We start from the raw sequence: 57,671 nt of genomic DNA on the forward strand, positions 1-57,671 counted from the left end.
TAATGACTAACAACATTAACCCGCCACCAGCACCAAATGCAGCAGACACCATCGAGGTAAAACCTGCCAATATAATTAAGATAATTGTGCTGATCGGGCTTAACAACCCCCCACTAAAGAAATCCCAACTTACCAGTTCCATTATCGCGCTTTAAATAGAGTGTTTAGACTAAAATTACCATGGCAAGATAGTATTAGCGACTGTTTGAAACTGCATTTCGACTAAAAGCGGAGAACCTCCTCAGCACTCAAACTGGTCGGACTAGAGGTTTATTTTGTGCAACTGATGGTATATAACTATACCTATAACAAAAGAAAACGATAAAGGCACACCATGACCCCCATAAACGTAAGCACACAAGGCAGTGTTGCTATTCTCACAATGACCGCAGGTGAAAACCGCCATAACCCCACGTTTGCAGAAGCATTTTTAAATTGCCTTAATGACATTGAAGCGAACTCAGAACACAAAGCACTGATTATTACCTCAAGTGATGAAAAATCGTGGAGTTTAGGTATAGACACCGACTGGCTAATGCCCGCTTTAAAAGCACAAAAATATGAAGAAGTAAGTGGTTTTATGCACGCTATGGATGCCGTATTTAAACGTTTGTTACTTTACCCAATGCCAGTTATTGCCGCTATTAATGGCCATGCATTTGGTAATGGGGCTATTTTAGCGTGCGCCTGCGATTTTAGATTTATGCAAAGTAACCGCGGCTTTTTCTGTTTTCCTGAAGTTGATTTATCGATTCCGTTTTTACCAGGCATGATTGAATTTGTAAAAAAATCGATGCCTTATTACCGCTTTAACGAAATGAAATTGACAGGACGCCGGGTTACAGCAAGCGAGCTTGTTGCAGACCACGTCATCGAACAAGCCTGCCCCGACAGCGAAAGCTTGTTTAATACCGCATTCGAATTTGCCAGCCAGTTCGATAAAAAACGCCCTATATTTGCCGAACATAAAAAGCGCCTTCATAAACACATCATCGAAACGATTGATGTTGAAAACAAACCCATCATCGATGCCGTTCAGTTAGTTGTGTGATTTAACGTGAATAACCCTTTATAATCAATGAATTAGGGGTGTATTTTAGGCAATAAAAAAGGCCGCTCTGAGAGCGGCCTTTTATGTTTGGTGGAGCTGGGGGGATTTGAACCCCCGTCCGAAAAGCCTCGACCTTTGGTACTACATGCTTAGTATCGTCTTTTAGTTAACCTTTACAGCTCGGACGAACACGATCTGCAAAGGCGAGGCCGCTTAGTTTTAACGCTTCAACCCCGGCCAGGGTTTCCGTCGCGATCATGTGTAAGGGTGACACTCCAAAATCCAGTCCACAAGAATACATGGAAGGAGCGCTAGCCAGCCTAAGCTGCTAGAGAGTAGTTATCGTCGTTTGCGATTACTTTAAATTGCGGCTTTTTTACGAGGCCAACCGCACCTCGACATGCACCTCGGGCGTCTTGAATTCCGTCGAATCCTAATCAGCCCCTGAATTTGGTATCTCATTCAGAGTGTATGTGAAGTATAACTGAGTAAACCCTTTATACTCAAGGCATTAATCAGGTTATTTTGGCATAACCCCTTTGAGTGCTGAAAAACCAAACAGGAAAAGTCAGTTTTTATACGAATTTTCACATATTAAGCATACAAGTTCTTAACATCATACAAAAGTTGTGCTGAAATGGGAGACGTTGTTACCTCTTCTTAAAACAATCCTGTAGCAACGGAAAAATAATAATAACAGGCCTCTTTTACAGGACTTACTTGATGTCGATGTTTTTGTTCGATGAGCAAAGTGGATATGTATCCTTGTGTGAGCATCCGCGCGATGCTGGCTTTCCCATAACGAGTTCACAACTCCTTGAGTTAATTGAGCAATCGTCTTACGCAGACTGTGAACTTGTTGATGCTAATATTGGCAAACTTTTTACACCTAGCAGTCAATATCAAAATCAATCATTGGTTGTTGCAAAAGCCGTTGATGCACATATTGAAATCACCGTTGATGAAAAAAATATGATTGCAGAAGCGAGCCTGACAACAGCACGTGGTGGCAAAGTTGTGAGTATGGATGATGCACAAGCAGCGCTATCTGCTGCGGGAGTTAAGAGCGGCATAAGTCACCCTGCGCTTGATACTTTTTTAGGTCAGCAGTTTAAACAACCTGCTGGTGCGCACTACAGTGCTATTGTTGCGCATGGTCGTAACCCAAAAGATGGGAACGATGCACGGTTTGTCCGATTATGTTCAACAGCACAAGATCGCGTTCTTAGCCCACAAGCCACATCGGGTGGCAAGGTTGATATGCGAAACTTGGGCGCGATTATCACGGTTAAGCCCGGTGCGCCACTTATGCAACGTATTCCTGCAACTGCGGGTGAAAATGGCTTTACTGTATTTGGCGATACTTTACCCGCGCAAGCAGGTAAAGATTACCCCCTAGAGCCCTTTGAAGGGACCCGCCTTGATCCGATGAACAGTAATTTACTCATTGCCGACACCAAAGGGGTGCCCGTTGCACTGCCCCGCGGCATGCGCGTAGACGATGTGTTGTGTTTTCATCATGTTGATATCAGTACGGGCCATGTTGAGTTTGATGGCAGTGTTATCATTAGTGGCGATGTTAAAGATGGTATGTGCGTTAAAGCTACAGGTGATATTACAGTACTGGGATTTGTTGAATCAGCAACAATCGAAAGTAAAAGCGAAGTCACTATTATGCTCGGGGCCATTGGCCGGCACCGAGAAAATGAAGATCACTTTACATGCAATATAAGCGCAACACGCACTATTTCGGTTGGGTATGCACAGTTTTGCCATATTAAAAGTGAGCAAGATCTGTTTATAGAGCGTCAAGCTCTGCACTGTGATTTAAGTGCACGTCGTCTAATTCGTGTCGGTAAAGCGAATAACCCTCGCGGCAAAATTATTGGCGGGAATATTTTAGATGCAATGCGCATCGAAACCGGTGAGCTAGGTGCGCCATCAGGCACTAAAACCCGTGTCTTTATAGCGCAGTACTGGCATGATTTAAGACAAAAGCAACAACAAATCAATGACTTTGAAAAGCTGCTTGCCAGTAAAGCAGCCTCCTTACAACAAGCTCGAAAAAAAGCGAATAAAATAACCAATGCAGCTCAACGTGCGCATTACATCAATAAAATAACGGCCAGTGAACAACAAATAAAAATTAAAACCGCAAGCACTAAGAAAAAGAAATACCTTGTTAAGCAAAAGATTGCGCGTTTGTTGGCAACCAGTCGCTTAAAAGTGAATGAGTTAATGCATCCGGGCGTTGAGCTGAAAATAGCACAAGAGAGTAAACATTTTTCACGTATTTACCCTCCCCACTTAGTGCGATACTTCGAAGGGAAAATTACTCAGTCGTTTTAGCGGCTGAGTCTAGCTTTTCACTCTCTTCAGCTTGCTCTGGCAATGGCCATCCGCCTAGTTGTTGCCAACGATTAACAATTAGACAGAATAATTCTGCTGTGCGCTCTGTATCATAGAGCGCTGAGTGGGCTTGTTTATTATCAAACTCAATACCCGCTGCACGACAGGCTTTCGCTAATACAGTTTGCCCCAACGCAAGCCCCGCTAGAGAGGTCGTATCAAAACTCACGAACGGATGAAACGGTGTGCGTTTAATTTTACAACGCTCTATCGCCGCATTTAAAAAGCCATGATCAAAAGCCGCATTATGCGCAACCACCACTGAGCGCTGACAACCTGCCGCTTTTTGTGCTTTACGTACGGCTTTACAGATTTCTTTAATGGCCTCTTCTTCAGGCACCGCACCGCGTAACGCCGAAAATGGGTCTATGCCATTAAAATCAATCGCGGCCTGCTCTATATTCGCGCCTTCAAATGGCTCAACATGAAAATGCACCGTATGGTCAATGCTTAACACTCCATCGTCATCCATTTTTAAAACAGAAGCAGCGATTTCAAGTAACGCATCAGTGTCTTTATTAAACCCTGCCGTTTCAACATCAATAACCACGGGGAAAAAGCCACGAAAGCGTTTTGCGAAAAGAGTTTGTTCAGTATTTTCCATAGTCTTCTTGGTTTGCCAGTGTAAGCTGGCTATTATGTCAAAAACCACAGCTGCTCTGCTAGAGCAAAAGCGATTAAATCACAGATTCTTACAGGGTTTTTAGGCACAATAATTGCTTTAACTTAATGAGCTAACACGCTGTCAGGCAGTTATGGACTGCTTGCTATAAAACTTGCCAATTATTTGGCATTGATGATTTGTTGGAGATTTACTGTGATGAAGCTTTCATTACTTTCTTTAAGCCTCGGCCTTTTAACAACGTTTGCAGCCACGCATGCAAGCAGTGCCATGCGCGAATACACTGCTACCGCAGATACTTCAAATTGGCAAATGGTTAAAACATCGCGCTTAGAATGCCAATTAAATCATGAAGTTCCTTTTTATGGCGAAGCCATTTTTAGCACTTCTGCCAGCAAGAATAAAGACGTCAACTTTAATCTCGACATGGTTGTACGTCCAGAAAATTACAGTATTGCTGGTTTAAAAGCTGTGCCGCCCAGTTGGCGTGCAGGCCTACCAGCACGCGATATTGCGAATATGAAATTATTACGTAAATTTGACGGTGAGCTAGGCAATAAAACGGCTTGGGAAATGCTGACAGAGCTCGAAAAAGGCTATCAGCCTACTTTTTATTACCAAGATTGGCAAAACCGTGCCGATAAAATTGCCGTAGGCTTGTCGAGTGTTAATTTTAAACAAGCCTATTGGGCTTTTTTACAATGCCGAGATGCCATGCTGCCTTACAGCTTTGAAGATATCTCATTCACGGTAATGAACTATGAACCTAACTCCAGTAAGCTGACAAAATCATCTCAAAAACGCTTAGATAAAATAGCCGAATACCTCAAATATGACACCAGTATTTCTGCTATTTCAATTTCATCTTATACCGATAGCTACGGTGGTCGTTGGAATAACCTTGAGCTTTCTAAAAAGCGGGCTAAAGCAATCAAAGAGTATATTGTGAGCTTAGGCATCGATGAAAATAAAGTGGATACCGAAGGGTTTGGTGAAAAACGCCATGTTGCCACTAATGACAATATTTTAGGGCGAAATACAAACCGTCGCTTGGTTATTCAAATTGCAAAAATGTAGTCGCCGCTATACGGCGACTACACTGCTAATTCATTTTAATTGGCTTAACGCGTTTAAAGCGCTTAAGCCACTTGTCACCAAATTGAAAAAACGCCAAGCTAATCATAATGACAGTTGCGCCAACAATCAGTGCTTGATCAATCGGCTCATTATTAAATATGCCGCCAATTGCAATAGCAAAACTTGGTGTAATTAAGGTGGTCAAGGCTACCGTGCTGGCATTCAGTTTTTGCAAAACATGAAAATACGCCAATGCACCGATTAACGATCCAAACACCCCTAAGTACACAATCGAGTAAAGCGACTTTACGCTCCAAAGCTCGCTATTGAGTTGACCATCAACCAATAACCAGGTTATAAAAAATAAAGGCGTTACAAAGACTAAAGCACCGAATGTCGTCGCCATTGGGTGAATAGCGATTCGAACACGTTTGATCATCACCCCGCTTAGGCTGAAAAAACACACCGCCATAAATACATACAGCAACCCACTTAGCTGCTCTACCCCACCTTGAATATGACGCTGACTTACTAAAAAAAGACCGATTAGTGCACACCCAAGTGAAGCGAGTTTTAGTGTGCTGAATTTTGGCTCATTTAAAATTTTCTGCGCCAGTAATCCCGATAAAATAGGTGCCAAACCAAACATTAACGATATTAAGCCAGAAGGCACTGTTTTGGCGGCCATATAGCTCAGTAGCATGCCCCCAAATATGCCGATACTCGAGTATGCATATAAGAATAAGGCGCGACGATGCCAAGGCACTCGGATATTAGCGATAGCAACCACCAATGCAGCAAGCACAAGACCCACCAGCATTCTTAACAAGACTGCCAATGTGGGCGCAACGGTTTCACTACTCCAAACAATACCTAGAGGGGTTGTAGACCAAATCACCACCATTAAAAAATATGAGGCTTTAACTGGCACAAGCTTATTCCTTTAATAAGGCGAAAAAAGCGGAGGAAAAAAACAAAGAATGGCCAACCGCTTTGAACGCGGTTAGTAAAACTTACTTAATTAACCGCAGCACATAACTGACCACACGGCTGGCGTTGCCAGACGCATACTGCGATTATTTGGTCGTTTATTTAGCTGCATCATCATCATAAAAAAGTAAGTAGAAGAGCGTTAAGAATCTGCCTATATGATTATTTTGTCAACTCAAAATTACGACAATGTAGAATAAAATTAAGCCTAATATTTACGCGCCTAACCGTGCTTGTAAATCATAAGTTACAATAAGTTTCTTTGATTTATAACAAAACTATTTAAGTTTTATTAAACAAGTTATATCTTGCATGCCTCTCACGAAGTTTAAGGGTCAAAAAGTGCTTAAAAATAAAACAATAGGTAGCATGTTAATTGTTGCTGGCACCACCATAGGAGCAGGGATGCTGGCATTGCCCATCGCCTCTGCGGGGCTTGGGTTCACCACCGCGCTGTCACTCATTTTATTAATTTGGTTTTTAATGACTTACACGGCTCTATTAATGTTAGAGCTTCATCAATATGCAGACAGAGACGCGACACTCAACACCTTGGCTAAATCTTGGTTGGGCAAGCGAGGGCAATGGGTGGCTAACTTTTCAGTTATGTTCTTGTTCTATGCCCTATGCGCCGCATACATAGCAGGCGGTGGTGCACAGTTGCAAGAAAAGCTAAATAATGGCTTGTCACTCTCGCTGGCCCCCCAAGTTGGCTCCGTTATTTTAGCCGTGGTCATTGGTACCGTAGTAACACTGGGCACAAGTAAGGTTGATAAGCTTAATAGAGTGCTTTTCACAATTAAAGTGTGCGTACTGGCAAGCTTATTTTATATGCTCACACCGTATGTGCATGGCCAGCACCTACTCGAAATGCCTATTGAACAAGGTTTAATTCTTTCAGCTATTCCGGTGGTGTTTACATCTTTTGGCTTTCATGGCTCCATTCCATCGATTGTTAAATATGTGGGTCTCGACATTAAGACTTTACGAAAAGTCATGGTGGCAGGTGCCGCATTACCACTCGTCATTTACATTTTTTGGCAACTGTTGAGCCAAGGCATAATGAGCCAAAATGACTTAATGCAAAGCCAAGGTTTATCTGGCTTTGTTAGCAGTGTAGCAAGTATTGCACATAACCCTCATGTTGCGACTGCGGTCAATGTTTTCGCAGATTTAGCACTCGCCACGTCATTTTTAGGTGTGAGCTTGGGTTTATTTGATTTTTTTGCTGATGCCTTTAAAAAAGGTGATGGCAGTAAAGACCGTATTAAAACGGCATTAATTACCTTTGTACCGCCCCTTGGTTTTGCATTATTTTACCCACAAGGTTTTATTATGGCCCTTGGCTACGCTGCGATTGCTTTGGTTATTCTGGCCGTATTTTTGCCTGTCGCCATGGTTTACAAACAACGCCGAAGCCAACCTGAAACAGGTTACCAAGTAAAAGGGGGTAATGTTGGTTTAGTACTGGCGGCTTTATTTGGTGTGCTAATCATTAGCGCCCAAGGTTTACAGATGGCTGGTGTAATCCCTGCTATTGGTTAATAAAAATCACACACTGAAAAAAGGCACCTTTGGTGCCTTTTTTCATTATTTTGAGGGATTAAACGGGTCGCTACCTGCGTTAAAAATTGCTCACTTAATTAGACGAATTAAGGGTATCAAATACCATCGCTTTACCACGACCAGATTCTTCAGATGCGGCATCGAGCTTGCCATCTTTATTGATGATCACATGCATATCACCAAAGTGACGCTCATCAAGTTTGTAGCCCATTTTTTCAAGCGCTTTAATAACCTTTGGCTCAAGCCCTTTATGGTGTCTTATCACGTTTTTAGGCCACAGTTGATGATGAAATCGCGGGCTATTTACGACTTGCTCAGCAGACATATTAAACTCTACCGCATTTAAGATTGATTCATACACTGAACTAATAATGGTGGTGCCGCCCGGTGAACCGGTTACCATTTTCACTTTATTGTCTTGTAATAAAATGGTGGGTGTCATTGAGCTTAACATCCGTTTGTGTGGTTGAATTTCATTGGCCTCACCGCCTAATGCACCGAAAACATTCATAACACCTGGTTTAGCACTAAAGTCATCCATTTCATCATTAAGAATAAAGCCTGCTCCAGAAACAACCACACCGCTGCCAAAGCTTAAGTTGATTGTTGTTGTGTTTGCGACCGCATTACCCCACTGATCAATAATTGAGAAATGTGTTGTTTGCTCACTTTCATGTAAACCTGGTTTGATGTTTTCAGTTGTTGAAATTACATCATTACGAATACCCGTTGCACGTTTAGCGAGATAATCATCCGCGAGTAAGGCTGTTTTTGGTACATCGTAAAAATCAGGATCGCCTAAATACTCTGCTCTATCAGCAAAGACTCGTTTGCCGACTTCTGCAAGAATGTGCACATAGCGGGTCGAGTTATGCTCTAAAGGGCCTGTTGGTTTAGCAAGATCATACATTTTTAGCCATTGTAAAATAGCAATGCCCCCTGAACTGGGTGGCGGTGAAGTAAGCACTTCAAAACCACGCCAATGACCTTTTATAGGCATACGCGATTTGGCCTGATAGTCTTTAAGGTCTTGCTCTGTAATGATACCGCCATGCTGTTTCATAAACGTGGCAATTATTTTAGCTGTTTCGCCTTCATAAAACCCCGCCTTGCCATTATCACGAATGCGCTTAAGCGTTGCCGCAAGCTCTGGTTGCTTAAAGGTTTTATTAGCTTTAGCATCAGAAAAATAATCAGCAAAGTTAACTTTTATCGACTTTTTCTGCATTCGCGAAATATATTTTTGGATACTTGAAGCAAGTTTCGGGTGCACAATAAAACCGTCTTCTGCCAACTTTACCGCAGGGTCTACGAGGGTTTTCCACTCTAAGCTGCCATGCTTTTGGTGTGCTAGCCACATTCCGGCAACACTGCCCGGCACACCACTTGCGTGAATACCGTACACTGACATGTTGTCTATCACATTCCCTTTTTCATCGAGATACATATCGCGATGAGCTGCTGCGGGGGCAGTTTCACGGTAATCTATAAAGTCACCTTTGCCGTCTTTTTGAATCAGCATAAAACCGCCGCCCCCAATATTACCGGCCTCAGGTAACGTGACAGCCAACACAAATTGGGCTGCTATGGCTGCATCAATGGCATTACCGCCTTGCTCTAAAATTGCCCGTGCAGTATCGCTACTGTAACTGTCTGGCATCGCCACAGCCGCTTGTTTGGCTAATAATGGCGGATGAAAAAATAATACAACGAGAAGCGAGACACTGACCGTGTATTTTATTAAAGTTCGCATACTAATTCCTTTTGACGTTTTTATACTCATTTATACATGCCAAACTACTAAGGTCAATTAGTTACGCTTAAGTGAGGTTAATTCTGTTTTCGGACATGAATAAAGCACCGCTGGTAATTCTCCGTGTTCATCTTGGTGCAGGTATTCTTTTATAAATTTTAGCCCTAGCTTTTTCATTACACTAATCGATGCAAGGTTATCTTTTAGGGCTGTTGCTGAGAGTGTTTTAACTTCGAGGTGTTGACTAACCGCCAATGCAACACTCAAAGCGGCTTCAGATGCATAACCCTGCCCCCAACTAACACGTTTAAAACGCCAACCAATTTCAAGGTCGCTATAATCTGGCTTATCAAAAAATCCCATTGGCCTCACTAACACCCAGCCAATAAACATGTTGTTGTCGGTAACGCATACCTGCCAAAGCCCCCAGCCCTTTTGTTCATTGCGAAAAGCATTTAAACGGGGGATAAAAGTGTTTTTAATTGTTTGCATTGTTGATACTTTACCACGGGTTAAATATTTCATTACCTGAGGATCGTTATCAAGCTCGTATAATAATTCTGCATCATTTTCGTCCATTAAACGAAAACTTAGCCGTGTTGTTCTAGCTATATTCATTTTTAAATGCTTATACTGCTTATGGTGTTAATTAACCATTAGAGAAAAATATGAAAAAATTAGCAAGTTTAGTTTTACTAGGATGTATTGCCCTAACGGGGTGTGAAGATGCTGATGAAGCAAAAAAAGACGCAGCCGAAGCGAAAGAAGAAGTTAAGCAAGCTGTCAATGATGCATGGAAAGATGTAAAAGAGGCAACCAGTGAGTTTAACGATGACTCATTACAAGCACTGCTAGCAGAAAGCAAAGAAATGGGTTTAAGCATGTATGACGACGGTAAAGAAATTGCCATAGATGCATGGATCGAGAGTAAAGAAGCCGCTGGTGAACTTTCTGAAAAAACCAAGCAAAAAGCAAAAGAGTTGGCTGAAGAATTAAAAGCAGCCCGCGAAAAGCTTGAACAAGAAAAGAATTAAACTGTAAAAAATAAAAGGGTAAGCCATGCTTACCCTTTTTCATTCACCTTGCGATTAAAGCTCAAATTCTTTTTTGAACTTTAAGCCAAATTCACTGCGGTCATTACTGCGCATAACACCAACAAAACCTGACTGCTGTAAACGACCAACATCGTAAACTTCATTCAATACGTTTTCACCGTATAGCGTCACTTCAAAGTCGCCATTAGGGTTTAAATAAGAAATGTTAAACCCAACAAGTTCACGCGATTCAATATGTTCACTTTGGTTGTAAACTGATTGGCCTTGCATGTCACTGCGGTACGAATAGTTTGCGTTAATCGCCACCGTACCACCGTTGCTTAAGTCAACAAAGTACGATGGGGCAAGCATAACAGTCCAGCGCGGAGTTAATGCAGGTGAGTCACCTTTACCAATGCCTTGCACTCCTTCGTCAACCTCGGTGATCTCTGAATCTAAGTAGCCAATCGCACTACGCAGTGTAAAGTCATCCGTAAATGCTATCGTTGTTTCAAGCTCGATACCTTGTGCTTTTGACTCGCCAGCATTTTCAACAATCGTTACAAAACCACCCCCAGCTGTTGGATCAGAGAATGGCAGTGCTAAATCGGTATAATCTGTGACAAAAACAGCAAGCATCATAGAAATATCTTCATGCACTTGACCTTTAAGGCCTAGCTCATAGTTAATCGCTTTTGTTTCATCAAATGAGACAAATTGATCAGGACCACCAAATGGACGTGGCGGAAAGCCACCTGTTTGATAGCCTTTTTGAATTTGCCCATACAGGTTCATGTTATTGCTGAGCTGGTAAGACGCGTTTACGTCCCATGTTACCGCATCAAAGTCAGCACTTACGTATTTACGCGTTGCAAAGCTTGGAAATTGTGCATCGGCTTCTTTTTTGTCTTTTGAATAACGAAGACCACCGCCTACTGTTAAGTCGTCACTTAAATCGTAACTTGCGTTGATATACGCTGCGTATGAATTTGTTTCTTGGTTAATATCAAAATAACCATAATTACCAAATGAAGCCGTTGTACCATCATTCAATAATCCGTCTGGCGTGTTGAATGGGCTAAATACAAAAGGCCCTGAGCTTGTAAATCCATCTTCATTAAAGAAATACAAACCAGACACAAAATCCATATTATCGTAGCTACCGTTTAACTGGATTTCGAAAGAATACTGATCGGCACCACCCTCTTCTGGGAATTCAGATAAATTAAGTGCCACGGCATCATCATCAAGGCCGCCTTCATATTCTGAGCTGCGGTAACTGGTGATAAATTTAGTCGTGTAAGTATTATTAATGTCCCAATGAGCTGATAATGATGTCCCCCAGCCTGAGTAAGCCGTTGATTCGATTCCTGCGACAGTCGTTGCTAAATCATCTGGATTACTTGGTAGCATGTCTTCTGTTAAAAGTGGAAAATCACCATTAAATGGATCATTTGCGTCCAACGGTGCCGTTAACTCGATTGTGTAAGGTGATTGACCTGATTCGTTGTCGACGCCATCAACAGAGAAAACAAAAGATAAGTCGCTGTTAGCTTGCCATTTCAACGCCATACGACCACTTAGCTCTTGCTCTTCACCAATTTCGTTTGCTGGATTAACAAGGTTAATTGCCTCACCGACTCCATCACGTTGTTTGTACGACACACTGGCCGACATGCTGACAGTGTCTGTAAGGCTGTTATTAAAATAAACATCACCCGCTAAACGATTGCGACTTCCAACTTTAGCCGTTGTGGTTACAATCCCTTCGTCACCAGGTTGTTTAGTAATAATGTTAACTGCACCACCAAGTGTATTACGGCCATATAAAGTACCTTGTGGGCCTCGCAACACCTCAACACGCTCTACATTCGGGAGTGATAAGTTTGAGCCCATTTGACGCCCAAGGTAGATACCATCTAAGTATACGCCTACACCAGGATCTGTGGTGATCACGTGATCTTGTAAACCAATACCGCGAATAAACACAGAGGCATGCGCTGCATTACCCACACCATAACGGGTAATATTTAAATTAGGCACGTATTTACCAATATCTTCTAAGTTGCTCATATTGGCTTTATCAATCAGGTTTTCACCGATTGAAGTAACCGCTGTTGGCGACTCAAAAATACTTTCTGTGCGTTTGCGAGCTGTGACTTCTATTTTTTCGAATGCATCTTGTTTCGCAGTGGTTTTTTCTTGCTCAGCGAAAGCTGATGAAGATAAGGCAGCTACAACAGCCACACTTAATTGTGAGAAATGACGTAATTTCAATTAAAACTCCAAAGGATACCGTGTGTGTATTTTTACCTGTAAATCGCAGGCATAAAAAAAGACGCTTAGGTATAAGCATCTTTCCTCTGGAGGGACATTATATGTCAATTTTGTGAAAATACGTATAATTATTTTATATTTTATTATTTTTTATAAACTAAACGCATAATATGCATGACAAATTGGATAACTTTTTCACACAAACCCAATTTTTAAAGAAAAATAATTGCAGAAATTCAAAGAGTAACCCACTTTCCGTCTAAATAATCACCACGCTATGCGCATTATCATAGTTCCTTTAGAAAATATTAAAGTGCACTGCTTTTGATTGAATAATAAACAAAAAATAGTCTATGCTGTTACTTGACCCTATTTTGCAAGGAGCATACTTTGAAATTACTATCCCCATTACGCGCTGCGATTATTGTTGCTGTATCGACGGTGTCCCTCACGGGCTGCCAACTTACCTCCAATGAACTCCCCGCTATTAGTGACTCTGGTACAAAAAACACGGGCCATGTGGTGTGGCATGACTTGATTACGCCAAATTTAGCGGAGTCTAAAGCTTTTTATGGCAATGTGTTCGGCTGGCAATTTGAACAGGTAAATGACAGCTACACTTTCGCCAAACTTGACGGTAAATTAATTGCAGGCATGGCACAGTTAGATAACACACAAAATGCAAGCCTCTGGTTAAGCCTTATCAGTAGCCAAGATATTACTGATGCCACGAATAAAACACTTGCTGCAGGCGGTAAAGTATTAGTAAAAAGCACTGAAATCAAAGGACGAGGCACAATTGCCGTATTAGAAGACCCTCGAGGCGCTGTATTTTCATTAATTAATACTGTGAACGGCGACCCCACAGTGAGCACACATGACAATGGGTGGATTTGGCAAGAAGTATGGAGTGATGACCCAATACAAAGCAAAGCTTTTTACCAACGCCTCGGCAATTACTCTTCTAAGGAAAAATCACTGCAACAGCTCAATTACAGCTACCTCGCTGTCGAGGATAAACCCGCCATTGGCTTTGTTAAAAAGCCCGATGCTGAAATCGGTAACACATGGGTTAACTACATTAAAGTCGCCGATGTTGATGCAACATTACTTAAAGTAACGGCTGCAGGCGGGGTTATATTAATGGCACCAAATGAAACCGTTCGCAAAGGAAGTGTTGCTATTATTAGAGACCCAGCGGGTGCAGGTCTGGTCATTCAAGAGGAAATAAAATGAAAAAGCGTTTAATTAAAGTCATCACAGTAGTCGCAGCAGCTATTCTATTAAATGCATGTTCACCTTATGCAAGCCTTAATGTAAACGCCCCATTTAAAGTGGGCCCTGTTTATGTTAACCCAAGCATTGGTGTAGGTGGTTCGTTATAAAAACGACCGTCATAGGGCTCATGCGCCCTGTGACGGTATTGCTTTAAGTTATGTGTTTTTACGCCGTCTAATTATTGTAAAGAGGTATTAATTTTGGCACGCTGAACTTGGGTTAATATGCCTTCGGCTTTCGCACCTAAATAGACATAAATAGCCAATGCGATTAACAAACCCACCACCGCAAACATCATCAATACCGCAGGCATCACATATTCTGTTTGACCCAAAGCGGCTTTAAACATCGTAAGTAACGCCTCTATTGACACTGCAATAAGAATGGTTGAGATAAAACGGGTAATAGTGCGACGTGTTGAACTGTGACGAAAGATATCTTTGTGCATTAAAATCTCTTCTTCTAAAATCGTTTTTCCTAGGTCGAAAATAGCAAGGGCTAAGGTAACAAAGATAATAATAGTAAAGGGCTTTAGAGGATCTGAATGTGCCTGCTCGCTCGTAACCAAAGAAAACATGCCCTCGAATACTTTAAATAATAAATAAAATACCAAGCAAAATAAGCAAGCGACAATAAGCCCATACCCTACTTTAAAGTAAGCCGTCATATTCGCTCGTTTCGTATCCCCCATGATGAACTCGATAAGTTCGGTGAGGCACACATCAATAACGACGTAACACGGAGCGCCTTCTTTGAATTGAACAGACTTTATAACCGAAATACATAAATGCCTCGTGGCCGTTGATACATAAGGTGAGGTGAAATGTGCCTCTGTCGAGTTTGATATCGCTGTAAAGTAGGGTCGAGCGCTTAAATCTTGCCCTGCCCCTCTATTAGCTAAGTCTTTCTTATACTGGGGTTTAAAGCACACATTATTACCTAGCTGAATTCCCTGCTTATCTAAACAATACTGCAACTCTAAAAAGGGATACTGTTTAATGAGGGGTTGAACATCTTTTTTTTGAGCAAGCGCTGTATGCACACTTGCCAGAATTGAAAGCAATAAATTTTGAATCAGCCCTTGGTATTCTTCATATCGTTCTATTGCGCTTAAATAACTCATTCTTGCCATAATGGCATCCTCTGATGAACACACACAAGATAACAAGCAAGGAGAGAACCAAGTTATATATATCTTACAAATCAATGAGGTAGAGTATTAACAGAGGGCGAACAGCACCAAAAAAGTGCAAAAACATACCGAAACGAAAAAAGCCGTGACTTTTAGGTCACGGCTTTTTAAATTTGGTGCGGATGGGGGGACTTGAACCCCCACGGCCGAAGCCACCACCCCCTCAAGATGGCGTGTCTACCAATTCCACCACATCCGCATACAATTCTGTATGATGTTAAGCTGTTTGATTTACTGAGGAGATAAATCGCTTAACAATAATTAGCAACGCTAATTAATTTGGTACGTCAGAGCTTTTCTCTTCTGTCACTGGCACATCAGTTTGTGCTGGAGTAACAGTTTCAACAGCTGGCGCAGCCTCTAGGTTTTCCCACTCGTCCGTCTTTTTAATTTGACCGGCAGTCAGGTTACCTAAAACAATACTTAACACGAAGAAGATCGTTGCAAGAATTGTTGTTGTTTTTGTCATGAAGTTGCCTGCACCTGATGAACCAAACACTGTAGCAGACGCACCTGCTCCAAATGATGAACCCATATCAGCACCTTTACCTTGCTGGATTAAAACCATACCAACAAGCGCTAAAGCAACAATTAAATAAACTACTAATAAAATTTCGTACATCTTATACGGTCCCTTTTGCACTTTCACAAATAGCAGTAAATGATTCTGCTTTTAGACTTGCGCCGCCTATTAGGCCGCCATCTATATCTGGTTGTGCAAATAATAATTCGCTATTTTTTTCATTCACGCTACCACCATATAAGATGGTTAGCTGTTCAGCTAAATCACTATCCGCAGAAGCAATTTTCTCACGGATAAATTTATGTACAGCTTGCGCTTGCTCAGGAGAAGCAGTCTTACCTGTGCCAATGGCCCAAACGGGCTCGTATGCTACCACAGAATTCTTCAGTGCTGCTACACCTAATTTGTTAATTACAGCATCAATTTGTGCTGCAACCACTAATTCGGTTTCATTCGCTTCACGTTGTTCTTCGCTTTCGCCAACACATAAGATAGGTGTTAAACCAACGTGTTGAGCGCGAGCAAATTTATCCGCAACTACCGCATCAGATTCACCATAAATACTGCGACGCTCTGAATGCCCTACTAAGGTATACGTTGCGCCTAAGTCTTTAATCAGCTGAGCATCTACTTCACCCGTAAACGCACCCGCTTGGTTTTCTGAGACCGTTTGCGAACCGACAACAACATTTTGTTGTTGCAGCGAACTTATCAACGGGAATGGTGGAAACACCACAATATCAAGTTCATCAGACTGAACATTTTTGATAGCGTTTGCTAATTGTTCAACAAGTTCTAACGAACCGTTCATTTTCCAATTGCCTGCTACCATTGGCTTACGTGTTGCCATATTTCCACTCCACATTAGAAAGCGGGCAAGATACTAACTCGACTTGCCCAAAGTTACAAGAGGTTATTGTTATCCCTCGGTTTGTTTGCTCACAGATTCGACAATTTCAGCAATTTTTTGTGCGCTGTCTAGTACTGTTTTCTCTTGATCAGCCTCTACCATTACGCGAACAACAGGTTCTGTCCCCGATTTGCGAAGTAGAACACGCCCTGTATCACCTAATTTTTCTTCGATTTGTGCCACAATATCGATAACAGCTTGTGCTTGCGTTGGATCCGTACCTTGAGGGTAACGAACATTGATCATTTTCATCGGGTATTTTGTAAAGCCAGCACCTAAGTCTTGCAGTGTTTTATTCTGTGCAACCATGGCAGCTAACACCTGCAAACTCGAAATAATACCGTCACCAGTACTAATTAAATCAAGATTCAATACATGGCCTGAGCTTTCGCCTCCGATTTTCCATCCTTTCTCTTGCAAAAGCTCCATGACATAACGATCGCCAACTTTACTGCGAGCAAAATCAATACCACGCGCTTTTAATGCATTTTCAAGCCCCATGTTCGACATAACAGTGCCAACAACACCCCCACCCAACATATCGTCGTTTGCGGCTTGGCATGCAATAATATAAACAATGTCATCACCATCGAAGACACGTCCGTTGTGGTCAACCATCATCACACGGTCACCATCACCGTCGTACGCAATACCAACATCGGCATCATGCTCAAGTACTTTGCGCTTGAGTGTTTCAACGTGAGTTGCACCGCATTCAAGGTTAATGTTGACACCATTTGGTTCACACGCATGACAAATGACTTCTGCACCAAGCTCACGCATAACAGACGGGGCTATATGATAAGTTGCGCCATTAGCACAATCTAATACGATTTTTAGACCCTCTAATGATAAACCTTGAGGGAATTGGCTTTTACAAAACTCAATATAACGGCCATCAGCCGTTTCTAAACGACGTGCTTTACCTAATTTATCTGAAGCTACGCAAGTCATTGGCTCTTCCATCATGGCTTCAATTTCAAGCTCAACTTCATCCGCTAGCTTCAAACCACGACTAGAGAAAAATTTAATCCCATTATCATGATAAGGGTTATGTGATGCACTAATAACGATGCCAGCTTCAGCACGGAAAGTTTGCGTTAAATAAGCAACCGCTGGGGTCGGCATAGGGCCAAGTAGGACAACATCAATGCCTGCAGCAATAAGACCTGCTTCCAGTGAAGTTTCTAACATATACCCAGAGATACGCGTGTCTTTACCAATAATAACCTTCTTGGTACCAATTTTTGATAATACGCGTCCAGCTGCCCAACCAAGTTTTAATGCAAACTCTGGAGTAATAGGGTATTCGCCCACCATGCCACGAACGCCATCCGTGCCAAAATATTTTCTTGTTTTACTCATTTATAATTCCTTTCTTACATGCTTGCCATACGGTCAACACATCTAAAGTTTCTGAAACGTCATGCACACGAATGATTTTTGCCCCATTTTGGGCAGCAATTAAAGCACCTGCTAAACTGCCAGCTAAACGCTCATCCGTGCTTTTATTTAATAAATTACCAATCATGGATTTGCGTGATAAACCCGCAAGGACCGGTAAATTGAATTGATTAAACTCGTCAAACCTATCAAGAATTTCGTAGTTATGCGCGAGCGTTTTCCCAAAACCGAAACCGGGATCTAAAATAATACGTTGTTGCTGAATCCCCGCTTGCTCACATGCTTCGATACGCTCGGAAAAAAAGTCATTAATATCTGCAAATAAATCCTCATACTGTGGATTACTTTGCATCGTGCGAGGTTGTCCTTGCATATGCATCAAGCAAATTGCAACGTCAGGGTATGCAGATAATACTTCAATAGCACCGGGCTCTTGTAATGCCCTAACATCATTAATGATATCTGCACCCGCTAAAATAGCCTGACGCATGACCTCACTTTTGCTGGTATCAATTGAAATTATACAGTCGCTTGTTTTTCTGAGCGCTTTAACCAGAGGGATAACACGGTCAAGCTCATCTTCCAATGAAACGTCAGGGGCACCAGGGCGTGTCGATTCACCGCCAATATCAATGATTTTTGCGCCTTGTTCTAAGAGTGTATGAGCTTGTTTGACAGCGCTGTCTAGTTGGCAATAATTGCCGCCGTCTGAAAAAGAGTCAGGAGTGACATTTAAGATCCCCATCACAACAGGGCTATCGAGGTGTAAAGTGCGGCCTCGAGGTAAACTAACAGTGGTCATCTATCACCTATACTGCTTCCATGGCGAATGTTTAGGTGCTGCACCTAAACGATTTTTTATGTCGCTACAAAAAAGCCCCGGCAAGCGGGGCTTTTGCTAAACGTATTTTAACGATTATTCAGCTTTGTCATCAAGGTTTGTTTCATCCTTTTTTACTGAATCATCCGATTTTGACTCTTCAGCAACAGGTTCAGCCTTGGCAGCTGGTTTTTTATCATCTGGACGACGGTCATGCATATCACGCGGTTCACGCACTGGCTGACGAGCCATTAAATCGTCAATCTGACCCGCATCAATTGTTTCGTACTTCATTAATGCATCTTTCATCGCGTGTAAGATATCAATATTGTCTTTTAAGATTTGCTCAGCACGTTGGTAATTACGATCTGAGAACAAACGAATTTCGCTATCGATAACTTTTGCTGTTTCATCTGACATGCTCATGGCACGGCTTCCACCGCCACCCATGTACATCTCGTTTTGATCTTCAGCATACAGCAGTGGACCTAACTTTTCGCTTAAGCCCCATTGAGTAACCATTTTACGTGCGATTTCTGTCGCGCGCTCAATATCGTTACTTGCCCCTGTGGTTACTTTGTCTTCACCATAAATCAGAGCTTCTGCAATACGACCACCGTAAAGACTAGAAATCATTGACTCTAGTAACTCTTTAGAGTGACTCACACGGTCTTGTTCAGGCAAGTACATCGTAACACCTAGTGCACGACCACGTGGAATAATAGACACCTTATAAACAGGGTCGTGTTCTGGCACCATACGGCCCACAATCGCGTGACCTGCTTCATGATAAGCGGTCATCTCTTTTTCTTGTTCGCTCATCACCATGGTCTTACGCTCTGCGCCCATCATGATTTTATCTTTTGCTGCATCAAACTCAGCCATGCTAACAACACGCTTGTTGCCGCGCGCTGCATATAGCGCCGCTTCATTTACCAAGTTTGCAAGGTCAGCACCTGAGAAACCAGGTGTACCCCGTGCAATCACAGCGGCCTCAACGTTATCGCCTAATGGCACTTTACGCATGTGCACTTTCAAGATTTGCTCACGACCACGAATATCAGGTAAACCAACTACAACTTGGCGGTCAAAACGACCCGGACGTAATAACGCGGGGTCAAGTACATCTGGGCGGTTTGTCGCTGCAATAACGATAATACCTTCATTACCTTCAAAGCCGTCCATTTCTACTAGCATTTGGTTTAGAGTTTGCTCACGTTCATCGTGACCGCCCCCCATGCCTGCACCACGTTTACGACCTACCGCATCAATTTCGTCGATAAAGATGATACACGGGGCTGCTTTTTTCGCTTGTTCGAACATGTCACGGACACGTGATGCACCCACACCAACAAACATTTCTACGAAATCAGAACCTGAAATTGTAAAAAATGGTACTTTTGCTTCACCAGCAACCGCTTTCGCTAAAAGAGTTTTACCCGTACCCGGAGGACCTACCATAAGTACGCCTTTAGGGATACTACCACCCAGCTTTTGGAATTTTGATGGATCACGTAAGAAGTCCACTAACTCTGTGACATCTTCTTTCGCTTCATCACACCCGGCAACATCAGCAAACGTTGTTTTAACTTGATCTTCGCTCATTAGGCGGGCTTTGCTCTTACCGAAAGACATCGCCCCTTTGCCGCCACCGCCTTGCATTTGACGCATGAAGAAAATCCACACACCAATAAGCAGTAACATTGGGAACCAAGAGATTAAAATGCTGGCGAGGAAAGACTGCTCTTCAGGCTTAACACCTTTAACATTTACATTGCTTTTCAATAAATCATTCAAAATGTCTTTATCATACATTGGCATGATAGTTTGAAAGCGCTCACCATTTGTTTTGGTACCTGTAATGGTGCCGGTTGTGCTTTCAATAGAGACCTCTTGAATAGCGCCGCTACGTGCGTCACTAACAAATTGAGTGTAACTTGTTTGGCGATCTGCTTGATCACCACCATTAAAGCTCTGAAACACTGACATTAGCACAACTGCAATGACCAGCCAGAGTATTAGATTTTTCGCCATATCGCTCAAGGGGTTAACCTCTTGTATCCAATTAATTTAAATTCAACTTAACGCAGCACAACTGTACTACAGTTTGTAGCCTGTCGCCACTATATAAACTTCCCGAGAACGGGCACGCGAAGCATCGGGCTTTCTAATTTTTACCGCCTTAAAGCTATTACGTACGTCCTGTAAGTATTGATCAAATCCTTCTCCTTGGAATACTTTGACACAAAAAGCGCCATTTTTCTTCAAAACTTGATGACACATGTCGAGCGCAAGTTCGACAAGATACATACTACCAGCTTGATCAACTGATGTATTGCCACTCATATTCGGTGCCATATCAGAAAAAACGACATCAACATTTTTACCGTCAATACGTGTTAATAGTGCATCAAGCACAGCTTCTTCACGGAAGTCACCTTGCAAAAAATCAACACCGGCTAAAGAATCCATCGGTAAGATATCACAGGCAATAACCTGCCCTTTATCACCTACTTTTTCAGCTAAATACTGAGACCAGCTGCCGGGTGCGGCCCCTAAGTCAACCACTGTCATAGCCGGTTTAATTAATTTATCTTTATTTTGAATTTCGTCTAATTTGAATACCGCACGAGAACGCCAACCTTTCTTTTGCGCTTCGTGAACATAAGGATCGTCGAAATGTTCCTTCAACCAACGCTTAGAACTGGCTGAATGTTTTTTGTTTGCCATAAAATTAATACGTAACTAATTAGTAATATTCTCTAGATGGCGTTAGAATACCCTTAATTCAAGCCATATTCAGCAAAATTTGTAACATCATGAAATTATCGAACAAACAAAAGCAGTTTTTAAAAGGTCAAGCACACAGTTTAAAACCGGTTGTATTACTTGGTGCAAATGGTTTAACAGAAGGCGTTTTAGTTGAAATCGAAAGCGCACTTAATATTCACGAGCTTATCAAAGTAAAAGTACCTACCGACGAGCGTGAGACTAAAGCATTGATTTTTGATGCAATTGTTCGCGAGACCGGCGCAGAAAAATTACAAACAATTGGTCATACAATTGTGCTTTATCGCCAAAGCGAAGAGAAAAAAATTCAGCTTCCTCGCGGCTAATTTTGCAACAAAGTCATGCAATAAACTAAAAGCCAGCGCAGAGCTGGCTTTTTTGTAACTAAATTTTATTACTTAAGCGTTTTATCTTCTCTAACGAACTTAAGCGTCCGATTTATAAATTCGGTGGTTAATTCGTTGATCAATCCTGTCTCGGCATTGAGTACTAAGCTAAAACCAATATTTAAATAAGGAAACACCACTAAATCACTTCGGTAACCTTGCACCCAGCCACTATGATAATAAAGTACTTCATCATCATAGTTGTATACCCGCCATCCAAGCCCGTAATATGCATCTTTAACATGACTGCGCCACACTCTTCGACGCGTCTCTTTTTTGGTATGTGTATACGGTCGGGTTTGTTTGATTAGTGCATCTAAAGGCAATACTTCGGGGTATTGACCTAGCTGCGCGTTAAGCCAAATAGCCATATCGTTTGCGCTGGCATTAACCCCTGCGGCAGCTGCAACCTTGTAGTAATTTTTCTTTAACCGAGATGTATACCACCGTTTTCGGCCACGAACATGAGGGTGAGCAAAATTATCGTCGCGGACCATGCCATCATAACCCACACTCGCATCGACCATTTTAAGGGGGGCAAAGATATATTCAGAAATCCAATGCGTGTAGTCCATTTGAGTCGACTTTAAAATCACCGAGTCAATTAAGCTAAACATCACATTTTGATAACCGTAACATTCACCCGGCTTACATATTGGTTGCACGCTCAGCAATTGCTCGACGATATCAGGGTAACTCATTCGCGATTCAATCAGATTATCATACGCATTAGGCACTAAGCCGCTTGAATGACTTAAAATATGGTAAATTTTTAAATCATCTTTATAAACGGTATTGGAAAACTCAGGAATAAACTTACTCAGAGGATCATCGATATTAAACTCCCCCTGCGCAGCAAGTTTTGAGGTTAATGACCCTGCAAAAGTTTTTGATACGGATGCCAAACGAAAACGCGTGTGTTTATCAACCTTTCGGCCATTGTCTATTTTTGTGCGGCCTATCCCCCGCACAAAATCATCTTCTCCGACTTTGACAATTGAAAGCGCTCCACCTGGAATACCTTTACTTCTTAATTTTCGAGATAAGTACGTATTGTAATCGTCTAAAAATGTCTGCCATTGTGAACCGCTACCTGCAGCCTGACTGCTAAAAGAGAGCAGTAAAAGAAATGAAAATAGACAAATGATAATAGGTGCTGAGTACTTCATTATTTATTTTTTTAATCTGTTTCGGAAGTTTCTCATAACATAATATCATGAACTTTTGCTTCGACTAACGTACAATGCGCACAATCTTAACTTTTTTCATGGGTAGACTTATTTTTATGCGCTTACTTGTCGTTTTGCTTTTTACTTTAATTTCAGCCGGTTGTGCCCTAAGACCAGAACCAGCTCCGTTGTTAGTAATGCCAGAAAAGCCATTGCTACAAAGCCAACGTTATCAAATAAAGTATGAAACAGACCATGCAGCACCTAAAGTTAAGTCTGTACAGTTACCGGCTCATACTGTCAGTAAAAATCAAACAGTGACGATTGTTGCCGACAAAACGAGCGTGACAGATACGCTTTATTCACAAATTTCTGAATCGTTAGTGGCAAAACAATTAAAGGTTGTTGATGAAGGTCAAGCGGATTACACGCTCTCAATCCATCAATTAGATTTAGAGTTGGTTGCTGACACTGAGTACACACTCGTAAAACCACAAAAACCATTTCCTTTATTTGATGATATCGCGGCTCAGTTCCCAACTAAGCAGTGTGCAACAATGCTTGGACAAGTGAGTATGCGTTTAACACATAAAAAAACCGGTGATGTAGTTTGGTTTGCAAAATCGTCTATCGATAGCGCAAGCTTTCACCGCGAGCCACTTATTTACAGCTTTGAACAGCAGCAAATGATTAAAAATGAACTCGAAGTTGCCAGTTTCATTCATGAGCAAAATACTGAGCAAGCTCGTCTTGAGCGCATTAACAAAAACATTGAGATACCTGCTTATCAAACTATTTCACGTATGACAGCTCTAACGAAAGAACAAGGCCCGTGTAATCGTACAGAGATAAGCGCGCTGACACCGATGATGCAATACTACCTCACCAGTATTTTAATCGACAAAATTAAAGTCCAATGAGTCATCTATAAACGCTCACACTGTTAATGTGGCTGCTTTTCTTACCTACTACCCTCAAGGAAAGCAGCGTTTAATTTAAGCCACACTTTTTAACACACCTGATTACACCCCTACATTTTTTTACAGATTTCGGGAACTCATTAACAATATACTATATCCTAGTACGAGCTTATTTTTATTAGTAACAAGGATGACAAACTTGCGAGCCTGTAGCGCCCTTTTATTTATCTACTTATGCATTTTTAGCACGTCGAGCCAAGCAAGTAATCGTTATTACGCCGACAATACACTCGAACCAAGCCAAGGTTTTGCCTGGGATTGGGGAATTGGTGCAGGGTATTATGCTGAAGATTCATACCTTGTTGGCATGGACTCCTATAATGATGGATTTGAGCCCGATATCCATCTTGCTGTCTCTTACGAGAAATTTTACCTCGATTACGACCAAAGCCAATTAAGTGGTGGCCTTTCTCTTGGCTACAGCATTATAGATAAATTTGAGTGGGGTCTTGATATTGTCGGGACGAATGTTCAATCAGGGTTTGACGAAACAGGTTTAACGTTTTACGGCGACGATGTTATCGCGGAACTTGAGGGAATAAAACGCCGTAATTATGATTTTGATGTTGGTCTTCGCCTGTCCCGCCGCTTTGAAAATTCACACATTTCTTTTGAATATTTACACGATGTATCTGGCACTCATAATGGCTGGGTAATGAATTCATTTTTTAGTCAGATCATTCCATGGCGAAACTGGGAATTTCGTTCAGGTGTTGGCCTAAGTGCCTACTCAAGTGACTTTACCAATTACTATTTTGGGATTTCGCAGCCCGAATCACGCGCTGACAGACCTCTGTATATCCCAGATACATCATACAGTCTCATTTTTGAGTTTCATGCGGAATACCCGCTTAATCAGCACTGGGTCTTTTTAACGGGTTGGTTATCAACTTGGTTTTCAAATGACATTCATCAAAGCCCCATTATATCGCAAGAGTATCAGCATAAAGCCAAGGTAGGCCTGCGCTATGTTTTTTAAATACTACTTTTTGTTCGCCTTACCCATTGCACCCGTCAATGCACAAGAACAGACAGCCGATAGCAATACTCTTGTTGCAATACCTGATACCTGTGTGGCACTGCGTGAAGGACGAAATTGTTACGCTGATGTTGAGGTTTCTTGGCGACAGCAGCAAATAGGAAACTACTGTTTACGTAATTCCGACAGCAAACATATTATTCAATGCTGGCTTATGCAGCACAAAGGGCTTTTTAGGTATGAGTTTGACTCTACAGAAACGGTCGGATTTGAGTTGATTAATAGTGATAATGGAAAAATTGTCGCCTCTACTGAAATACAGTTACAGTGGGTATATAAAAACCGTCAGAAAAAACGTCGTTGGCGACTGTTCTAATACCATTCCACTTAATTAAGTGGTCTATTTTGAGGCAATAAAACCGCGTTGATAACAAGGCAAAAATTTAGTTATTTAGTTGTTCTAAATCAGAAATTTTTAACGCAGGTAGCGACTGATTTGATCACTCAAAATGATTAAGTATTTTTGCGGATTGGTATAACTATTAGGAGTAGATAATGGAGCATTACGGAACAATTTTACTCGTTGAAGATGATATTTCTTTGGCGAATTGGGTAGCCGAATACTTAACAGAGCAAGGTTACAATACCACACTTTGCCAGCGTGGCGATCTCGTTGTTGAACAAGTTCGCACCTCACCGCCCGACCTCGTATTACTGGATATTATGCTACCAGGGCAAGATGGCATCAGCGTTTGTCGCGACTTAAGGCAGTTTTATCATGCCCCCATTATTATGCTGACCGCCCGAGATGATGAAATGGATGAGGTTATTGGTCTAGAAGTGGGTGCCAGTGATTACATGATGAAACCAGTGCGTCCTCGAGCATTACTCGCCCGTATTAAAGCGGCTCTTCGTTCTCAGTCTGACAAACAAGACTCAGCCACTGAATCGAGTATTATTACAGTAGGCAAGTTAGCGATTCATACCGATTCTCGCACGGTTTACTTTAATGATGAAGAAGTTCATATATCAAGTGCCGAATATTTATTACTGCACTACCTTGCGAGTAATGCAGGCCAAGTTGTTTCAAGAGACGCCGTTTTCAAAGCAACAAAAGGGCGAGAATACGACGGTTTGGACCGTAGCGTTGATGTGCTTATTTCATCATTGCGGAAAAAATTCAGTGATGATCCTCAACATCCCGAAAAAATAAAAACAATTTGGGGACGAGGTTATCTACTGGTCGCCACGGCTTGGCAATAGATTTAAACCTGTGAAAAAGTTTTATATTTCTCTTCTTGGCAGCGCACTTATCTCAATTATTGTATTGGGCTGGCTAATTGACGCCTTTAGTCAGCAAACTCATACGCCACAGGATGAGTTTTATAACCAAACACAAATGATTAAAGGCTTTGCTAAACAACTGGCTGCTATGGCCCCGACCGAGCGTGAACGGGCGATAAAACAGTTAAACAGCGACTTTAATGTGCAACTTGAATATAGACCCACCCAATCACTCGCACTGCCTCATTCATTACTGCAGCAAATAACCCAACCTAACGGCTTAATTCTTGAAGATCAACAAGGTTACTATTTACTGTACAGTGAAGCCTCTCTTGGAGCACATCATCTAAAAATGCGCCTTGGTAAAGACCCTATACACGACCAAGGCAACGACGTGTTACTTACGCTTTTATTTTATGCTGGTTTGTGTGTTTTTATGGGCTTTATTATTACCCCTCTCGCAAAACGCTTAACAGTATTAAATGAAGCGGCAAAACGATTTGCTAAAGGAGACTTAAGCAGCCGTATTCATGTGTCTCATTTCACGTATATACGAGATGTTGAGCTGACATTTAACCGAATGGCGAGCCAAATTGAGAAGCTATTAGACGAAAATAAATTAATGGCGTCGAGCTTGTCTCATGATATCCGCACGCCTATTGCCTGTTTACGATTTGGTTTAGAAGCCGCACAAGACTGTCCAAATGAAGAAAAACGTCTTGAGTATTTAGCACGCATGGAACAAGACCTTGATCAAATGGAGTCTATGCTAAAAAGTTATCTCGCATTTGCAACGTTAGAACAAAAAGCGAACCAGTTAACTTTTAATGAATCAGATTTACACAGTTATTTACTGACTGTAATCCATCAAGTAGAGCCAAAGTTAGAGCAACGCGCTTTACGTTTAGAGCATGATATTAAGACAGGATATATTTGCGCTGATCTTCATTGGTTAGCTCGCGCAATTGTAAATTTATTAAGTAATGCATGCGATTTCGCACACTCAGACATCCTCATTACAGCGCACTGCTCACCAGAGCTCGTGGTGATAAACGTAGAAGATGACGGACCAGGGGTCAATGAGCAAAACTGGCATAAAGTATTTAGTCCCTTTTTCCAAGAACAAACTCACCGTAACCGTGATGGAGAAAGTTACGGGCTTGGCCTTGCAATCGCAGCCAAAGTCGCAGATTGGCACCACGGAACCATCAGTGTATCTAAGAGCAAAAAGCTCGGTGGCGCTTGCTTTACACTTTCAATTCAGAATAAAAGCCCCTAAAAATGTTTCAATTGTGTTAATTCTTTCGTATTGTTACGCCCAATAGATTGAAATCTACGCTGACACGACACACGGTAAGACATAGAGCAAAATTGCCCGTCATTAACCCTTTTTATTTAGCGTTAATTCAAGTAGATTGTCAGCGCCGTCACAAATAGAGAAGTAAAAATAATATGAGCGCATCACGCGGGGAGTTCAGCTCTCGCTTTGGATTTATTATGGCAGCTGCAGGCTCTGCGGTTGGCCTAGGAAACATTTGGGGTTTTCCCACTCAAACAGCAAGTAATGGCGGTGCCGCATTTTTAGTTGCTTATTTAATTTTAGCATTTTGTTTAGCCTATCCGGCGTTAATGGCAGAGCTTGTCATAGGACGTCATGGTCAAGCAAATGCGGTTAGCGCTTTGCGTAAGGTAACCAATCAAGCGTGGCAAAAGAAGTTTGCGTTTTTAGTTGGGTTTGGGGGCATTATCTGTGCAGGCTTAATCCTCAGTTTTTATGCCATTGTTGCCGGATGGATGTTAAGCGCAACACTTGAACCCATTGCTCAATTAACAGGGCAAGTGCAAGCCCAGACCTGGCTAAGTGAGCAGTCACTCTCAAGAAACATCATTTTTACCGCCGCGTTTATTATTTTAACGATTGCTATTATTTCAAAAGGTGTCGAAAACGGGATTGAAAAATGGTCAAAGCGCTTAATGCCTGCGTTACTGGGTATTCTGTTTATGTTGATCATTTACGTAATGACACAAGAAGGTGCTGTTGAAGGTCTTAAAGCTTATTTAGTGCCTGATTTTTCGTCTATTTTGAACCCTGAGTTGTTAGTCAACGCGCTAGGACAAGCCTTCTTTTCACTGTCTTTAGGCACCAGCGTAATGATCATTTACGGCTCGTATATAAGTAAAAAAGAAAACCTCGTTTCACTTGGCGCCTATGTCACGTTGATTGATGTATTTATTGCGTTTGTCGCGGGTTTATTAATTATTCCAGCCATGTATGTTGCGCAAGCGCAAGGTGTGCAAATTTTCTCAGCTGAGGGCACCCTGCTTTCTGAAGATACATTGGTATTCCAAGTGTTACCGGCCCTATTCACGAGCATGGGCTATGTGGGTATTTTTGTCGGCTTCGCCTTTTTTGCACTAATGAGTATTGCGGCATTAACATCGTCAATCTCGATGCTTGAGGCGCCGGTATCATACGCTGTTGAACGTTTTGCACTGAAACGTCTGCAAGCAACGTGGTTAATAGGCGGGTTAATTGCGCTCGTCAGTTTTACTATTGTGTTTAACCTTGGCTCATTATTTGGCTTTGTGATCACACTGACCACAAAAATAGCGCAACCACTGCTTGGCTTAATGTGCTGTATTTTTGTTGGCTGGATTTGGCATCGCAGTGCGTTACTAAAAGAGATTCAACAGGGCTGCCCAGAAGCCGGCAATAGCTTTTTTTGGAAAGTATGGCCTTGGTATATCAAGTTTGTATGCCCCATTGCCATCGCACTCGTGTTTGCAAACTCACTGTTAAGTTAACAAATTTTGCAGTAGCCCTGTGGCTACTGCAAACACATATCTTGGTGTGGTATTCCATCTTCAAGGTAATCTTCACCCACACACTTAAAACCTAACTGTTGGTAAAAATCGACTAAATAGCATTGCGCGCCAATTGTAATAGCTCGCTCAGGCCAATGTTGCTGGCAAGTATCAATGGCCGTTTGCACTAACTGTTTTGCCAGACCTTGACCGCGAAAATCAGCAGTCACTAACACCCGCCCAAATGCACTCAATTCAGTATTTTTTGGGTAACAACGAGCATAAGCCGCAAGCCTATTGTCCTTAAATAAACACAAGTGCAACGTTTCTTGATGGTTATCAATATCATCTATTTCAGGGTATGGACAGGTTTGCTCTACCACAAATACATCCACTCTGGCACGAAGTATACTCAATAACTCATCTTTGCTTAACGCACCATAAGTCTTAATTGAAAACATAACTCTCCCTTTAATAACAAAAAACCCAGCCAAAGCTGGGTTTCTAGGTTTTTAGCTTGGCGTATTATGCGAACAATCGCTCAAGCTGATCACACAATTGCGATAAATTCACATGATCATGCTCAATGGTTAAATCAACATATCCATCGCCTCTAAAGGCACGGTCAAGTTCAATCAACACATGTGTTTTATGGGCTTCAGGCACAAAAGACAATTCGATTTCTTGTAATCCAAATAAACTGCGGCTATTCGGTCTGTATTCTAGTTCTTGATAGCAACCTGAATGTGATTGAAAGGTAGGCGCTCGCAAGTACCCTTTTTCGACATCAGCCTTCACCAAATTAAAACCAAGCTTGTCCATTGCTTGCATTAAGGTGCTTACCGCATCATTCGGATACACATGGAGCGAATCACGGTCTGTTGGGTCAAGTGCCATATCAATATCTAAGCCTGTTTCAATCCAAACATGCGACTGATTATACCCTGCGTTGATCTCTGTCATTGGCGTTTCAGAATTTAAACGCGCCTCGAAAGGAATGTGCTTTTCTTCACCCGCGGCAATTGTACCAATCTCGTTAATACGCCACTTTTCTATAATGTGATTGGTGAAGTAATCTCCATCATCACTTTGTACCTTCACGCGCGTCATTAACGCTAAGTCTAAGCCCGCGATTTCCTGTTCAACATCCCCGCCTTTAATCACAATGACAGCGTTAAATTTTTGGCCGGGTTGTAAATGTTCTGTCTCTAGTACAGTGTCTACTTTTGCTGCACCAATACCAACTGATGCAAGGATTTTCTTAAACATCTTTTCTCCTTAAGCCAGGTTCTATAACAAATTGGCTTAAATTCCTTCGTTACTGCATCTTAACCACAATTAAAAGCTAATGTCAGCGAAAAAATGTTACTTTTGGCGCATTAATCAATAAATAACGCAAAAGTGTTTATTTTTTAAACTCTTTATATTCGTTAGTGTTTTCCAATATAGAATATTTCGCTACACTCATAACAAATGAAGTCAAAAGAAGAATTATGGAACTTATATACTTTGCTACCGCGTTTGTATGTGGCTTTGCTGTTTATCAGCTAAAGCTTCCTCCCCTTATTGGTTTTTTGTTGGCGGGCTTCGCCCTCAACTTATATGGCTACAAAACAACAGAACTACTCAATACTCTCGCAAGCTTAGGTGTAACACTTCTTCTGTTTAGCATCGGCCTAAAACTGAAAGTCTCTAACTTAATAAAACCCCAAGTGTGGGCACCAGCCTCAATTCACATTGTGCTTAGTAGCACGTTATTCAGTGCTTTTATGCTATTGCTGGGTGCGCTTGCACTGCCCCTTTTTGATCAGCTCACGTGGCAAAGTGCCTTACTCGTTGGCTTTGCATTTAGTTTCTCAAGTACTGTATTTGCAGTTAAAGTACTTGAAGAGCGCGGAGAAATGGCAAGCCTACACGGTAAAATCGCTATCGGTATCTTAGTGATGCAAGATATCTTCGCGGTTATTTTCTTAGCCATTAGTACGGGCAAAGCACCTAATATGTGGGCACTGGCACTATTAATAGGCTTACCTGTTTTACGCCCCCTTATGTTTTGGGTGCTCAACCGTTCAAAACACGGTGAACTATTGCCTTTATTTGGTTTTTTCTTTGCACTCGTACTTGGATATCAAGCATTTGAATTTGCAGGCCTTAAAGGTGATTTAGGCGCGCTTATCATCGGTATGATGTTTGCGTCGCACAAGAAAGCCGGTGAGTTATCAAAATCACTACTTAATTTGAAAGATATTCTTCTTGTAGGGTTTTTCTTAAATATTGGCTTAAATGCAGAACTAACGACTCATGCCGTGTTAGTTGCCATGGTGATTGTATTTGTATTACCTATCAAAGTGGCGCTTTATTATGTACTGACTAATCTCTTTAAACTACGCGCGCGTACCTCACTGTTAAGTGCTTTTAGCCTCTCTAACTACAGTGAGTTTGGGTTAATTGTGTGTGCTGTTGCAGCAAGTAGCAATATGATCACCAGTGAATGGCTCGCTGTAATGGCTATTGCCGTATCTGTTACCTTTATATTGGCGTCTCCTTTAAACAAACGTTCAAACGAAATTTATGTCAAACTAGAAAACTGGCTGCTCAAATTTGAAAGCGATACGCGACTTGCCGAAGAGTTACCAGTAAACCTAAATGACACAAAAATTGTTATTTTTGGCATGGGTCGTATTGGCACTGGTGCGTACGAAACGATTAGTCAAACACACCCTAATCTCGTTGCAGGTATTGATATTAAGCCCGATGTGGTAGAAAAACATATTAAGCGTGGCCGACGGGTACTCATAGCAGATGCGACTGACCCTGATTTTTGGCAACGCGTAAATCATTCTCATGTGGGCATGGTTATGCTCGCAATGCCAAAACATATGCAGAATATTTTTGCCCTTGAACAGTTACGTGCCTCGGGTTATCAAGGCCAAGTTACTGCTATTGCGAACTATCCAGATCAGCAAAAAGAACTAGAAGATATGGGCGTAGATTCAACCTATAACTTCTATTTAGAAGCCGGTAGTGGCTTTGCTGAACATGTAAAACAAAAACTTTTTTCTTGATGTAAAAAATAATTCTCAGCACCTAATTATGGTACTGAGAATTATTTTCATTATATTCATATACTTGCTTAGACATAAAAATTAACCCCATACCTGACGTACCCGCCCTAGGTCATTCTTATTTACAAAGCTTTACATGCAAATTAGCAATCATTGTCAAAAAAGGAGTAAACTGGGCTTAGATACTACGCTAAGTATCTATTTTTAACACAAAAAAAGTTTATCAGTCTGCTTGCGTACTTCATGATTTATGCACTACTGTTAGACTGTTTAAGGTTGTTTAAATGAAAAATAAGTTTACCAGAGAATCTTTAGCAAACACGGATGATGCACATTCCGGGAAACTTGTAGATATTCAACAGCAGCTTGATGAGTTACAACAAAATGGCATGACAGCGATGGATATTAGAACTGTGCTATTCAACAAGATGCTCGATGTTTATCAAGTTCCGCGTGATCATTTTCTTCGTGACAGTGAAACACCTGAGCGAATTGACGACCCGACTATCGTAACGAGGCTCAAGCAGCTTGGGTTTTCGAAAAAGAGTCGCCAACAACTACATTAGCATTCAGTATTATTTTGCAGTAGTCATTCCGAGGGCCTACCTCCCTCACTAAATAGGCTGTTTCTTGCCCGTCACAGCCTATTTTCTCTTTCCTATTTGCCGTATCATTCATAATAAATATAAGTCCAATTGAGACAGTAATGGATACAGCCCAATTAAAGCTCGCGATAAATACAAAAATGCCGTTTGGAAAGTACGCTGGTCGCCCCCTCTTATTGCTACCTGAACCCTATCTTGTATGGTTTAAACAGCAAGGATTTCCAGACACACAACTTGGCGCGCAACTAGCAATGATGTACGAAGTAAAACTCAATGGTTTAGAGAAAATGCTGATGCCATTATTAGATGAAAAATAATTTCAATTTTCGTGAACTTTTACTTTTGAACGTAGTCTATTACTTTGCTACTTGTTTATTTTTGGTTTTAACCACAGAAAAAGCGCCTAAGGCGCTTTTTTTATGTCTGCTAATGAGTGACTACACGTTAGCTTAACGAAGAGAGTTATGCTGACGTAAAAAACCGTGTAATAACGAAGGTAATACTTTGTGATTGAGGTGCCTTGGCAATTGCTCCTGCACTGTTCGACTTCCTACACATGCAGTCGCCAACCAGAAGTTTTTAACACAACTGACGTCAAGCGTTAGGTTTAGTCACTCAAAATGATGACGTATTAATGCACAGTGGTATAGTCTAGCTTATAGAGGCGAATAATAAATTTTGCCCCACCCAGCTCAGAATTACCCAGTTCTGATTGCCCTTGATGCCAGCTTACAATTTTTGCCACGATAGCAAGACCTAAACCAAATCCACCGGTTTTTTTATCTCGACTCTTATCTAAACGTGTAAATGGCTTAAATACACTCTGCCACTCACTTGGGGCAATACCGGGGCCATCATCTTCAACATTGAGCTGTATATAATCAGGAAATTCTTGCAAACTCACTTGAATTTTATGGGCTGCATACTTTTGAGCATTCCCCAGTAAATTTTGAATGCAGCGTGCCATAAAGTGCTCATCACATTCGTAGTAGAGCTCTGCCGGCGCATTCAATTGCACATCAATGTCAGTGGCAAACTCTAGTTTATTCACAACACTATTAATCAATGCCGTTAAATCACAAGGGCGACGCGTTAAACTTGGCTGATGGGAATCAAGGCGGGCATATTCAAGCATTTCTGACACTAAGGCTTCAAGCTCAGCAATGTCTGCTTGCATGTTATCGATGTAATCGAATGACTTTTCATTTTCTATTTGCTCTTCAAGCATAGCAACCGCAAATTTTAACCGTGCTAAAGGCGTTCTAAACTCATGAGAAACTGATGAAGTAAGCTCTTGTTGAGCTGCAAGCAAATATTGGATGCGTTCTTGCATCGCGCTTAAGGTATCGGTGATTGGTAAGAAAAATGATTTAGACGCATCATGAAGTTCAAAATCTTGTGCGCCACCGACCGCCTCACAAGCAAGTGTCAGCTTATTGAAGTCGCGCCACAGTAAGAAACTCCATAAGCCTACAGGCACACCAATCACGGTTAATAATAGAAAGTAAGGCCAAACCGAGCTAAAACTTGGATTGGACACTGAAAAAGGACCCACATGCAACAACTGCTTATCATTCAGTGCTATGTACCAAATGACTTCTTGTTGGTGATTAAAAAGATAAAGGTGTTTATCAGCGTTTAACTTGGCGTTTAATTCTTCAGGTAGAGCGACATCATTACGGTTAATGCGTTCGCTATTAAACGCTTGCTGTAATTTTTCTAGTCCCTCTTCTGTTTGACTTAAGAGCCAGAGAGATTTCCCAAACTCTTGGTCGAGGGCGATGTGTTGTTGAGTATCTTCATAGGGCCAAAGTTGCTCAATGACCCCACTAACCAGAAACAAAGAAACTATTATATAAAGGTATAAGCTTGCAAACAGTTTCCCCATTAATACTTACATTTCCCATGCATCAGATACGAACAAATAACCTTGTCCCCACACCGTTTTAATACGATAAGGCTTATCACTGTTATCACCCAGCTTTTTACGGATCCGTGATACACGTACGTCAACTGTACGGTCTAAACCATCGTATTGACGACCAATCATATGTTGATGAACATGCTCACGACTTAGCACCTCACCTGCATTTGACGCTAATAACCAAAGCAATTCAAATTCATGAGAGGTAAGTGTAATTTCATTACCTTTGAGTGTAACAATGCGACTGGTTTTATCAATGCTTAAATCGCCAAAGGTAATTTCTTCAGGGGTTTTGTTTGTTGCTTGGCCACGGCGAAGTAATGCATTAATTCGTGCAAGTAAAACACGCGGCTCAGCCGGCTTAATGACGTAGTCATCAGCACCAAGCTCAAGACCAATAACTTGGTCAAAGTCTTCACCTTTTGCTGTCAGCATTAAAATCGGTAGGCTATATTTATCGCGTACCTGACGGCATACACTAAAGCCATCTTTACCGGGTAACATAACGTCTAGAATCATTAAATCTACCGGGTTGTTTTCAAGGTAATCAAACACTTCATCGCCGCGTTCAAGGACCGCAACATCCAACCCGTTATGCTGAAGATAGTCCCGTGTTAACTGTTGTAAACCGAGATCATCTTCAACAAGTAAAATCTTTGCCATTGGTTGCTCCTGAATTAAAATAAGCTCCACGGTGAGCGTAATCTGCGTCTCGTTGTTTTTGCTTCAGTGCTTTGCACTTCAACTTTAGCTGTTGCAATTTTACTCCCCGTGTGCGGATTGATTAAGGAGTATATTGTTTCAACCTGAACACGCGCTTTATGATGTAACTGCGCTTTTCGAGTGTTCTTCCAGCATTGAATTTGCTGATTATTTTGGTACAAACACACATCTTCAGGCTGCGCCACTTGCCAACTTATTTTTAACTGAAGATCGCAAAAATCATGCTGCTGTAATACAACACACACTTTGGGTGAGATAGCTAAGTGAGTCGCTTGTGCGTGACTCGGGAACCCCCAAATAACAGCAACAAACACACACAGACTTAAAACAAAATACTTCATATTAAAAAATATGATTGAATCCTATAAAAGCAGTCATTGAATACGTGTGTTCAAAAAGCGGACTGTCATCCACGGCTGAGTAGTCATAATATGCTAAATGAAAACGAAGAGAGTTGGTCTCACTCAGAGGCCAACGGGCGTCGATTTTAGCATAAGGTTGCCAGCTACTGCCAACACCAATTACCCCATTTGAAGACTCTTCGGCAGATAAACCATAAAAATAATCATTTAGTTTGGCTGATTTGTACCAAATGCCTACGCTCGGCATTATTTCAAGGTCATCGACTTGATAATGTGCTTGCCATTGTAATGCACTTCGCATTCCTTGGTAGACCCCAGATACATCAGCTAAAGCTTGAAAAGAGAAAATATGGTTATCACGTACGTAGTGGTAGCTTACGCCCGCATCAAGTGCCCAACGACGTTTACGTACATCGTCAATTGTCACCCTTTTCTTAACGAGTTCGTCACTGGTCGTTGATTCAACCATGAAGCTATTTGATGTTTGCAGTGCAAACACATTACTTGGATGAAAATCAATAAAAAAGCGAGTTTCAGGATTAAACTCGGTCACAAAATTAACAACGTGTGAAGCACTTTCATGAAAAGAATAACCGAGGCGACCATTATCAAAAAACCACTTTTCGCTGTAATAGGCTATTTCAGGTAGCACTACTAAGGGTAAATTTTTACCACCATGTAGCGGGTTCGTCATGACACCAATACCCGCATTAACACTTACGTGCCAGCGATTAATATCGATTTCTTGACTAGCCACACGGCTTTCACGTTCAGTGCGTGTTGATTCATCGGCATAGACTTTACTTGAAAGCAAAAGCAGCACAGAAAAAACGATTACGCACATCCTGATCGTCTGAGACTTCATTATTATTGTTACGACCAAAGAGAATTATGCAATGACTCCATACTACCAAGTTGTGAATAAACTGTCCTTAGCAAGTTACAACTATTCACAAATTTGATACATTTATACGCAGTAAGTCTGTCACTTTGTTACTCTTCAATAATTTCTATGCGATTACGACCGTGCTTTTTAGCGAGATAAAGTGCCTTATCAGCTTTTTTAATGAGTTGATTTTGTTGACTATTTGTTGATTTAATTGCAACACCAAAGCTTGCGGTAACATAACCCAGTACAGTCGTGGAAGCAGGATCTTTAATGTGTAATTTTGTGATGGCTAAACGCAGCTGTTGAGTAAAGTTAGTCATATCACTGATGCTGGTAAACTGCGCAGTGAAACAGAACTCTTCTCCCCCATAACGATAAACTTGGCCAACACTTGCGACATACTTCAGTAATTTTACCGCAACAGCACGTAAGACTTGATCACCTTTTTGGTGACCAAAAGTGTCGTTAAATACTTTAAAGTGGTCAATATCGACCATCACTAGCACAGCGATTTCGGCTAAATCATCACGCTGACAAAAAACGGTAATATCTTCATCAAATTTGCCGCGATTAAAAAGCCCAGTGAGCGTATCTTTTTCAGCCTTTCTTTTTGAATCAATCAGCTCTTGTTTTAGCGTTATAATTTTTGCATATGCTAGGGCTAGTTGATTTTGAAAATCTTGCGTGCGATTTTGTAATGCGGCTGATTCGTTAGTTAAACGCTCAATGCAGTGAAGTACATCATCGAAGCCTCTTTCTTTACTAATATCAGCATCGTGTAACTTCTCCCTGCATGCATATAATACCTGATTAAACTGCGTTGATTGATTAAGCGCTGCAGTTAAATCATGTTGGACTTGCCCTACAACATCATCAAAACTATTCGAAAGCTGATTAAATAAGGATAGGTCATTGACTGAAAGGTACTTGTTGAATAAGTAGTTAGCTTGCTCATAACTACAGCCATTAAATCTGCTAATAAAGCCATCCAGCTCTTTATTTAAATCATGGTTCTTGTCACTAACATAGCAATACCAAATTGCATAATTAAGCGGCGTTATGGGAATTTTATATTTCACCATTAATGGAATGGCTAGCTTTAAACAGTGGCTAGAATAACCTAAAGAATGAGCGGCTTGAGCAGACAATGCCATGTGTCGTTGCCATGAATTTTTATTATTTTAAATTACGGTAGCAACACATTGAAAAAAATCAATAAAAAAGCAATTTCACAGATATAAACCAGTACAAACCACGAGTTAAACTTTTAAAAAACCATACTAAATAACTACAAAAAAATAATATACCTATACAAAAACAGAACAACCAAAAGAACCAAATCAAACTCATACAGCCAACCAAATAAGCGAACACAAAAGTATTAGATTGCCTGTTGAGTTAACGATTGCGCAATACTCCAAATCGCATTCAGTGCCGGGTCATGCCGCTCTTTATTGAGTACCGCTAAACCAATATCAAAACCAGGAATAGTTTGTTCGGCATCACTAATAATTTGAACTTTATCTTTTAGCGGACTGTTGTCGAGCACGATCTTCGGCACCATTGCCACCCCTAAACCCAAACTCACCATTGATACCATGGCTTCATGTCCCGCTACTTGCGCATAAATTCGACCATGAATGCTTTTCTTACGCCACCACTGCTCTAAACGTTGTCGAGATAACCCCTGCTCTGCCACGATAAATTCAAGGTTTGACCAGGCAATATTATTTTCATCTTTAAGCTGCTCACTAATAGGGCACACAATTTTAGGAGCAATGAGTACCAAAGGCGAGTAACCAATACTGGTGAATGCTATTTGCCCAGGTAACTTAGCAGGTTTTGCTGCAATGGCCATGGCTTCATGACCATCTAAAACCCGATTAATAGCCAGTGCTGGATCACCCGTATTTAAAGTTATTTCAATATAGGGATGCTGCATCCGTAGCTGCTCTAATATCTGATGTAAAAAACTATACGAGGCGGTGACCGAACAATAAATACTTACATTACCGTATATATGCTGCTGTGGCTCTTGTACATTCGCTTTGAAACGGTGCCAATTCGCTAACGTTGCGTTAGCATATTCAATAAAAGACTCACCCTCTCGAGTTAATTTAACCGTGCGATTATCTCGATTGAACAAGACGACGCCAACCTCCTCCTCAAGCTGCTTAATGTTTCGGCTCAGTGTCGGAGCACTGATATGGCACAGCTCACTGGCCCTCGCAAAGTGTAATGTTTTCGCCAATGCTAAAAAGTAATGCAGATGCTTGTGATCCATAATTTCACCATTTCATTTTATGAAACACTTTAATGCAAATATATCATTTTACGCAAGGTTTAAAATTGCATACTGTTAACCCATACAAAGAACGACTCTTTGTTTTCTAACAAACTAGTATTAATAGGACACTAACAATGGCGAATTATTTCAACACTCTTCCTTTACGTGAGCAGTTAGCGCAACTAGCGCAATGTGAATTTATGGATCCATCAGAATTTACTGATGGCGTAGACGCTTTAAAAGGGAAAAAACTCGTTATTGTCGGTTGTGGCGCACAAGGTCTTAACCAAGGTTTAAATTTACGTGATTCAGGTTTAGATGTTTCATATACGCTGCGCGAGTCGGCTATTGCTGAACGTCGTCAATCATTCTTAAATGCATCTGAAAACGGTTTTACTGTTGGTACATACGAAGAACTTATCCCAACTGCCGATGTAGTATTAAACTTAACACCTGATAAGCAGCATACATCCGTTGTGAATGCCATCATGCCACTTATGAAACAAGGCGCGACCCTTGCCTACTCACATGGTTTCAACATTGTTGAAGAAGGTATGCAAATTCGCGAAGATTTAACGGTCATTATGGTAGCGCCTAAATGCCCAGGCTCTGAAGTACGCGAAGAGTACAAACGCGGCTTTGGTGTCCCTACGCTTATCGCTGTTCACCCTGAAAATGATCCGCAAGGACATGGCCTAGCACAAGCAAAAGCATACGCGGCTGGCACCGGTGGCCACCGCGCAGGTGTACTAAAATCATCATTTATTGCTGAAGTTAAGTCAGACCTGATGGGTGAGCAAACTATTTTATGCGGCATGTTACAAACCGGCTCATTACTGTGTTTTGACAAAATGGTTGAAAAAGGGATTGATCCTAGTTATGCCTCTAAATTGATTCAATACGGCTGGGAAGTAATCACCGAAGCACTAAAATATGGTGGTGTAACAAACATGTTAGACCGCTTATCGAACCCTGCGAAAGTAAAGGCATTTGAGTTAAGCGAGCAGCTAAAAACAATCATGCGCCCTCTTTATAATAAGCACATGGACGATATTATCAGCGGCGAGTTTTCTCGTGGCATGATGGCTGATTGGGCTGAAGATGATGCAAAATTACTCGCATGGCGCGCAGAAACAGCAGAAACAGCATTCGAAAAGCAACAAAATACTGATGAAGAGATCAATGAACAAACCTTCTTCGACCAAGGTATTCTAATGGTTGCAATGGTAAAAGCTGGCGTTGAACTGGCATTTGAAACCATGACAGCAGCGGGCATCATTGCTGAATCGGCTTACTATGAATCACTGCACGAAACGCCACTAATTGCTAATACGATTGCGCGTAAAAAACTTTTTGAAATGAACAGAACTATTTCCGATACCGCAGAATATGGCTGTTACTTATACAACCATGCGTGTTTACCACTGCTAAAAGACTTTATGCAAAACATGGATACTGATGTCATTGGTAAAGGCCTTGATAGCACCAGCAATCAGGTTGATAACCAAACGTTGATCGCTGTGAATAAAGCACTTCGAGAGCACCCTGTTGAAGTGGTAGGCAGTAAACTACGCGGTTACATGTCAGCAATGAAGAAAATTGTTTAACCCTGGAAAGTAAGTTTCGCTTGTTAGAAACAAAGCCCAATTGCATATGCTTTGGGCTTTTTTTTGTCCCTACATTTATTCGTCATCTGCAAAGTGTATGCTAAAATTACTCTCTTATTTGTTGTAAACTAAGACACTTTCATGGCGTTAAATCAACTTACCATTACCAAAAAAATAACTCTACTAGGCAGTTCTATTGCTCTTATCGTTGCAGCACTTATCGGTGCAACAGCCCTTTACAGTGCAAAAAAAATCATCGAACACCGTATGATTGAATCTGAACTGCCAAGTAAATTGCAAGCAATTGATAACTATATCACTCACGATATAAACCAAATGATCAGCGCTGCAGAACAGCTTTCTAGCAACGAGTTCGTTTTAGAATGGGCTCGCTCAGGGAATAATAACGATAATACGCTGCTCAAAGAGCTCAACCGCCTTGTTAAACAGTATGATTTAGCCACGGCATCATGGGCCAATCGTGAAACTGCACAATATTGGAATCAAGACGGTTTTTTACGTGTGCTTACGAAAGAGCAAGACAGTTGGTTTTTTGACTTCACGCAATCATCAGTGCCTTTTTCTATCAGTATTTATCAAGAGTCGCCCACTGATGTAAAAATGTTTGTTAACCACCAGCAAACCAATGGTATTGGTCTTGCAGGATTGGCAAAAAGCATTGATGACATGCAAGCCATGCTACAAAGGTTTAAGATTGAAAAAACTGGGTTTGTGTTCATAGCAGATAAAAATGGCTTAATTCAATTACATAAAGATGCCAGTAAAGTGGCTAAGGCAAAACTAGATTCGGTGTACCAGCCAGGTATTACAGACTCTTTACTAACCAATCAAGATTTTAATTTACACGAACTCGACCTGAATGGCGAAGCAACACTGCTTGCTGCCAGCCCAATTAAAAATACCGATTTATTTGTCATTGCTCAAGTGCCCAAAAATGAGGTATTTGCCAGTATTCAAGTGTTACAATGGCAGATAATCAGCTTTGCAATTGTCATTGCGCTAGTTGCCAGCTTCGCCGGTTTCTTATTAGCAAAAACACTGTCATCCCCCCTATCAAAAATGGCAGAGCTGTTCATGCGTTTAGGCTCTGGTGATGCAAACTTAGCATACCGTTTGCCAGAATCTGAGCAGCCTGAACTGGCTAACTTAAGCACGGGCTTTAACCAATTCATTTCAAAAATTGAAACGGCCATCATGCAAGTAGCGCAAGAAAGTCGCGAAATAAGACAAAGCGCGGCCCATGTATTTAAGCAGGCCCAAAAGAACTCTGAAGCACTTGATAATCAAAAAGAACAGACAATTTCAGTTGCTGCCGCAATTAATCAAATGGGCGCGACGGTACAAGAAATTGCCTCAAGCGCCACGAATACAGCAAAACTGACAGAAACCAGTAAACACAGTACCGAACAAAGTCATACGCAGGTGACCCAAAGTAAAGAAGCAATAATTGAATTAGCAACCGACATCGACAACATTACGGAACAAGTTAACGAACTTGCAAACAAAACGCAGGCAATTGCCAGCATTGTTGATGCTATTCGTGGTATTTCTGAGCAAACAAACCTATTAGCGCTTAACGCAGCGATTGAATCTGCTCGCGCTGGTGAGCATGGTCGTGGTTTTGCTGTTGTTGCAGATGAAGTACGCGCACTTGCCAGCAGAACCTCACAATCGACAAATGAAATCCAAACGATGATCAGTGAATTAACAAGCACATCCGATCTTGTTGTCGAACATATAAATCATTCTAAATCACGCGCTCAATTGAGTGTTAATGCCATGCAAAGCTCTGTTGAGTTGCTTAACACGATCACCAATGCAGCTAATGAGATTAATGATATGGCAACATTAATTGCGACGGCCACAGAGGAGCAAAGCAATGTCGTTGCTGATGTCGGACGCAATATTGAGCAAATTAGCGATATCAGCGATACCGTGATGCATGAGCAGATTGACACTGAGCAAGCAATAAAGGATTTAGCAAGCAGTGCGCAAACGCTAGACGATCTTGTTGCGACCTTTGATAAACGCTGACACCTTTTGTAACAGTAAACACTGATCCTTTTTTAATTACAGCCTATACTTACAGACATGTGATTCCCTAGGCTGTTAATTAAAGGGGGCCTTATGAACGCGCCTACGATTGCTCTATTATCAAGTCTTTGCTTTTTATCAGCATGTAATAATACACCTAAGCAGTTGGCCCCTGCGCCATTAGCACTCACTGAGCTTGATGAATTTAGGCTTTCAAAAGTCGAAAGTCAGGAAAAAATTTTTGCGCTAACTCCGCGTATTAAACGTCAGTTAGACAGTGCTTTTCCTGAAGACACTCGCTCACTCGAGACAACTAAACGCTTACTGCACTTTTTATTAGAAAATGGTGATGCCTCATTGTCTTATCAATCAGGCGCGACACTAACCGCGAATCAAGCCTATGCTGATTTAAATGCCAACTGCCTCTCTTTATCAATATTAGCGTACAGCTTAGCCGAGTATCTTGGTCTTGAAGGGCAATTTCAAAAGGTTCACATTCCAGAGTATTGGGCACGAAATAATGGCTTTAGCTTACTGACAGGACACATAAATTTAAAGGTAAGAGAACACGACAAACACGCCATAAACCGCACGATTATTTATCCTGGTTCGCGTTCATTAGTGATTGATTTTGATCCAAATAGCCGTCAGGCAGCATTTAAAACAAGTCATATTAATAAAGCTCGTATCACCGCCATGTTTTATAACAATAAAGGGGTTTCGGCCATGCTTAGCCATGACTATGGTCGTGCATACAGTTATTACAAAGCTGCTATCAATACAGATAGCGCTTATTCAGGAGCTTGGGGGAACTTAGGTGTGCTCTTAAGGCTAACAAATCTCTACCCAGAGGCAGAAGTAGCCTACCAATATGCCATAACCTTAGATGCTGATAACAACACGGCTTTGGGCAACCTAGCACTGCTTTACAATTTGACGAATCGTGAACAACAGGGTAATGCCATCCTCACACAGCTAGATAAAAAGCGTCAAACTAATCCGTATTATCATATTTCGCTTGGCAATGATGCCTACGCAACTGGGCGCTATGAAGATGCGATAGCGCATTTTAAAAAAGCACGCACTTTAGATAGTAACTTACATGACAGTGACTTTGGCCTTGCACGTATATATTTTCAGCTAGGTGACTTGAAACTAGCCAAAAAATACCTGACCATGGCGAACAATAAAGCAGATTTTGATCATGATAAACAGCGTTATGAAAGTAAACTACAGGCACTGCGTTCGCATACTGCAAAGCTTACTGATTACCAGTAGCTTATTTTACTGTGATGCTGCGTTTGCCAGTGCTGACTCTCATTTAAAACAAGATGTCACAACGCTTACTTCAACGCAATTTTATGGTCGGAAAACCAATACAATCGGCGCAAAGCGTGCCGCTGATTACATTGCAAGCCGCTTAACCTCATTAGGCTATGAAGTTCAAGAACAAACATTTCAATACCCCGCAACTTTTTATCAAAAAGCCACTGCCCGCAATATCATTGCAACTAAACCATCCGCTTGCACTCAATGTAAAAAGATTATCTTTACTGCACATTATGACCATTTAGGGCAACGCGGGACTAAGCTCTATCCTGGCGCAAACGATAATGCCAGCGGTGTTGCTGCTTTACTCTATTTAGCAGCGTATTTCGCCGATAAGCCCCATCAGAACCAATTAATGTTCGTTGCCACCGATGCAGAAGAAAATGGCTTACATGGCAGTGACTATTTAGTGTCACAATTAAACAGCGCAGATATCGCATTAAATATTAATCTGGATATGCTCGTGGTTAACAAGCGAAAACCTCGCATTTATGCCTTTTTAGACGGCCAATCAATAGCGCAGTATAAAACAGTAATTACTGGACTTTCTGATGAAAACATTACATTTTTTGCAACCAGTTCATCTGCCCGACTTAATCGATTATTTGATCTTAACGTTGATTGGCGAAGAGCCAGCGATCACTATTCGTTTGCAAAAGCAGGTGTCCCTTATATTTATTTTGGCATGGGACACGATAAACACCATCATCAACCGAGTGATACCCTAGAGCACATTGACTTTAGGTTATTTGAACACGCAGTGAGCAAAATTGCAGAGTTTGTTAGTGCCCTAACCAGGTAACTTGGCTGTGATAACAAACTGCCTTTTTTGCGCTTTGTTTAACTTTTTAACCTGAATCTCAAGCTTACTAGCCTCGCTGCGAGAGCCAACCGGTTGCTGATAAATTAAGGTTAAAGGTCCTTTTCCTTTTAAATTTTTTGCCCCTTTGTCAGCTTGGTGAGCTGCAAAACGTTTTTCAACATCGGTGCTGATCCCTGTATACCAGTGGCCAAAACGAGTCTGCACAATATACAAATGCCAGTGTGATTGAGAACTGTCGCGCTTTTTTATTGATTCAGGTAAACTTTTTGTCGTGTCGGTGGTCAAATCTGTGCCTCGTGAGCATTAATCATGTTTCAGTAAAACAATTATTGAAAAGGGTTTTACCTTCTGTGACTAATCGGTATCATGCAGTGTATAAAAAATAAGGATTCAAACAAATAATGCAGTCGTTTAAAACTTTTTCTTTTTGGTTAGTACTTACCCTTACTTTAAGTGCTACCGCTGGGTGTTCTAGTTGGGTTTATCGCATCAACATTCCTCAGGGTAACTTTTTAGAACAATCTGACGTTGATAAGCTTCGCGTTAATATGACTCGTGAGCAAGTGGTTTACGTACTTGGTAAACCGGTTGCAGAAGATTCATTCGACAAGAATACTTGGCATTATCTTTATGTTTTTAATCTAGGCCGTAGCAATGAACAACGCAAATCGTTAACGGTTAATTTTGAAGATAATAAGCTCGTGTCAATATCAGGTGATTATGAGCAACCAAGTGAGTTCAATACCCCACTTGAACAAGAGTAAATATAAAAACAAAGGGTAGCAAAAGCGACCCTTTTTTGTATGCTAAATAGATAAAACCACCGCTTAGAACGAGCAGTAAGTGATTCACTTTCAATAGGTTACTATGCTTTATTCAGTGGGCGCCCACCGGTAACTTTATTAGCTCTACCTTCTTCTTTGGCTTTCTCTGCACGACGTCTGCGTGCATCTTTGGGGTCTGCAATTAATGGGCGATAAATTTCAATTCTATCCCCTTGCTTAACCTCTTGTGTTAACTTGCAAGTGCGATTCCACACACCTAATGTGAGGTTATTTGCATCTATTTCGGGGCACTTTTCGATAATGCCCGATTTAATAACAGCTTGCTCAACAGTGGTTCCCTCTGGTACTTCGACAAGTAAACTTGTCGCGGTTGTAGGTAACGCAAATACAACTTCAACACTTATCATGAGCGGACTCCATACACCGTTTTCGCACGTTGGGTAAAAGCATTCACCATATTCTTTGCCACTTCGTTAAACACCTTACCAAAAGCAAGCTCAATTAGTTTACTCGCAAATTCAAACTCTAAGTGTAATTGCACTTTACACGCTTTATCGTCTAAAGGTAAAAAATGCCATTTCCCTTGCAAGCTTTTAAAAGGACCATCAACTAAACGTAAAGCAACGGTTTGCTCATCAATAAAGGTATTTTCTGTGGTAAACCACTTTTTTAAACCCGCTTTCGATATTTCTAAACTGGCCGTCATACCGCTGGGTTGTTGTGCAATAATTTTAGCGTCTGAACAATGTGGTAAAAACTCAGGGTACGCATCAACATCGTTCACTAAATCAAACATTTCTTTACTGCTGTACATTACCAGCGCACTTTTTTCTATTTGTGGCATATTCACTCCCAACTGTGTCGGCGAATTTTAGCAAGCTTTGGCTATTTCCCCAAATTTTAGTAACGGGATTATTTGTATAAAGCCTTAAAAAAGCGATGTAAAAACGCTGTTTTTACGTATAATATGAACCACTATGGCTAAGAAAAAATCATCTAAATCGACAAGCAATACTATCGCGCTTAACAAAAAAGCGCGTCATGAGTATTTTTTACACGATAAGTTTGAAGCAGGGGTTGAACTACAGGGCTGGGAAGTAAAAAGTATCCGAGCTGGTAAAGTAAACATCTCTGAGACTTATATTCACATTAAAAACGGCGAAGCATTTTTACTTGGCAGTCAAATTCAGCCTCTCAACAGTGCTTCAACACATGTAATTTGTGATCCGCTTAGGTATCGCAAATTACTTTTGAACAAACGTGAAATCGATCGTCTTATCGGTGCAACAGAGCGTGATGGTTATTCACTGATCGCCACTGCCATGTACTGGAAAAAATGCTGGGTGAAGTTGGAGTTCCACCTCGCTAAAGGTAAAAAGATGCACGATAAACGTGAAGATGGGAAAAACAAAGATTGGGCGCGTGAAAAAGAACGCCTGATGAAACATAAAGCATAAAATCCCTGCTTGAGCCTAACTTTCTGTTAGGCTCTGACCCCCTTACCCTACCTCACTCTTAACATTTTGAAACGTTTCCACGTGTCAACCTCATTCTTTTGTAGTATTTCAAAACCAACCATTTACATGGTATCAATCTTTACTGTGATTATTTCACAAAAATCTCACAATTAAACAAGGATTGAAATTTATGAAGAAAACTCATCACTTTATTCGACGACCTCTTACTGTTTTTACCATTGCCGCATTAGCGGGCACAACTTTCACCTCAGTTGCTGCCGAATCATCAGAAAGCGCTGAAAAAGTTGAGCGCATCGAAGTAACCGGTTCACGCATTAAACGCTCAGATATTGAGGGACCCTCACCTATCCAATCAATCAGTCGCGCAGATATTGATAATATGGGTTATGACAACCTACAACAGCTTTTAGAGCGTATGCCAGTCGCCGGTAATGGCACATTTTCAACCCGTGGAAATAACCAAGATTCAACAGCAAATGGCGCTGCTGCCGTGAGCTTACGTGGCTTAGGTTCGGATGCAACCTTAGTACTTATCAATGGACGCCGTGTTGCTATTAGTGCTTTCGCAGAAAGTATTACCAACTCATTTGTTGATATTAACTCTATTCCTGTTTCAGCAATCGAGCGTATCGATATTTTAAAAGACGGTGCATCTGCTATTTATGGCTCTGACGCGGTTGCTGGTGTAGTTAATATTATTCTTAAAAAAGACATTAATGGTCTAGAGGTCAACTTAGGTTATGGTGGTACTGACGGACCTAATTATGAAGAAAAAACAGCGAGTTTAGTATGGGGAACAAGCACAGAAAAAAGTAGTGCGTCTGTTATTATTGATTATTTTAATAATACGGCATTATCGTCAGATGAAATGGGACGCCTAGGCACCGCTAACCAAGAACCATATGGTGGTATGGATTTCCGCTCTTCGCGTGGTTTTCCAGGCTACTTTTACGTCGATGGCGAAAAAACAATTGACCCATCTTGCCCTGCAGAAAATGCAACCGCCAGTGGTAGCTGTTTATTTGACTATGGCCCCTATGGCTATATAACACCGGCGTCTGAACGTGTTGGCGCTATTTCACAATTTGAATATAACTTTGATAATGGCATCACTGCATTTATGGAAATGGCAGTACAGCATAACTCCTCACAGGCAGCGGGTGCTCCCACTCCTCTTGATGAAGACGCAGGACTCACGGTACCAGCAAGTCACCCAAACAATCCTTTTGGTCAAGATATTGAAATTGGTCGGTATCGTACCGTTGATGCAGGTCCTCGCCAATGGGATATCGAATCAGATACACTGCGTTTTGTGGCTGGCTTAAAAGGTGAAATTAATGATTGGAGCTGGGAGACAGCCGTTCAAAAAGGCCGCAGTAAATCAATGCAAACAGGCAGTAGAAGCCAGGGCTGGGTGCGTACCGACTTTCTTCAGCAAGAAATTGATGCGGGTAATTACAATCCATTTGGTGGCACCTATAACGACCCTGCGGTTATCGACAGAATTACAACAAGTCTGGTGCGCCGTGGTGAGTCGCATATGACCTCATTCGATGCCAATATCAGTGGTGAAGCATTTAGCTTTGGTGATGATGTCGTTATGATGGCCGCCGGTATTGAATACCGTGAGGAAGATGTAAGTGATATTCCTGATGATCAATTTCAACGTGGTTTAATTTTTGGTACCGAGTCAGTGTCAGCAGCAGCTGAGCGTGACCAGTATGCTGCGTATATTGAGTTTTCAATCCCGCTTGCAGATAACCTAGAGTTACAATTAGCGGGTCGCTATGATGATTACAGTGACTTTGGCTCAACAACCAATCCAAAAGTAGCTGTACGTTGGGCACCAACCGATTCAATCACTGTTCGTGGTTCTTGGGCACAAGGTTTCAGAGCACCTTCATTAGCGCAAATTGGTTTAGGTCCCTCAGAAGAAAGTCAGTTCTTTGTAGATACTTACCGATGCCAAGCGACAGGGCTTGATTGTAATGCACTTGATTACAACATTCAGTTTGCAGGTAATCCAAACCTAGAAGCTGAAGAATCTGAATCTTGGAACGTTGGCTTTATTTGGGCACCCACAGCTGAATTTGGTTTCGGTATTGATGTATGGAGCATAACGCAAGACAATAAAATTGATGAGCAAGAATTCGGCCCTATTTACGATCAAAATTGTAATGATCAAAATAGCACAGTGTGTGTACGACTTGCGCCTCAAGGCGGCCTAAGCTTAGGGGTTATTCAAAAAGTACATAGCACTTTCGAAAATGTATCCTCACAAGAAGTATCTGGTGTTGATGTCTCTGCTAATTACACGCATGCAATGAATGACTACGGGTTCTTAAAATTCAATCTTGAATGGGCATACCAAAATGAATTTAAGAAAGATGGCCGTGATTATACGGGTGAATATCGTTACCCAGAAAATCGTTGGATATTCAGCACTAACTGGGAAATGGGTGACTTTAATACGAATGTGAATGTGAGTTACATCGGTGAGTTTGAAGATACCCCTGATATCGACTTTGACGGTAACCTAGACTTTGATAGCAACACATCACGCATGGTTGACTCTCAAACACTGGTTGATTTACAGACTGCGTATAACTTCTCAGAAAAACTAAAACTCTCTGTGGGCGTTAATAACGTATTTGACGAAGATCCTCCATTTGCAATTGGTGATGGTGATAGCGACTTATATGGCTATGTATCAAGTGTGCATAACCCTCGTGGACGTTATTTCTATACGAAGCTAACAATGCGCTTTAACTAAACGCATACCAGATAAAACAAAACCCGCCAATTGGCGGGTTTTTTAATACTTTCAACAAAGGCCTAAATTATAGGTCGCCTTCGTTTTCAGAAAGGAATTTAGCAACACCTTCAGGGCTTGCATCCATACCTTTTTTACCTTCAGTCCAACCTGCTGGACATACTTCACCGTGCTCGCTGTGGAACGCTAGTGCGTCAACCATGCGAAGCATTTCATCAATGTTACGGCCTAATGGTAAATCGTTAACTACTTGGTGACGTACTGTACCTTCTTCGTCGATTAGGAAAGAACCACGGAAAGCAACACCTGCTTCTGGGTGCTCAACGTCGTACGCTTGACAGATTTCGTGCTTAACGTCTGCAACTAGTGCATATTTAACTTGACCAATACCGCCGTCAGCAACAGCAGTGTTACGCCATGCGTTGTGTGAGAATTGTGAATCGATAGAAACACCGATTACTTCAACGCCACGCTTTTGGAACTCTTCAAAACGCTTGTCGAAAGCGATTAACTCTGAAGGACATACGAAAGTGAAGTCTAACGGGTAAAAGAAGATAACTGCTTTTTTACCTTCGATAGTGTCTTTTAGGTTGAAGTTTTCAACGATTTCACCGTTACCAAGAACAGCTGCTGCAGTAAAGTCTGGTGCCTGACGGCCAACTAATACACCCATTTTTATCTCCAAATATTTGAGTTTATTTCCAATTGCCTACGCAATACTCACATATATATGGTTCCGAAAAAACAAAAACCAAGAGTAAGTATCGATATTTAGCAAGATAGTTTAAAGAGGTTACAGGCAAATGAACAATCGAAAAAAGCGATATATGCAATCGGAAAAATTGATATAAAAAAGATATGCGCTATGTCTATCGAATTACCTTATGATGCAGGGTGATTATGAACCCACCTTATTGTTAAATAAATACAAAAAACCCAGCTTAAAGCTGGGTTCTCAAATATAAAAAGGCGCATAACTAAGGGCTGTTAGTCCATAATATCTTCTGGCATATCACCACGGATCTGCTGCCAGATTTCACCCGTTTGATGGCCGTATTTACGCATAAGCGAAATAGCCCCGTCGTGTTCATGACGCTCAGCAAGCGAGGTTAAATCTTTATAAAATTGGCGAGCAAGCTCACGTGTACGCGAATCAGAGAAGTAATGGCAACCGATTTTTGAGTAAAAACCTTTAAAGCCATTTAAGATAAGTACATAGATTCTGTTGTTACCTGCGACAGCAAGTTCATGATGCACTTTGTAATCGTAGTCTGCAAATGCTTGCGCGCTGTCTTCAAGCTGTTCACTTTGCGATAAAATTTCGATCACGCGTTCAGGTGCTAATTTTATTGCAGCACGAGTGTAAATGGCACTAATGTTAGTGCGAGCCGATAGAAGTTGATCGGTAAGCTCTGGCATTTTGTCTTCATCTAGTCGTGCTAACGTCTCTAGAATGTTAAGGCCTGAGGTTTCCCAGAAATTATTAACGCGAGTTGGTTTACCATGTTGAATCGTTAACCAGCCATCACGCGCCAAACGCTGTAGCACTTCACGCAAAGTGGTACGTGTAACACCTATTAACTCTGACAACTCTCGTTCTGCTGGAAGAATTGAGCCAGGCGGAAAGTCACCATTCCAAATAGATTCAACAATGTATTCTTCAGCAAAACCTGCTGGACTTTTCGCTTTAAAAATTCTCATTCAATTTCCACTTGAGTTAGCACATACTTCTATCGCACAAAGCGATCAACCCACTGATTGTACCAGATGCTCTGTAACTAACAAGTAAAGTCCATCCAGTGTACATAAAAATCTAAAGATAATAACGAAATAATTAGCCTAGTATTAATAAACCACACTTAAGTTAATAATTAACAATCGTTATCGTACTTTAGCTATACTAAAATTACACTAACAGCATATTTACTGTTAACGCTAAGTGAATTAACTTATTAGCGTTATCATCCCATCTAATAAGGTACTGCAATGCAGCAACGAGTTCTGCCGGCAATCTTTAAAAACTTTTTAGGGAATTCGCCACAATGGTATAAATACACCATTCTTGCTTTTTTATTGTTAAATCCGATTTTATTTCAATTAAACCCTTATATTGCTGGCTGGGTGCTGGTACTAGAGTTTATTTTTACCCTTGCTATGGCATTAAAATGCTATCCGCTTCAACCCGGTGGACTTCTGGCGATAGAAGCGATGTTTATTGGAATGACTTCAGCGGGTCAGGTCGAACATGAAATAGTTCAAAATGTGGATGTCATCTTACTGTTGATCTTTATGGTTGCGGGCATTTACTTTATGAAAGATCTGTTACTGTATATTTTCACTAAGTTAGTTGTCTCAGTTCGCAGTAAAACAGTGCTGTCGCTGTCTTTTACACTTGCTGCTGCATTCTTATCTGCATTTCTTGATGCCCTGACTGTCATGGCGGTTGTTATTGCCGTTGCAATGGGTTTTTACAGCATTTACCACAAAGTTGCTTCGGGGAAAGACTCCAGCAGTGAACATGATATAAACGACGATAATCAAGTGCGTCCTGTCAATCGTCAAGAATTGGAAGAATTTCGGGCATTTTTACGCAATTTGTTGATGCATGCTTCAATCGGTACTGCATTAGGGGGCGTATGCACCATGGTTGGTGAACCGCAAAATTTAATTATTGCAGAACGTGCTGGCTGGTTTTTCGGAGAGTTTTTCTTTCGCATGCTCCCCATCACCTTGCCTGTAATGATTGCAGGTGTAGCGACAACTATTCTACTCGAAAAAACGAAGACATTTGGTTACGGTGCTAAATTGCCAGTTCCTATTCACACCATATTATCTGAGCATGCTAAAAAGTTTGAGAAAAAACGAACAACGCGTGACAAAGTCAATTTGGCTATTCAAGCAGTAATAGCGGTGTGGCTCATCATTGGACTTGCTTTACACTTAGCAACCGTCGGGTTAATTGGTTTATCGGTGATTATTTTTGCCACTGCCAGTGCAGGGATCATTGAAGAGCACCAGTTAGGAAAAGCATTTGAAGAAGCACTCCCCTTTACCGCTCTGCTGTGTGTATTCTTTTCAATTGTTGCAGTAATAATCGACCAACATTTGTTTACGCCGGTTATCAGTTGGGTGCTGACATTTGAAGGACAGTTACAATTGGTGATGTTCTTTATTGCGAATGGATTGCTTTCTATGGTGAGCGATAATGTTTTTGTTGGTACAGTTTATATTAATGAAGTCGCTGCCGCGTTAGAGGCGGGGCAAATCAGCCGTGATCAATTTGATTTGTTAGCCGTTGCAATTAATACAGGGACTAACTTGCCTAGTGTGGCGACACCAAATGGTCAAGCTGCATTTTTATTTTTACTCACCTCGACACTCGCCCCCGTGCTCAGGCTTTCTTACGGACGAATGGTCTTTATGGCACTACCCTATACAATCGTATTAACTGTTGTAGGTTTAAGTATGACGTTATTTAGTTTGTCTGATATGACTGAATTACTCTATCAATGGGGACTTATTCAACACCATTCGGGTGGATTACCTGGCTCATTAGGCGGTCACTAATAAGCAGTGTATAGCGAGCAGCAAACAATGTGCTCGCTTTTACTTAAGCGACAGTGTTAATCAAGCACTTTAGCATCATTCGCTTTATTCAATAAGCTACGACTTTGTGTCAAGAAATGTGCCGTTGCATCTGAAAAATACGCTTTAGCTTCTGCAAAGGCATCTATAAGAGCGGCTTTATCACCCGCTTTTAATTTTTCTAATGTTTGCGCAAACGTATCTTGGTAGTTAGCCAATAAGGCTTCGACATCATCAAATTGCGCAAGCATAATATCAGAGTAAAGCTCTGGCGACTGCGCAAATAAACGACCAACCATCATGAGTTCTAGCTGATAAATGGGTGATGAACAACTTCTCAGTTCTGCGAGTGTATGACTTTGTTTTGCTAAAAACTGACCATAAACAAAAGTCGTTAAGTGGCGCATGACCTGGATAATTTGCATTGCTTCATCATGCTTTTTAGCATCCATTTCCACTACCTGACAGCCCCACACTTGTAATTGTGCCAATAATCCTTGCGCAACTTCATGATTACGCCCTTCACATACCACAACAGTCTGCTTTACCCAATGAGATATATCGGGGCCAAACATTGGGTGTAAACCAACAACAGGGCCTGAATGAGCTGCCATTAATGCTTTTAATGGCTTTTGCTTCACCGAGGTTATATCAACCAATAAACACTCATCATCAAGCGTTGGTAATGCAGCTACTACCTGTTCTAACGCATTGATTGGCACACTCACTAACACCAACTTTGCGCCTGCTAAAATAGCTTCACTATCAGCCTGCTGTTGTTTATCTAAAATACGGACTTCATACCCAGAACGAATAAATTGTTGGGCAAATAATTGCCCCATAGCCCCTTGACCACCCACAATGACAATCGGAGATAGCTGAGGAGCAGAACAGGCCAAGCTCCCTTGCTGATTTTGATACGCTTCTCGCATCATACGACGCAGGATATCTTCAACAAGCTCAGGGTTAACGCCTTGACTCATTGCCTCTTGGCGACGAGCTGCCAGCAAATCGGCTTCACGGTCAGGCGCATGTAATGGCGCCCCTGTTTGCTGCTTAATAGCCCCTATTTGTTCTGTAATACCATTACGCTTTGCTAATAACGCGACTAATTGCGCGTCACATTCATCGATCCCTGCTCTTAATTCTGCTAGCTTATCCACTGTTACTACACCTCAAACCCAAAACGTAAACTAAAATATACAAAAAAGTAAACCTTTTAATACGAAATATAGTACCAGCATAAGCAGCAAAGTACAAAGTCCTTGGGCTAATCACGCAGGGGAAATACGCCAGTTCAAATATTGCTGTACGGGAATTATTGAAAGAGGTGTGAAAAGTAAAATAAGAAGAAGCCAGCTAATTTCAATCCACAATAATGCTTCACCATTTTGAGGGATTAAACCTGTCGCTACCTGCGTTAAAAATGTCTGATTTACGACTGCATGGATGCAGAAGGTAGAGCAATGCAGGAGCTATTGCCGAGAATGACTAAAAAACGATATTTTTGCCTTGTTATCAACGACGTTTTATCGCTTCAAAACTGCTCACTTTATTAAGCGAATTAATACAATAGAAAAATTGTTCCCTAAAAACCAAAACGGGTTGCAACCCGAAGGCTGCAACCCGTTTTTTTTGCGTTGATAAACAGCGCGTATTAGTTAAGTTTTTCTCTAATACGTGCAGATTTACCAGAACGCTCACGTAGATAGTAAAGCTTCGCACGGCGAACTGCACCGCGACGCTTAACTGTTACGCTGTCGATAAGAGGGCTGTGCGTTTGGAATACACGCTCAACACCTTCACCGCTCGAGATTTTACGAACTGTGAAAGCTGAGTGAAGACCACGATTACGCTTAGCGATTACAACACCTTCAAAGGCCTGTAGACGCTCTTTGTTACCTTCTTTTACACGTACCTGTACAACTACTGTATCACCAGCGCCGAATGCTGGTACGTCTGTTTTAAGCTGCTCTTCTTCAAGCGCTTTAATAATATTTTGGTTTACTTTTGCCATTATATTTCTCACTTTCCTAGGTGTAACTGTCTTCTAGCCACAAGCTTGTTGGTACTCTTGCTTGAATTCTGCAAGAAGTGCCGCTTGCTCCTCAGTCAGAGCTAGGTTATGCAACAAGTCAGGACGACGTAACCAAGTTCTACCTAATGACTGCTTTAAGCGCCATTTGGCAATTTCTTGGTGGTTTCCGCTGAGCAATACAGCAGGCACCTGTTTATCATCCAATGTTTCTGGCCGTGTATAGTGAGGACAATCAAGCAATCCATCCGAAAATGAATCTTGCTCTGCTGACTGGTTGTGACCTAGTACACCAGGCACTAATCGCGCAACAGCGTCAATTAATGTCATAGCGGGTAGTTCACCACCACTCAGAATAAAATCACCTATTGACCATTCTTCGTCAACATATGACTCTATGATTCGCTCATCTATACCTTCATAGCGACCGGCAATCAAAATCAGTTTATCGGAGTTGGCTAATTCAGCCGCACCTTGCTGATCTAATTTGCGCCCTTGCGGGGACATATAAATTACTTTTGCACCATCGCCTGCCGCTTTTTTAGCGTCAAGGATGGCTTGTTTCAATGGTTCAACCATCATCAACATGCCGGGGCCGCCCCCATAAGGACGATCATCCACGGTTCTATGCTTATCAGTAGCGTAGTCACGTGGATTCCAGCAGTTAAAGTCAATTAAACCATTTTTAACTGCGCGACCTGTTACCCCTTGAGTGGTAATAGCATCAAACATGTCCGGGAAAAGGCTTATCACCCCTACCCATAACGAACTCGTTTGTGACATTAAAACCCTGGGTCCCAGTCTACGGTAATTTCTCTTGCTTCATGTTTAACTTCTTTAATAACAGAGTCTGTTAAAAAAGGAATTAAACGCTCAGCTTGTCCAAATGCATCTTTTTTGTTTGCTTTCACAACCAAAACATCATTTGAACCTGTCTCCATTAGGTCATCAACCGTGCCTAAGTCATAACCTTTATCGGTTACAACAGACATGCCAATGAGATCTCGCCAATAGAATTCACCTTGCGGTAATTCTGGTAGTTGCGCCGCGTCAACAGAGATTTCAACATTGGTGAAAGCCATTGCTTGGTCTCGATCGTTTACTTGCGCAACTTTAGCGATAAAGCCTTTGTTGTGGCGACGCCAGTCGACCACCTCTAAGGTCTGCCATTTACCTTGTTGCCCTATCAACCATGGGCTGAAATCGAAGATCCCTTCGGGATCATCAGTAAATGAATGCACCTTAAGCCAGCCCTTTATACCATAGGGGGCGCCGAGCTTTCCTACAACAATTATCGAGGTGTTCTCTTGACTCATGGTTACACTTACGCCTATTAAGCCGCTTTACGAGCGTCTTTAACTAATTTAGCTACGCGATCTGAAAGAGATGCGCCTTGACCTACCCAGTGTTCAACACGAGATAAATCTAAACGTACTTTTTCTTCCTGACCAGAAGCGATTGGGTTAAAGAAACCTACTTTCTCGATGAAGCGACCGTCACGCGAGAAACGGCTATCCGCAACCACAATTTGATAGAAAGGGCGTTTTTTAGCGCCACCACGTTGCAAACGAATAGTTACCATACCGTCCTCTAAATAGATTGACTGTTTTCATTAATAAGATTTACTCCCCAGTACGGGGAGCTGGGGAATTGTACGAGTTTTTTGCAACATTGCAAGTAAGAAGTGATGCAAAATGTAAGTTTAGTTGATTAAACACTGATCTGTGCGTTAGATCTTACATTTGCGCCTAAGTTCGGCATAATTTATCCATTAAAAAAGGAGCTATTTGCTCCTTTTTTACACGAAACGGACTTGTTGAAAATTAAAACTTAGGTCCGCCACCCATCATACCTGGTGGTAACATCCCTTTCATGCCGCGCATCATTTTCATCATGCCGCCTTTACCTTTCATTTTCTTCATCATCTTTTGCATCTGCGTAAATTGCTTAAGCAATTTATTGATTTCTTGTACTTGAGTACCAGAACCCGCTGCAATACGTTTTTTACGTGAGCCTTTAATGATTTCAGGACGGGCGCGTTCTTTTG

General features: G+C 41.5%; 58 protein-coding genes, 1 tRNA gene and 1 other RNA gene (2 of these 60 running past the window's edge). 25 read left to right on the forward strand and 35 right to left on the reverse strand.

Annotated features, from left to right (window positions below):
• Positions 1 to 142, reverse strand: partial view of a sulfite exporter TauE/SafE family protein gene (locus D0907_RS10665; protein WP_118844436.1) — the start only. The gene continues 632 nt to the left of window position 1, outside the view; 142 of the gene's 774 nt are visible here — the first part of the coding sequence; it begins with the start codon at positions 140 to 142; the stop codon falls past the left edge of the window.
• A 192-nt stretch (positions 143 to 334) separates the two neighbouring features.
• On the opposite strand from D0907_RS10665, the gene D0907_RS10670 reads away from it, so the two are divergent.
• The gene (locus D0907_RS10670) at positions 335 to 1,051 is read left to right on the forward strand and encodes an enoyl-CoA hydratase/isomerase family protein (protein WP_118844437.1); all 717 of its coding nucleotides are present in this window, start codon (positions 335 to 337) and stop codon (positions 1,049 to 1,051) included.
• 88 nt (positions 1,052 to 1,139) lie between these two features.
• Here the strand turns inward: D0907_RS10670 and ssrA are convergent.
• Positions 1,140 to 1,496, reverse strand: a transfer-messenger RNA (tmRNA) gene (ssrA, locus tag D0907_RS10675).
• A 278-nt stretch (positions 1,497 to 1,774) separates the two neighbouring features.
• Here ssrA and D0907_RS10680 point away from each other — a divergent pair.
• Positions 1,775 to 3,400 (forward strand): FapA family protein, encoded by a 1,626-nt coding sequence (locus D0907_RS10680; RefSeq protein ID WP_118844438.1) that lies wholly within the window; start codon positions 1,775 to 1,777, stop codon positions 3,398 to 3,400.
• On the opposite strand, the gene rnt is transcribed toward D0907_RS10680, so the two are convergent.
• Positions 3,384 to 4,064 (reverse strand): ribonuclease T, encoded by a 681-nt coding sequence (gene rnt / locus D0907_RS10685; protein WP_118844439.1) that lies wholly within the window; start codon positions 4,062 to 4,064, stop codon positions 3,384 to 3,386. The genes D0907_RS10680 and rnt overlap by 17 nt on opposite strands.
• A gap of 216 nt (positions 4,065 to 4,280) precedes the next feature.
• Here rnt and D0907_RS10690 point away from each other — a divergent pair, with 216 nt between their 5' ends.
• A complete protein-coding gene (locus D0907_RS10690; protein WP_036967246.1) occupies positions 4,281 to 5,159 on the forward strand; it encodes a flagellar protein MotY in 879 nt (292 codons plus the stop codon).
• A 25-nt stretch (positions 5,160 to 5,184) separates the two neighbouring features.
• Here D0907_RS10690 and D0907_RS10695 read toward each other — a convergent pair whose 3' ends face one another.
• A complete protein-coding gene (locus D0907_RS10695; RefSeq protein ID WP_036967245.1) occupies positions 5,185 to 6,090 on the reverse strand; it encodes a DMT family transporter in 906 nt (301 codons plus the stop codon).
• Between the two features lie 401 nt (positions 6,091 to 6,491).
• On the opposite strand from D0907_RS10695, the gene D0907_RS10700 reads away from it, so the two are divergent.
• Entirely contained in the window at positions 6,492 to 7,694 is a 1,203-nt protein-coding gene (locus D0907_RS10700) for an aromatic amino acid transport family protein (protein ID WP_176714534.1), read from the forward strand.
• A gap of 94 nt (positions 7,695 to 7,788) precedes the next feature.
• Here the strand turns inward: D0907_RS10700 and ggt are convergent, their stop codons facing one another.
• Positions 7,789 to 9,468 carry a gamma-glutamyltransferase gene (gene ggt, locus D0907_RS10705; RefSeq protein ID WP_075593711.1) on the reverse strand — a complete coding sequence of 560 codons (1,680 nt, stop codon included), beginning with the start codon at positions 9,466 to 9,468 and terminating at the stop codon, positions 7,789 to 7,791.
• Between the two features lie 57 nt (positions 9,469 to 9,525).
• Positions 9,526 to 10,086, reverse strand: a complete 561-nt coding sequence (locus tag D0907_RS10710) for a GNAT family N-acetyltransferase (protein WP_118844440.1) — start codon at positions 10,084 to 10,086, stop codon at positions 9,526 to 9,528.
• Between the two features lie 50 nt (positions 10,087 to 10,136).
• On the opposite strand from D0907_RS10710, the gene D0907_RS10715 reads away from it, so the two are divergent.
• Positions 10,137 to 10,502: a hypothetical protein gene (locus tag D0907_RS10715; RefSeq protein WP_036967240.1), complete on the forward strand. Its 366-nt coding sequence runs from the start codon at positions 10,137 to 10,139 to the stop codon at positions 10,500 to 10,502.
• Positions 10,503 to 10,556: 54 nt separating this feature from the next.
• On the opposite strand, the gene D0907_RS10720 is transcribed toward D0907_RS10715, so the two are convergent.
• Positions 10,557 to 12,779 (reverse strand): TonB-dependent receptor, encoded by a 2,223-nt coding sequence (locus tag D0907_RS10720; protein ID WP_118844441.1) that lies wholly within the window; start codon positions 12,777 to 12,779, stop codon positions 10,557 to 10,559.
• Positions 12,780 to 13,169: 390 nt separating this feature from the next.
• Between D0907_RS10720 and D0907_RS10725 the strand changes: the two genes are divergently transcribed.
• The gene (locus D0907_RS10725) at positions 13,170 to 14,015 is read left to right on the forward strand and encodes a VOC family protein (RefSeq protein WP_244223123.1); all 846 of its coding nucleotides are present in this window, start codon (positions 13,170 to 13,172) and stop codon (positions 14,013 to 14,015) included.
• Entirely contained in the window at positions 14,012 to 14,164 is a 153-nt protein-coding gene (locus D0907_RS21045) for a hypothetical protein (RefSeq protein ID WP_162898041.1), read from the forward strand. The genes D0907_RS10725 and D0907_RS21045 overlap by 4 nt, the downstream gene beginning before the upstream one ends.
• A gap of 71 nt (positions 14,165 to 14,235) precedes the next feature.
• Here the strand turns inward: D0907_RS21045 and D0907_RS10730 are convergent, their stop codons facing one another.
• From D0907_RS10730 to rlmE, 8 genes are all read right to left on the reverse strand, one after another.
• Positions 14,236 to 15,189 carry a general glycosylation pathway protein gene (locus D0907_RS10730; RefSeq protein ID WP_065978100.1) on the reverse strand — a complete coding sequence of 318 codons (954 nt, stop codon included), beginning with the start codon at positions 15,187 to 15,189 and terminating at the stop codon, positions 14,236 to 14,238.
• Positions 15,190 to 15,363: 174 nt separating this feature from the next.
• Positions 15,364 to 15,448 (reverse strand) — tRNA-Leu (locus D0907_RS10735).
• 75 nt (positions 15,449 to 15,523) lie between these two features.
• Complete coding sequence (gene secG / locus D0907_RS10740; protein WP_036967228.1) at positions 15,524 to 15,871, reverse strand: preprotein translocase subunit SecG; 348 nt, start codon at positions 15,869 to 15,871, stop codon at positions 15,524 to 15,526.
• Between the two features lies 1 nt (position 15,872).
• A complete protein-coding gene (gene tpiA / locus D0907_RS10745) occupies positions 15,873 to 16,622 on the reverse strand; it encodes a triose-phosphate isomerase (protein ID WP_036967226.1) in 750 nt (249 codons plus the stop codon).
• Between the two features lie 69 nt (positions 16,623 to 16,691).
• Positions 16,692 to 18,047 carry a phosphoglucosamine mutase gene (glmM, locus tag D0907_RS10750; protein WP_036967223.1) on the reverse strand — a complete coding sequence of 452 codons (1,356 nt, stop codon included), beginning with the start codon at positions 18,045 to 18,047 and terminating at the stop codon, positions 16,692 to 16,694.
• Complete coding sequence (folP, locus tag D0907_RS10755) at positions 18,040 to 18,888, reverse strand: dihydropteroate synthase (protein WP_118844443.1); 849 nt, start codon at positions 18,886 to 18,888, stop codon at positions 18,040 to 18,042. The genes glmM and folP overlap by 8 nt, the downstream gene beginning before the upstream one ends.
• A 114-nt stretch (positions 18,889 to 19,002) precedes the next feature.
• Positions 19,003 to 20,940 carry an ATP-dependent zinc metalloprotease FtsH gene (gene ftsH, locus D0907_RS10760; protein ID WP_118844444.1) on the reverse strand — a complete coding sequence of 646 codons (1,938 nt, stop codon included), beginning with the start codon at positions 20,938 to 20,940 and terminating at the stop codon, positions 19,003 to 19,005.
• Positions 20,941 to 21,006: 66 nt separating this feature from the next.
• Positions 21,007 to 21,636: a 23S rRNA (uridine(2552)-2'-O)-methyltransferase RlmE gene (gene rlmE, locus D0907_RS10765; RefSeq protein WP_036967218.1), complete on the reverse strand. Its 630-nt coding sequence runs from the start codon at positions 21,634 to 21,636 to the stop codon at positions 21,007 to 21,009.
• Between the two features lie 89 nt (positions 21,637 to 21,725).
• Here rlmE and yhbY point away from each other — a divergent pair, with 89 nt between their 5' ends.
• Positions 21,726 to 22,022, forward strand: coding sequence for a ribosome assembly RNA-binding protein YhbY (gene yhbY, locus D0907_RS10770; RefSeq protein WP_036967216.1), 297 nt, complete (start codon positions 21,726 to 21,728; stop codon positions 22,020 to 22,022).
• Between the two features lie 68 nt (positions 22,023 to 22,090).
• On the opposite strand, the gene D0907_RS10775 is transcribed toward yhbY, so the two are convergent.
• Complete coding sequence (locus D0907_RS10775; RefSeq protein ID WP_036967213.1) at positions 22,091 to 23,251, reverse strand: serine hydrolase domain-containing protein; 1,161 nt, start codon at positions 23,249 to 23,251, stop codon at positions 22,091 to 22,093.
• A 116-nt stretch (positions 23,252 to 23,367) separates the two neighbouring features.
• Here D0907_RS10775 and D0907_RS10780 point away from each other — a divergent pair, with 116 nt between their 5' ends.
• The 6 genes from D0907_RS10780 to D0907_RS10805 all read left to right on the forward strand — a co-directional run bounded on the left by D0907_RS10780 (position 23,368) and on the right by D0907_RS10805 (position 29,299).
• Complete coding sequence (locus tag D0907_RS10780; protein WP_036967210.1) at positions 23,368 to 24,171, forward strand: hypothetical protein; 804 nt, start codon at positions 23,368 to 23,370, stop codon at positions 24,169 to 24,171.
• 190 nt (positions 24,172 to 24,361) lie between these two features.
• Positions 24,362 to 25,210, forward strand: a complete 849-nt coding sequence (locus D0907_RS10785; RefSeq protein WP_036967207.1) for a MipA/OmpV family protein — start codon at positions 24,362 to 24,364, stop codon at positions 25,208 to 25,210.
• Positions 25,200 to 25,586, forward strand: coding sequence for a DUF3019 domain-containing protein (locus tag D0907_RS10790; protein WP_036967206.1), 387 nt, complete (start codon positions 25,200 to 25,202; stop codon positions 25,584 to 25,586). The genes D0907_RS10785 and D0907_RS10790 overlap by 11 nt, the downstream gene beginning before the upstream one ends.
• 179 nt (positions 25,587 to 25,765) lie before the next feature.
• Positions 25,766 to 26,473: a response regulator gene (locus tag D0907_RS10795; protein ID WP_036967204.1), complete on the forward strand. Its 708-nt coding sequence runs from the start codon at positions 25,766 to 25,768 to the stop codon at positions 26,471 to 26,473.
• Between the two features lie 10 nt (positions 26,474 to 26,483).
• Positions 26,484 to 27,773, forward strand: coding sequence for a sensor histidine kinase (locus D0907_RS10800; RefSeq protein ID WP_074989700.1), 1,290 nt, complete (start codon positions 26,484 to 26,486; stop codon positions 27,771 to 27,773).
• A gap of 173 nt (positions 27,774 to 27,946) precedes the next feature.
• Positions 27,947 to 29,299: a sodium-dependent transporter gene (locus D0907_RS10805; protein WP_074989701.1), complete on the forward strand. Its 1,353-nt coding sequence runs from the start codon at positions 27,947 to 27,949 to the stop codon at positions 29,297 to 29,299.
• 23 nt (positions 29,300 to 29,322) lie between these two features.
• Here the strand turns inward: D0907_RS10805 and D0907_RS10810 are convergent, their stop codons facing one another.
• Both D0907_RS10810 and D0907_RS10815 read right to left on the reverse strand, forming a co-directional pair.
• Positions 29,323 to 29,760 carry a GNAT family N-acetyltransferase gene (locus D0907_RS10810; protein ID WP_074989702.1) on the reverse strand — a complete coding sequence of 146 codons (438 nt, stop codon included), beginning with the start codon at positions 29,758 to 29,760 and terminating at the stop codon, positions 29,323 to 29,325.
• A 64-nt stretch (positions 29,761 to 29,824) separates the two neighbouring features.
• Positions 29,825 to 30,568, reverse strand: coding sequence for a sporulation protein (locus D0907_RS10815; RefSeq protein WP_118844445.1), 744 nt, complete (start codon positions 30,566 to 30,568; stop codon positions 29,825 to 29,827).
• Positions 30,569 to 30,792: 224 nt separating this feature from the next.
• Between D0907_RS10815 and D0907_RS10820 the strand changes: the two genes are divergently transcribed.
• The 3 genes from D0907_RS10820 to D0907_RS10830 all read left to right on the forward strand — a co-directional run bounded on the left by D0907_RS10820 (position 30,793) and on the right by D0907_RS10830 (position 33,286).
• Positions 30,793 to 32,364 (forward strand): cation:proton antiporter family protein, encoded by a 1,572-nt coding sequence (locus D0907_RS10820; RefSeq protein ID WP_036967189.1) that lies wholly within the window; start codon positions 30,793 to 30,795, stop codon positions 32,362 to 32,364.
• A gap of 284 nt (positions 32,365 to 32,648) precedes the next feature.
• Positions 32,649 to 32,930, forward strand: coding sequence for a hypothetical protein (locus D0907_RS10825; RefSeq protein WP_036967185.1), 282 nt, complete (start codon positions 32,649 to 32,651; stop codon positions 32,928 to 32,930).
• A gap of 140 nt (positions 32,931 to 33,070) precedes the next feature.
• On the forward strand, positions 33,071 to 33,286 hold the full coding sequence (locus D0907_RS10830) for a DUF3820 family protein (protein WP_065978107.1): 216 nt from the start codon (positions 33,071 to 33,073) through the stop codon (positions 33,284 to 33,286).
• A 314-nt stretch (positions 33,287 to 33,600) separates the two neighbouring features.
• On the opposite strand, the gene D0907_RS10835 is transcribed toward D0907_RS10830, so the two are convergent.
• From D0907_RS10835 to ilvY, 6 genes are all read right to left on the reverse strand, one after another.
• Entirely contained in the window at positions 33,601 to 34,857 is a 1,257-nt protein-coding gene (locus tag D0907_RS10835) for an ATP-binding protein (RefSeq protein WP_074989703.1), read from the reverse strand.
• Positions 34,858 to 34,863: 6 nt separating this feature from the next.
• A complete protein-coding gene (locus tag D0907_RS10840; RefSeq protein ID WP_036967170.1) occupies positions 34,864 to 35,556 on the reverse strand; it encodes a response regulator in 693 nt (230 codons plus the stop codon).
• Positions 35,557 to 35,570: 14 nt separating this feature from the next.
• The gene (locus D0907_RS10845; protein WP_036967167.1) at positions 35,571 to 35,957 is read right to left on the reverse strand and encodes a DUF3019 domain-containing protein; all 387 of its coding nucleotides are present in this window, start codon (positions 35,955 to 35,957) and stop codon (positions 35,571 to 35,573) included.
• Between the two features lies 1 nt (position 35,958).
• The gene (locus tag D0907_RS10850) at positions 35,959 to 36,822 is read right to left on the reverse strand and encodes a MipA/OmpV family protein (RefSeq protein WP_065978109.1); all 864 of its coding nucleotides are present in this window, start codon (positions 36,820 to 36,822) and stop codon (positions 35,959 to 35,961) included.
• Positions 36,823 to 36,971: 149 nt separating this feature from the next.
• Positions 36,972 to 38,021 carry a GGDEF domain-containing protein gene (locus D0907_RS10855; protein WP_118844446.1) on the reverse strand — a complete coding sequence of 350 codons (1,050 nt, stop codon included), beginning with the start codon at positions 38,019 to 38,021 and terminating at the stop codon, positions 36,972 to 36,974.
• Positions 38,022 to 38,248: 227 nt separating this feature from the next.
• A complete protein-coding gene (ilvY, locus tag D0907_RS10860) occupies positions 38,249 to 39,151 on the reverse strand; it encodes an HTH-type transcriptional activator IlvY (RefSeq protein ID WP_118844447.1) in 903 nt (300 codons plus the stop codon).
• Positions 39,152 to 39,288: 137 nt separating this feature from the next.
• On the opposite strand from ilvY, the gene ilvC reads away from it, so the two are divergent.
• The 4 genes from ilvC to D0907_RS10880 all read left to right on the forward strand — a co-directional run bounded on the left by ilvC (position 39,289) and on the right by D0907_RS10880 (position 44,947).
• Positions 39,289 to 40,761: a ketol-acid reductoisomerase gene (ilvC, locus tag D0907_RS10865; RefSeq protein ID WP_036967155.1), complete on the forward strand. Its 1,473-nt coding sequence runs from the start codon at positions 39,289 to 39,291 to the stop codon at positions 40,759 to 40,761.
• A 141-nt stretch (positions 40,762 to 40,902) separates the two neighbouring features.
• Entirely contained in the window at positions 40,903 to 42,816 is a 1,914-nt protein-coding gene (locus tag D0907_RS10870; protein WP_118844448.1) for a methyl-accepting chemotaxis protein, read from the forward strand.
• 93 nt (positions 42,817 to 42,909) lie between these two features.
• A complete protein-coding gene (locus tag D0907_RS10875) occupies positions 42,910 to 44,094 on the forward strand; it encodes a tetratricopeptide repeat protein (RefSeq protein WP_118844449.1) in 1,185 nt (394 codons plus the stop codon).
• Complete coding sequence (locus tag D0907_RS10880; RefSeq protein WP_083422935.1) at positions 44,021 to 44,947, forward strand: M28 family peptidase; 927 nt, start codon at positions 44,021 to 44,023, stop codon at positions 44,945 to 44,947. The genes D0907_RS10875 and D0907_RS10880 overlap by 74 nt, the downstream gene beginning before the upstream one ends.
• Here the strand turns inward: D0907_RS10880 and D0907_RS10885 are convergent.
• A complete protein-coding gene (locus tag D0907_RS10885; protein WP_036967146.1) occupies positions 44,936 to 45,253 on the reverse strand; it encodes a GIY-YIG nuclease family protein in 318 nt (105 codons plus the stop codon). The two genes, D0907_RS10880 and D0907_RS10885, sit on opposite strands and share 12 nt — an antisense overlap.
• A gap of 116 nt (positions 45,254 to 45,369) precedes the next feature.
• Between D0907_RS10885 and D0907_RS10890 the strand changes: the two genes are divergently transcribed.
• Positions 45,370 to 45,732: an outer membrane protein assembly factor BamE gene (locus D0907_RS10890; protein ID WP_036967144.1), complete on the forward strand. Its 363-nt coding sequence runs from the start codon at positions 45,370 to 45,372 to the stop codon at positions 45,730 to 45,732.
• 101 nt (positions 45,733 to 45,833) lie between these two features.
• On the opposite strand, the gene D0907_RS10895 is transcribed toward D0907_RS10890, so the two are convergent.
• Together D0907_RS10895 and D0907_RS10900 are read right to left on the reverse strand one after the other, a co-directional pair.
• Positions 45,834 to 46,160 (reverse strand): RnfH family protein, encoded by a 327-nt coding sequence (locus D0907_RS10895; RefSeq protein WP_036967142.1) that lies wholly within the window; start codon positions 46,158 to 46,160, stop codon positions 45,834 to 45,836.
• The gene (locus D0907_RS10900; RefSeq protein ID WP_036967139.1) at positions 46,157 to 46,597 is read right to left on the reverse strand and encodes a type II toxin-antitoxin system RatA family toxin; all 441 of its coding nucleotides are present in this window, start codon (positions 46,595 to 46,597) and stop codon (positions 46,157 to 46,159) included. Before D0907_RS10900 ends, D0907_RS10895 begins: the two co-directional genes overlap by 4 nt.
• Before the next feature lie 133 nt (positions 46,598 to 46,730).
• Between D0907_RS10900 and smpB the strand changes: the two genes are divergently transcribed.
• Positions 46,731 to 47,210, forward strand: a complete 480-nt coding sequence (smpB, locus tag D0907_RS10905; RefSeq protein WP_036967136.1) for an SsrA-binding protein SmpB — start codon at positions 46,731 to 46,733, stop codon at positions 47,208 to 47,210.
• 190 nt (positions 47,211 to 47,400) lie between these two features.
• Positions 47,401 to 50,004, forward strand: a complete 2,604-nt coding sequence (locus D0907_RS10910) for a TonB-dependent receptor (protein ID WP_118844450.1) — start codon at positions 47,401 to 47,403, stop codon at positions 50,002 to 50,004.
• A 67-nt stretch (positions 50,005 to 50,071) separates the two neighbouring features.
• On the opposite strand, the gene D0907_RS10915 is transcribed toward D0907_RS10910, so the two are convergent.
• Together D0907_RS10915 and fadR are read right to left on the reverse strand one after the other, a co-directional pair.
• Complete coding sequence (locus D0907_RS10915) at positions 50,072 to 50,677, reverse strand: peroxiredoxin C (RefSeq protein WP_118844451.1); 606 nt, start codon at positions 50,675 to 50,677, stop codon at positions 50,072 to 50,074.
• 314 nt (positions 50,678 to 50,991) lie between these two features.
• Positions 50,992 to 51,705: a fatty acid metabolism transcriptional regulator FadR gene (gene fadR, locus D0907_RS10920; protein ID WP_036967119.1), complete on the reverse strand. Its 714-nt coding sequence runs from the start codon at positions 51,703 to 51,705 to the stop codon at positions 50,992 to 50,994.
• Positions 51,706 to 51,990: 285 nt separating this feature from the next.
• Between fadR and nhaB the strand changes: the two genes are divergently transcribed.
• Positions 51,991 to 53,571 carry a sodium/proton antiporter NhaB gene (gene nhaB / locus D0907_RS10925; RefSeq protein WP_118844452.1) on the forward strand — a complete coding sequence of 527 codons (1,581 nt, stop codon included), beginning with the start codon at positions 51,991 to 51,993 and terminating at the stop codon, positions 53,569 to 53,571.
• 56 nt (positions 53,572 to 53,627) lie between these two features.
• Here the strand turns inward: nhaB and tyrA are convergent, their stop codons facing one another.
• From tyrA to ffh, 6 genes are all read right to left on the reverse strand, one after another.
• Complete coding sequence (tyrA, locus tag D0907_RS10930; protein WP_036967115.1) at positions 53,628 to 54,752, reverse strand: bifunctional chorismate mutase/prephenate dehydrogenase; 1,125 nt, start codon at positions 54,750 to 54,752, stop codon at positions 53,628 to 53,630.
• A gap of 494 nt (positions 54,753 to 55,246) precedes the next feature.
• The gene (rplS, locus tag D0907_RS10935) at positions 55,247 to 55,606 is read right to left on the reverse strand and encodes a 50S ribosomal protein L19 (protein WP_004587324.1); all 360 of its coding nucleotides are present in this window, start codon (positions 55,604 to 55,606) and stop codon (positions 55,247 to 55,249) included.
• 33 nt (positions 55,607 to 55,639) lie between these two features.
• Positions 55,640 to 56,407: a tRNA (guanosine(37)-N1)-methyltransferase TrmD gene (gene trmD, locus D0907_RS10940; protein WP_036967113.1), complete on the reverse strand. Its 768-nt coding sequence runs from the start codon at positions 56,405 to 56,407 to the stop codon at positions 55,640 to 55,642.
• Positions 56,407 to 56,940, reverse strand: coding sequence for a ribosome maturation factor RimM (rimM, locus tag D0907_RS10945; protein ID WP_036967112.1), 534 nt, complete (start codon positions 56,938 to 56,940; stop codon positions 56,407 to 56,409). The genes trmD and rimM overlap by 1 nt, the downstream gene beginning before the upstream one ends.
• A 17-nt stretch (positions 56,941 to 56,957) precedes the next feature.
• The gene (rpsP, locus tag D0907_RS10950) at positions 56,958 to 57,206 is read right to left on the reverse strand and encodes a 30S ribosomal protein S16 (RefSeq protein WP_036967110.1); all 249 of its coding nucleotides are present in this window, start codon (positions 57,204 to 57,206) and stop codon (positions 56,958 to 56,960) included.
• A 241-nt stretch (positions 57,207 to 57,447) separates the two neighbouring features.
• Positions 57,448 to 57,671 carry the 3' portion of a signal recognition particle protein gene (ffh, locus tag D0907_RS10955; protein WP_036967108.1) on the reverse strand. 1,153 nt of this gene lie beyond the right edge of the window, so only the last 224 of its 1,377 coding nucleotides appear in the window; its start codon lies off the right edge, out of view; its stop codon occupies positions 57,448 to 57,450.

The sequence above is a fragment of the Pseudoalteromonas lipolytica genome (assembly GCF_003515105.1).
GTDB lineage: Bacteria > Pseudomonadota > Gammaproteobacteria > Enterobacterales > Alteromonadaceae > Pseudoalteromonas > Pseudoalteromonas lipolytica.

Excerpts from the sequence above, each read along its gene's own strand:
- smpB (WP_036967136.1), top strand. The coding sequence starts at position 46,731 with ATGGCTAAGAAAAAATCATCTAAATCGACAAGCAATACTATCGCGCTT.
- D0907_RS10670 (WP_118844437.1), top strand. The coding sequence starts at position 335 with ATGACCCCCATAAACGTAAGCACACAAGGCAGTGTTGCTATTCTCACA.
- tpiA (WP_036967226.1), bottom strand. The coding sequence starts at position 16,622 with ATGGCAACACGTAAGCCAATGGTAGCAGGCAATTGGAAAATGAACGGT.
- D0907_RS10875 (WP_118844449.1), top strand. The coding sequence starts at position 42,910 with ATGAACGCGCCTACGATTGCTCTATTATCAAGTCTTTGCTTTTTATCA.
- nhaB (WP_118844452.1), top strand. The coding sequence starts at position 51,991 with ATGCAGCAACGAGTTCTGCCGGCAATCTTTAAAAACTTTTTAGGGAAT.
- ilvY (WP_118844447.1), bottom strand. The coding sequence starts at position 39,151 with ATGGATCACAAGCATCTGCATTACTTTTTAGCATTGGCGAAAACATTA.
- D0907_RS10815 (WP_118844445.1), bottom strand. The coding sequence starts at position 30,568 with ATGTTTAAGAAAATCCTTGCATCAGTTGGTATTGGTGCAGCAAAAGTA.
- D0907_RS10830 (WP_065978107.1), top strand. The coding sequence starts at position 33,071 with ATGGATACAGCCCAATTAAAGCTCGCGATAAATACAAAAATGCCGTTT.
- fadR (WP_036967119.1), bottom strand. The coding sequence starts at position 51,705 with ATGAGAATTTTTAAAGCGAAAAGTCCAGCAGGTTTTGCTGAAGAATAC.
- D0907_RS10795 (WP_036967204.1), top strand. The coding sequence starts at position 25,766 with ATGGAGCATTACGGAACAATTTTACTCGTTGAAGATGATATTTCTTTG.
- D0907_RS10825 (WP_036967185.1), top strand. The coding sequence starts at position 32,649 with ATGAAAAATAAGTTTACCAGAGAATCTTTAGCAAACACGGATGATGCA.
- rlmE (WP_036967218.1), bottom strand. The coding sequence starts at position 21,636 with ATGGCAAACAAAAAACATTCAGCCAGTTCTAAGCGTTGGTTGAAGGAA.
- D0907_RS10880 (WP_083422935.1), top strand. The coding sequence starts at position 44,021 with ATGATAAACAGCGTTATGAAAGTAAACTACAGGCACTGCGTTCGCATA.
- D0907_RS10850 (WP_065978109.1), bottom strand. The coding sequence starts at position 36,822 with ATGTGCGTAATCGTTTTTTCTGTGCTGCTTTTGCTTTCAAGTAAAGTC.
- D0907_RS10840 (WP_036967170.1), bottom strand. The coding sequence starts at position 35,556 with ATGGCAAAGATTTTACTTGTTGAAGATGATCTCGGTTTACAACAGTTA.
- D0907_RS10915 (WP_118844451.1), bottom strand. The coding sequence starts at position 50,677 with ATGGGTGTATTAGTTGGCCGTCAGGCACCAGACTTTACTGCAGCAGCT.
- secG (WP_036967228.1), bottom strand. The coding sequence starts at position 15,871 with ATGTACGAAATTTTATTAGTAGTTTATTTAATTGTTGCTTTAGCGCTT.
- D0907_RS10780 (WP_036967210.1), top strand. The coding sequence starts at position 23,368 with ATGCGCTTACTTGTCGTTTTGCTTTTTACTTTAATTTCAGCCGGTTGT.
- D0907_RS10895 (WP_036967142.1), bottom strand. The coding sequence starts at position 46,160 with ATGATAAGTGTTGAAGTTGTATTTGCGTTACCTACAACCGCGACAAGT.
- yhbY (WP_036967216.1), top strand. The coding sequence starts at position 21,726 with ATGAAATTATCGAACAAACAAAAGCAGTTTTTAAAAGGTCAAGCACAC.
- D0907_RS10820 (WP_036967189.1), top strand. The coding sequence starts at position 30,793 with ATGGAACTTATATACTTTGCTACCGCGTTTGTATGTGGCTTTGCTGTT.
- D0907_RS10910 (WP_118844450.1), top strand. The coding sequence starts at position 47,401 with ATGAAGAAAACTCATCACTTTATTCGACGACCTCTTACTGTTTTTACC.
- D0907_RS10690 (WP_036967246.1), top strand. The coding sequence starts at position 4,281 with ATGAAGCTTTCATTACTTTCTTTAAGCCTCGGCCTTTTAACAACGTTT.
- ftsH (WP_118844444.1), bottom strand. The coding sequence starts at position 20,940 with ATGGCGAAAAATCTAATACTCTGGCTGGTCATTGCAGTTGTGCTAATG.
- D0907_RS10835 (WP_074989703.1), bottom strand. The coding sequence starts at position 34,857 with ATGGGGAAACTGTTTGCAAGCTTATACCTTTATATAATAGTTTCTTTG.
- D0907_RS10715 (WP_036967240.1), top strand. The coding sequence starts at position 10,137 with ATGAAAAAATTAGCAAGTTTAGTTTTACTAGGATGTATTGCCCTAACG.
- glmM (WP_036967223.1), bottom strand. The coding sequence starts at position 18,047 with ATGAGTAAAACAAGAAAATATTTTGGCACGGATGGCGTTCGTGGCATG.
- ilvC (WP_036967155.1), top strand. The coding sequence starts at position 39,289 with ATGGCGAATTATTTCAACACTCTTCCTTTACGTGAGCAGTTAGCGCAA.
- D0907_RS10710 (WP_118844440.1), bottom strand. The coding sequence starts at position 10,086 with ATGAATATAGCTAGAACAACACGGCTAAGTTTTCGTTTAATGGACGAA.
- D0907_RS10845 (WP_036967167.1), bottom strand. The coding sequence starts at position 35,957 with ATGAAGTATTTTGTTTTAAGTCTGTGTGTGTTTGTTGCTGTTATTTGG.
- D0907_RS21045 (WP_162898041.1), top strand. The coding sequence starts at position 14,012 with ATGAAAAAGCGTTTAATTAAAGTCATCACAGTAGTCGCAGCAGCTATT.
- D0907_RS10870 (WP_118844448.1), top strand. The coding sequence starts at position 40,903 with ATGGCGTTAAATCAACTTACCATTACCAAAAAAATAACTCTACTAGGC.
- rpsP (WP_036967110.1), bottom strand. The coding sequence starts at position 57,206 with ATGGTAACTATTCGTTTGCAACGTGGTGGCGCTAAAAAACGCCCTTTC.
- D0907_RS10775 (WP_036967213.1), bottom strand. The coding sequence starts at position 23,251 with ATGAAGTACTCAGCACCTATTATCATTTGTCTATTTTCATTTCTTTTA.
- D0907_RS10785 (WP_036967207.1), top strand. The coding sequence starts at position 24,362 with ATGACAAACTTGCGAGCCTGTAGCGCCCTTTTATTTATCTACTTATGC.
- D0907_RS10855 (WP_118844446.1), bottom strand. The coding sequence starts at position 38,021 with ATGGCATTGTCTGCTCAAGCCGCTCATTCTTTAGGTTATTCTAGCCAC.
- ggt (WP_075593711.1), bottom strand. The coding sequence starts at position 9,468 with ATGCGAACTTTAATAAAATACACGGTCAGTGTCTCGCTTCTCGTTGTA.
- folP (WP_118844443.1), bottom strand. The coding sequence starts at position 18,888 with ATGACCACTGTTAGTTTACCTCGAGGCCGCACTTTACACCTCGATAGC.
- D0907_RS10810 (WP_074989702.1), bottom strand. The coding sequence starts at position 29,760 with ATGTTTTCAATTAAGACTTATGGTGCGTTAAGCAAAGATGAGTTATTG.
- D0907_RS10680 (WP_118844438.1), top strand. The coding sequence starts at position 1,775 with ATGTCGATGTTTTTGTTCGATGAGCAAAGTGGATATGTATCCTTGTGT.
- D0907_RS10790 (WP_036967206.1), top strand. The coding sequence starts at position 25,200 with ATGTTTTTTAAATACTACTTTTTGTTCGCCTTACCCATTGCACCCGTC.
- D0907_RS10730 (WP_065978100.1), bottom strand. The coding sequence starts at position 15,189 with ATGGCAAGAATGAGTTATTTAAGCGCAATAGAACGATATGAAGAATAC.
- trmD (WP_036967113.1), bottom strand. The coding sequence starts at position 56,407 with ATGTCACAAACGAGTTCGTTATGGGTAGGGGTGATAAGCCTTTTCCCG.
- rimM (WP_036967112.1), bottom strand. The coding sequence starts at position 56,940 with ATGAGTCAAGAGAACACCTCGATAATTGTTGTAGGAAAGCTCGGCGCC.
- D0907_RS10805 (WP_074989701.1), top strand. The coding sequence starts at position 27,947 with ATGAGCGCATCACGCGGGGAGTTCAGCTCTCGCTTTGGATTTATTATG.
- D0907_RS10890 (WP_036967144.1), top strand. The coding sequence starts at position 45,370 with ATGCAGTCGTTTAAAACTTTTTCTTTTTGGTTAGTACTTACCCTTACT.
- rplS (WP_004587324.1), bottom strand. The coding sequence starts at position 55,606 with ATGGCAAAAGTAAACCAAAATATTATTAAAGCGCTTGAAGAAGAGCAG.
- rnt (WP_118844439.1), bottom strand. The coding sequence starts at position 4,064 with ATGGAAAATACTGAACAAACTCTTTTCGCAAAACGCTTTCGTGGCTTT.
- D0907_RS10900 (WP_036967139.1), bottom strand. The coding sequence starts at position 46,597 with ATGCCACAAATAGAAAAAAGTGCGCTGGTAATGTACAGCAGTAAAGAA.